This window comes from Massilia brevitalea (assembly GCF_030711405.1).
GTDB classification, from domain to species: Bacteria; Pseudomonadota; Gammaproteobacteria; order Burkholderiales; family Burkholderiaceae_D; genus Telluria; species Telluria brevitalea.
Genome location: NZ_JAULSI010000030.1, coordinates 1 through 57,404, shown reverse-complemented (window position 1 = coordinate 57,404; position 57,404 = coordinate 1). Strand labels below are relative to the sequence as shown.

51 protein-coding genes, 1 tRNA gene and 1 pseudogene (1 of these 53 running past the window's edge) are annotated in these 57,404 nt (G+C 61.6%); 31 read left to right on the top strand and 22 right to left on the bottom strand.

The annotated features are described in order from the left end of the window. Window positions 1-225: the start of a dynamin family protein gene (locus QWL29_RS18535; protein WP_305824354.1), read on the bottom strand. Its footprint begins 1,695 nt before the window's first position; 225 of the gene's 1,920 nt are visible here — the first part of the coding sequence; it begins with the start codon at window positions 223-225; the stop codon falls past the left edge of the window. 22 nt (window positions 226-247) lie between these two features. Next, on the bottom strand, window positions 248-1,081 hold the full coding sequence (mutM, locus tag QWL29_RS18530; protein WP_305824353.1) for a bifunctional DNA-formamidopyrimidine glycosylase/DNA-(apurinic or apyrimidinic site) lyase: 834 nt from the start codon (window positions 1,079-1,081) through the stop codon (window positions 248-250). A gap of 152 nt (window positions 1,082-1,233) precedes the next feature. Here mutM and QWL29_RS18525 point away from each other — a divergent pair, with 152 nt between their 5' ends. From QWL29_RS18525 to QWL29_RS18480, 10 genes are all read left to right on the top strand, one after another. Then, window positions 1,234-3,009, top strand: coding sequence for a tetratricopeptide repeat protein (locus tag QWL29_RS18525; protein ID WP_305824352.1), 1,776 nt, complete (start codon window positions 1,234-1,236; stop codon window positions 3,007-3,009). Window positions 3,010-3,117: 108 nt separating this feature from the next. Next, the gene (locus tag QWL29_RS18520; RefSeq protein WP_305824351.1) at window positions 3,118-3,675 is read left to right on the top strand and encodes an outer membrane lipoprotein LolB; all 558 of its coding nucleotides are present in this window, start codon (window positions 3,118-3,120) and stop codon (window positions 3,673-3,675) included. Then, entirely contained in the window at window positions 3,672-4,553 is an 882-nt protein-coding gene (gene ispE / locus QWL29_RS18515) for a 4-(cytidine 5'-diphospho)-2-C-methyl-D-erythritol kinase (RefSeq protein WP_305824350.1), read from the top strand. Before QWL29_RS18520 ends, ispE begins: the two co-directional genes overlap by 4 nt. A gap of 71 nt (window positions 4,554-4,624) precedes the next feature. Beyond that, window positions 4,625-4,701 (top strand) — tRNA-Gln (locus QWL29_RS18510). Between the two features lie 148 nt (window positions 4,702-4,849). Next, the gene (locus QWL29_RS18505; RefSeq protein ID WP_229437725.1) at window positions 4,850-5,800 is read left to right on the top strand and encodes a ribose-phosphate pyrophosphokinase; all 951 of its coding nucleotides are present in this window, start codon (window positions 4,850-4,852) and stop codon (window positions 5,798-5,800) included. 192 nt (window positions 5,801-5,992) lie between these two features. After that, window positions 5,993-6,583, top strand: coding sequence for a 50S ribosomal protein L25/general stress protein Ctc (locus QWL29_RS18500; RefSeq protein WP_305824349.1), 591 nt, complete (start codon window positions 5,993-5,995; stop codon window positions 6,581-6,583). 128 nt (window positions 6,584-6,711) lie between these two features. After that, entirely contained in the window at window positions 6,712-7,296 is a 585-nt protein-coding gene (pth, locus tag QWL29_RS18495; protein ID WP_305824348.1) for an aminoacyl-tRNA hydrolase, read from the top strand. 218 nt (window positions 7,297-7,514) lie between these two features. Further along, complete coding sequence (locus tag QWL29_RS18490) at window positions 7,515-8,612, top strand: patatin-like phospholipase family protein (RefSeq protein ID WP_305824347.1); 1,098 nt, start codon at window positions 7,515-7,517, stop codon at window positions 8,610-8,612. A gap of 202 nt (window positions 8,613-8,814) precedes the next feature. Then, complete coding sequence (gene ychF, locus QWL29_RS18485; protein ID WP_305824346.1) at window positions 8,815-9,906, top strand: redox-regulated ATPase YchF; 1,092 nt, start codon at window positions 8,815-8,817, stop codon at window positions 9,904-9,906. A 274-nt stretch (window positions 9,907-10,180) separates the two neighbouring features. Beyond that, complete coding sequence (locus QWL29_RS18480; RefSeq protein ID WP_370663715.1) at window positions 10,181-10,348, top strand: hypothetical protein; 168 nt, start codon at window positions 10,181-10,183, stop codon at window positions 10,346-10,348. Between the two features lie 148 nt (window positions 10,349-10,496). Here the strand turns inward: QWL29_RS18480 and QWL29_RS18475 are convergent. Together QWL29_RS18475 and QWL29_RS18470 are read right to left on the bottom strand one after the other, a co-directional pair. Next, window positions 10,497-11,647, bottom strand: a pseudogene (locus QWL29_RS18475) (IS3 family transposase). 57 nt (window positions 11,648-11,704) lie between these two features. Continuing rightward, entirely contained in the window at window positions 11,705-12,016 is a 312-nt protein-coding gene (locus tag QWL29_RS18470; RefSeq protein WP_305824345.1) for a hypothetical protein, read from the bottom strand. Between the two features lie 319 nt (window positions 12,017-12,335). Here QWL29_RS18470 and QWL29_RS18465 point away from each other — a divergent pair, with 319 nt between their 5' ends. From QWL29_RS18465 to QWL29_RS18425, 9 genes are all read left to right on the top strand, one after another. Next, window positions 12,336-13,892, top strand: a complete 1,557-nt coding sequence (locus QWL29_RS18465) for a type I restriction-modification system subunit M (protein WP_305824344.1) — start codon at window positions 12,336-12,338, stop codon at window positions 13,890-13,892. After that, complete coding sequence (locus QWL29_RS18460; RefSeq protein WP_305824343.1) at window positions 13,889-15,031, top strand: restriction endonuclease subunit S; 1,143 nt, start codon at window positions 13,889-13,891, stop codon at window positions 15,029-15,031. Before QWL29_RS18465 ends, QWL29_RS18460 begins: the two co-directional genes overlap by 4 nt. A gap of 1 nt (window position 15,032) precedes the next feature. Then, entirely contained in the window at window positions 15,033-16,349 is a 1,317-nt protein-coding gene (locus QWL29_RS18455; protein ID WP_305824342.1) for an AAA family ATPase, read from the top strand. Beyond that, window positions 16,342-19,440 carry an HsdR family type I site-specific deoxyribonuclease gene (locus QWL29_RS18450; protein WP_305824341.1) on the top strand — a complete coding sequence of 1,033 codons (3,099 nt, stop codon included), beginning with the start codon at window positions 16,342-16,344 and terminating at the stop codon, window positions 19,438-19,440. Before QWL29_RS18455 ends, QWL29_RS18450 begins: the two co-directional genes overlap by 8 nt. Window positions 19,441-19,948: 508 nt before the next feature. After that, window positions 19,949-20,440: a hypothetical protein gene (locus tag QWL29_RS18445; RefSeq protein WP_305824340.1), complete on the top strand. Its 492-nt coding sequence runs from the start codon at window positions 19,949-19,951 to the stop codon at window positions 20,438-20,440. 311 nt (window positions 20,441-20,751) lie between these two features. Further along, complete coding sequence (locus tag QWL29_RS18440; RefSeq protein ID WP_305824339.1) at window positions 20,752-22,737, top strand: PhoX family protein; 1,986 nt, start codon at window positions 20,752-20,754, stop codon at window positions 22,735-22,737. A 62-nt stretch (window positions 22,738-22,799) separates the two neighbouring features. Continuing rightward, window positions 22,800-23,645: an MOSC domain-containing protein gene (locus QWL29_RS18435; protein WP_305824338.1), complete on the top strand. Its 846-nt coding sequence runs from the start codon at window positions 22,800-22,802 to the stop codon at window positions 23,643-23,645. A 98-nt stretch (window positions 23,646-23,743) separates the two neighbouring features. Then, on the top strand, window positions 23,744-24,862 hold the full coding sequence (locus tag QWL29_RS18430) for a GGDEF domain-containing protein (protein WP_305824337.1): 1,119 nt from the start codon (window positions 23,744-23,746) through the stop codon (window positions 24,860-24,862). Window positions 24,863-25,008: 146 nt separating this feature from the next. Beyond that, window positions 25,009-25,362, top strand: a complete 354-nt coding sequence (locus QWL29_RS18425) for a DUF6404 family protein (protein WP_305824336.1) — start codon at window positions 25,009-25,011, stop codon at window positions 25,360-25,362. A 3-nt stretch (window positions 25,363-25,365) separates the two neighbouring features. Here the strand turns inward: QWL29_RS18425 and QWL29_RS18420 are convergent, their stop codons facing one another. After that, window positions 25,366-27,345: a monovalent cation:proton antiporter family protein gene (locus QWL29_RS18420; protein WP_305824335.1), complete on the bottom strand. Its 1,980-nt coding sequence runs from the start codon at window positions 27,343-27,345 to the stop codon at window positions 25,366-25,368. Between the two features lie 109 nt (window positions 27,346-27,454). On the opposite strand from QWL29_RS18420, the gene QWL29_RS18415 reads away from it, so the two are divergent. The 8 genes from QWL29_RS18415 to QWL29_RS18380 all read left to right on the top strand — a co-directional run bounded on the left by QWL29_RS18415 (window position 27,455) and on the right by QWL29_RS18380 (window position 34,088). Continuing rightward, entirely contained in the window at window positions 27,455-28,453 is a 999-nt protein-coding gene (locus tag QWL29_RS18415) for a KpsF/GutQ family sugar-phosphate isomerase (protein WP_305824334.1), read from the top strand. Further along, window positions 28,453-28,986: a KdsC family phosphatase gene (locus QWL29_RS18410; RefSeq protein ID WP_305824333.1), complete on the top strand. Its 534-nt coding sequence runs from the start codon at window positions 28,453-28,455 to the stop codon at window positions 28,984-28,986. Before QWL29_RS18415 ends, QWL29_RS18410 begins: the two co-directional genes overlap by 1 nt. 14 nt (window positions 28,987-29,000) lie before the next feature. Beyond that, complete coding sequence (gene lptC / locus QWL29_RS18405) at window positions 29,001-29,597, top strand: LPS export ABC transporter periplasmic protein LptC (protein ID WP_305824332.1); 597 nt, start codon at window positions 29,001-29,003, stop codon at window positions 29,595-29,597. 29 nt (window positions 29,598-29,626) lie between these two features. Continuing rightward, window positions 29,627-30,190, top strand: coding sequence for a lipopolysaccharide transport periplasmic protein LptA (gene lptA / locus QWL29_RS18400; protein WP_305824331.1), 564 nt, complete (start codon window positions 29,627-29,629; stop codon window positions 30,188-30,190). A gap of 2 nt (window positions 30,191-30,192) precedes the next feature. Beyond that, window positions 30,193-30,951, top strand: coding sequence for an LPS export ABC transporter ATP-binding protein (gene lptB, locus QWL29_RS18395; RefSeq protein ID WP_305824330.1), 759 nt, complete (start codon window positions 30,193-30,195; stop codon window positions 30,949-30,951). Between the two features lie 60 nt (window positions 30,952-31,011). Further along, window positions 31,012-32,490: an RNA polymerase factor sigma-54 gene (locus tag QWL29_RS18390; protein WP_305824329.1), complete on the top strand. Its 1,479-nt coding sequence runs from the start codon at window positions 31,012-31,014 to the stop codon at window positions 32,488-32,490. A 61-nt stretch (window positions 32,491-32,551) separates the two neighbouring features. Further along, complete coding sequence (gene hpf / locus QWL29_RS18385) at window positions 32,552-32,905, top strand: ribosome hibernation-promoting factor, HPF/YfiA family (RefSeq protein ID WP_305824328.1); 354 nt, start codon at window positions 32,552-32,554, stop codon at window positions 32,903-32,905. Window positions 32,906-33,002: 97 nt separating this feature from the next. Beyond that, the gene (locus QWL29_RS18380; protein ID WP_305824327.1) at window positions 33,003-34,088 is read left to right on the top strand and encodes an enoyl-CoA hydratase/isomerase family protein; all 1,086 of its coding nucleotides are present in this window, start codon (window positions 33,003-33,005) and stop codon (window positions 34,086-34,088) included. A 276-nt stretch (window positions 34,089-34,364) separates the two neighbouring features. Here the strand turns inward: QWL29_RS18380 and rapZ are convergent, their stop codons facing one another. The 5 genes from rapZ to ilvA all read right to left on the bottom strand — a co-directional run bounded on the left by rapZ (window position 34,365) and on the right by ilvA (window position 39,818). Next, on the bottom strand, window positions 34,365-35,228 hold the full coding sequence (gene rapZ / locus QWL29_RS18375; RefSeq protein WP_305824326.1) for an RNase adapter RapZ: 864 nt from the start codon (window positions 35,226-35,228) through the stop codon (window positions 34,365-34,367). 135 nt (window positions 35,229-35,363) lie between these two features. Beyond that, window positions 35,364-36,299 (bottom strand): HPr(Ser) kinase/phosphatase, encoded by a 936-nt coding sequence (hprK, locus tag QWL29_RS18370; RefSeq protein WP_229437698.1) that lies wholly within the window; start codon window positions 36,297-36,299, stop codon window positions 35,364-35,366. 35 nt (window positions 36,300-36,334) lie between these two features. Continuing rightward, window positions 36,335-36,817, bottom strand: coding sequence for a PTS sugar transporter subunit IIA (locus QWL29_RS18365; RefSeq protein WP_229437697.1), 483 nt, complete (start codon window positions 36,815-36,817; stop codon window positions 36,335-36,337). Between the two features lie 346 nt (window positions 36,818-37,163). Beyond that, entirely contained in the window at window positions 37,164-37,994 is an 831-nt protein-coding gene (gene queF, locus QWL29_RS18360; RefSeq protein WP_305824325.1) for an NADPH-dependent 7-cyano-7-deazaguanine reductase QueF, read from the bottom strand. Between the two features lie 291 nt (window positions 37,995-38,285). Beyond that, window positions 38,286-39,818 (bottom strand): threonine ammonia-lyase, biosynthetic, encoded by a 1,533-nt coding sequence (ilvA, locus tag QWL29_RS18355; protein WP_305824324.1) that lies wholly within the window; start codon window positions 39,816-39,818, stop codon window positions 38,286-38,288. A 184-nt stretch (window positions 39,819-40,002) separates the two neighbouring features. On the opposite strand from ilvA, the gene QWL29_RS18350 reads away from it, so the two are divergent. The 4 genes from QWL29_RS18350 to QWL29_RS18335 all read left to right on the top strand — a co-directional run bounded on the left by QWL29_RS18350 (window position 40,003) and on the right by QWL29_RS18335 (window position 45,605). Beyond that, the gene (locus QWL29_RS18350) at window positions 40,003-40,506 is read left to right on the top strand and encodes a YqaA family protein (protein ID WP_305824323.1); all 504 of its coding nucleotides are present in this window, start codon (window positions 40,003-40,005) and stop codon (window positions 40,504-40,506) included. Window positions 40,507-40,718: 212 nt separating this feature from the next. Next, a complete protein-coding gene (locus tag QWL29_RS18345; protein ID WP_305824322.1) occupies window positions 40,719-44,726 on the top strand; it encodes a DUF3683 domain-containing protein in 4,008 nt (1,335 codons plus the stop codon). After that, window positions 44,723-45,172: an HIT family protein gene (locus QWL29_RS18340; protein ID WP_305824321.1), complete on the top strand. Its 450-nt coding sequence runs from the start codon at window positions 44,723-44,725 to the stop codon at window positions 45,170-45,172. Before QWL29_RS18345 ends, QWL29_RS18340 begins: the two co-directional genes overlap by 4 nt. Before the next feature lie 7 nt (window positions 45,173-45,179). After that, complete coding sequence (locus tag QWL29_RS18335; RefSeq protein WP_305824320.1) at window positions 45,180-45,605, top strand: gamma-butyrobetaine hydroxylase family protein; 426 nt, start codon at window positions 45,180-45,182, stop codon at window positions 45,603-45,605. 384 nt (window positions 45,606-45,989) lie between these two features. Here QWL29_RS18335 and QWL29_RS18330 read toward each other — a convergent pair whose 3' ends face one another. The 12 genes from QWL29_RS18330 to QWL29_RS18275 all read right to left on the bottom strand — a co-directional run bounded on the left by QWL29_RS18330 (window position 45,990) and on the right by QWL29_RS18275 (window position 57,295). Next, the gene (locus tag QWL29_RS18330; RefSeq protein ID WP_229437690.1) at window positions 45,990-46,193 is read right to left on the bottom strand and encodes a cold-shock protein; all 204 of its coding nucleotides are present in this window, start codon (window positions 46,191-46,193) and stop codon (window positions 45,990-45,992) included. Between the two features lie 291 nt (window positions 46,194-46,484). Continuing rightward, window positions 46,485-47,159, bottom strand: a complete 675-nt coding sequence (locus tag QWL29_RS18325; protein ID WP_305824319.1) for a hypothetical protein — start codon at window positions 47,157-47,159, stop codon at window positions 46,485-46,487. Then, the gene (locus QWL29_RS18320) at window positions 47,156-47,776 is read right to left on the bottom strand and encodes a hypothetical protein (RefSeq protein WP_305824318.1); all 621 of its coding nucleotides are present in this window, start codon (window positions 47,774-47,776) and stop codon (window positions 47,156-47,158) included. The genes QWL29_RS18325 and QWL29_RS18320 overlap by 4 nt, the downstream gene beginning before the upstream one ends. Then, window positions 47,776-48,648: a hypothetical protein gene (locus QWL29_RS18315; RefSeq protein WP_305824317.1), complete on the bottom strand. Its 873-nt coding sequence runs from the start codon at window positions 48,646-48,648 to the stop codon at window positions 47,776-47,778. The genes QWL29_RS18320 and QWL29_RS18315 overlap by 1 nt, the downstream gene beginning before the upstream one ends. Window positions 48,649-48,682: 34 nt before the next feature. Next, window positions 48,683-49,270: a hypothetical protein gene (locus tag QWL29_RS18310; RefSeq protein ID WP_305824316.1), complete on the bottom strand. Its 588-nt coding sequence runs from the start codon at window positions 49,268-49,270 to the stop codon at window positions 48,683-48,685. A gap of 226 nt (window positions 49,271-49,496) precedes the next feature. Continuing rightward, on the bottom strand, window positions 49,497-50,348 hold the full coding sequence (locus tag QWL29_RS18305; protein ID WP_305824315.1) for a hypothetical protein: 852 nt from the start codon (window positions 50,346-50,348) through the stop codon (window positions 49,497-49,499). Between the two features lie 5 nt (window positions 50,349-50,353). Next, window positions 50,354-50,998, bottom strand: a complete 645-nt coding sequence (locus QWL29_RS18300; RefSeq protein WP_305824314.1) for a hypothetical protein — start codon at window positions 50,996-50,998, stop codon at window positions 50,354-50,356. After that, window positions 50,995-55,572 carry a DUF6531 domain-containing protein gene (locus QWL29_RS18295; protein WP_305824313.1) on the bottom strand — a complete coding sequence of 1,526 codons (4,578 nt, stop codon included), beginning with the start codon at window positions 55,570-55,572 and terminating at the stop codon, window positions 50,995-50,997. The genes QWL29_RS18300 and QWL29_RS18295 overlap by 4 nt, the downstream gene beginning before the upstream one ends. Window position 55,573: 1 nt before the next feature. Then, entirely contained in the window at window positions 55,574-56,323 is a 750-nt protein-coding gene (locus tag QWL29_RS18290) for a right-handed parallel beta-helix repeat-containing protein (RefSeq protein WP_305824312.1), read from the bottom strand. An 8-nt stretch (window positions 56,324-56,331) separates the two neighbouring features. Next, complete coding sequence (locus QWL29_RS18285; RefSeq protein WP_305824311.1) at window positions 56,332-56,514, bottom strand: hypothetical protein; 183 nt, start codon at window positions 56,512-56,514, stop codon at window positions 56,332-56,334. Then, a complete protein-coding gene (locus tag QWL29_RS18280; RefSeq protein WP_305824310.1) occupies window positions 56,511-56,963 on the bottom strand; it encodes a hypothetical protein in 453 nt (150 codons plus the stop codon). The genes QWL29_RS18285 and QWL29_RS18280 overlap by 4 nt, the downstream gene beginning before the upstream one ends. 59 nt (window positions 56,964-57,022) lie before the next feature. Continuing rightward, window positions 57,023-57,295, bottom strand: coding sequence for a hypothetical protein (locus QWL29_RS18275; RefSeq protein ID WP_305824309.1), 273 nt, complete (start codon window positions 57,293-57,295; stop codon window positions 57,023-57,025). Window positions 57,296-57,404 lie beyond the last annotated feature (109 nt).

Genomic DNA, 57,404 nt, shown 5'->3' with positions numbered 1-57,404 from the left:
GTAGTCGGCGAAGAAGATCGCGTTGATCAGCTCGGATTTGCCGCGCGAGAACTCGGCGACAAAGGCCACCGACAGGCGGTCGTCGCGCACCCGCGCCTGGGCCTGGCCAACGCGCGCCAGCGTCGCCGCGTCGCCCAGTTCCAGGGCTTGCAGCGTGGTCCGGTAAGCATCCAGCGCACGCGCAATGGCGGCGCGCCAGGCGCCGTATTCTTGTATTTGTTGCATCTCTTCACCCGCTTTTCAGAATTTACCGCTGGCAGGTGGCGCAATAAAAGGTGGAGCGCTGGCCCTGCTTGATTTGTCGGATCGGGGTGCCACAGTTTCTGCACGGCACTCCAGCCCGATCATAGACGAAATAGGTCTGCTGGAAATATCCAGACTGCCCATTTACTGCAATAAAGTCACGCAGCGTGCTGCCGCCCTGCACGATGGCGGCGGCCAGGATCTCGCGGATCGCCTCGGCCAGTTTTTCGTAGCGCGCGCGGCTGATGCGCCCGGCCGGCGTCTTCGGGTTGATGCCGGCGCGGAACAGGCTTTCGCAGGCGTAGATGTTGCCCACGCCAACCACGATGTCGCCGGCCAGCAGCACCTGCTTGATCGGCGCGCTGCGCTTGCGCGTGGCGCGGTACAGCAGCTCGGCCGAGAACTGGTCTTCCAGCGGTTCCACACCGAGGCCGCGCAGCAGGATGTGCTGTTCCAGTTCGCCGTCGTCGACCGCATGCCAGAGCACGGCGCCGAAGCGGCGCGGGTCGTGCAGGCGCAGCACCTGCTTCTGGCTGCCATCGGACACGACGAGGTCGAAGTGGTCGTGTTTCTTCAGCTCGATACCGGGCGGCAGCACGCGCAAATGGCCCGACATGCCGAGGTGGACGATCAGCGTGCCGCTGGCAAAGCCCAGCAGCAGATACTTGCCGCGCCGCTTGACATGCTCGATGCGCTGGCCGACCAGGGTCGCGGCGATATGGGCAGGGAAGGGCCAGCGCAGGCCCTCGCGGCGGAACACGACTTCCTCGACCACGCGGCCTTCCAGGTGGGGCGCGACACCGCGCCGGGTGACTTCTACTTCCGGGAGTTCAGGCATGAAAATCTGACAAATACTTGTAAATTCGTGTTGCGGGCGCGCACGCGTTGCGGGGCTTGGGCGTAGAATCGGGACATCCTTCCCTATATGGACATGCTTTGAAAAACGCTTTCGTCATTGTAACTCTCTCCGGTGTGCTGGCGGCATGCGCTGTGGCGCCACAGCCGCAGTCCGGCGCGCCTGCCGGGGCGACTGCACAGGCCACGCCCGCCACGTCTGCCGCGGATGCGGACGCCGGGCAGCAGGCAGCCGAGGCCGCTGCCGAAGCAGCTGCGGAGGCCGAGAAAGCGGCGCAACTGGCGCGCTTGCCCAAGGTCGAACTCAGCAGCACCCTGCTGAACCAGCTGCTGCGCGCCGAGTTCGCCTTCCGCAATGGCGACTGGCAAGGTCCTTACATCACCATGCTGGCCCTGGCCCAGCAGACCCGCGACCCGCGCCTGGCGCGCCGCGCCGCCGAAATGGCCCTGGCCGCACGCCAGCCCGACGATACCCTGGCGGCCGTGCGCGAATGGCGCAAGCTCGATCCGGAGTCCGACGAAGCGACGCAATACTATCTGGGGATGGTTATCCTGTCGGACAATATCTCCGACGCAGAAGAAATCTTCAGCAAGCGCCTGGCCGGCTCGCCGCCCGCGGTGCGCGGCGTGGTGCTGTACCAGGTGCAGCAGCTGCTGTCGCGCGCCAAGGACAAGGAAGCGGCGAACGCCATGCTGGCGCGCCTGGTGGCCCCTTACCGCGATACGGTCGAGGGCCACGTGGTGCTGGCCCAGGCGGCGCTGGCGCGCGGCGCCCGGGAAGAGGGTGCGCGCGAGGCGCAGGCCGCCCTGGCCCTGAAGCCGGATTCCGAAATCGCCATGCTGACCCTGGCGCAATCGAGCGAAAACGAAGCGCAGGCCACGGCGCGCCTGCAGCAGTTCCTCGCCGCCAATCCAAAGGCGCGCGAAGTGCGCGCCGCCCATGCCCGCATCCTGGTCAACGACAAGCAGTACGAGGAAGCGCGGCGCCAGTTCCTGCTGCTCGACAGCCAGCAGCCGGACAATGTCACGACCCTGTACGCGCTGGGCGTGCTGTCGACCCAGCTGAACGATCCGCCGGCTGCCGAGCGTTATTTTTCGCGCTTCGTGGAAGTACTGGGCCGCAATCCCGACGATGAGCGCGACCCGTCGAAGGCCTTGCTGATCCTGTCGCAGCTGGCCGAGGAGCGCGGCGATCTGCAGGCCGCCGTCGGCTGGCTCGACAAGCTGCCCGAAGGCGACGAAAAGACCCTGTTCGGCGCCCAGTTGCGCCGCGCCCAGCTGCTCGGGAAAAGCGGCGACGTGGCGGCCGCGCGCCGTTTGCTGGCGTCGCTGAAGCCCGGCGAGCCGATGGCCCAGGCCCAGGTGCTGGCGGCCGAAGCGCAGGTGCTGCGCGACGCCGGCCAGGCCGAGCAGGCCTATACGCTGATGGGGGCCGCCACCAGGCGCTTCCCAGGCAATCCGGACCTGCTCTACGACTATGCGCTGCTGGCCGAAAAGACTGGCCACGTCGACGACATGGAAACCGCCCTGCGCGAAGTGATGCGACTGGCGCCGGACAACCACCATGCCTACAACGCCCTCGGCTACTCGCTGGCCGAGCGCAACATCCGCCTCGACGAAGCGCGCGCGCTGATCGAAAAGGCGATGGCCATGGCGCCGGAAGACCCCTTCATCATGGACAGCATGGGCTGGGTCCATTACCGCCTCGGCAACCTCGATGCCGCCGAGGGCCACCTGCGCCGCGCCTACAGCCTGCGCCGCGATCCGGAAATCGCGGTCCACCTCGGCGAAGTGCTGTGGCAGCAGGGCAAGCGTGCCGATGCCCAGAAGCTGTGGCTGGAAGCGCGCGCCAAGGACCCGCAGAACGACACCCTGCGCAGCACGCTGGCGCGCCTGCGCCTGTCCCTGTGAAATAATTCAAGAATACTCACAAGCGGCGGCGGACCTGTTCCGCCGTTTGTTTTTCACCTTCTATCCTGACCGATGCCGATCACCCGACGCCTATCCCTGTTTGCCGCAGTGGCTACCCTTGCTGCCCTTGCCGGCTGCGCCAGCGCGCCGCTGTCCCAATCCACCGTGGCCGATTACCGCGAGACCATCGAACTGAGCGGCCGCCTGTCGGTGAACTACCTGAAGGAAGGCCAGCCGGACTCGCTGACCGGTAACTTCACCTGGTCGCAGCAGCCTGGCCGCGTCGACGTCGCACTGTCCTCGTCGTTCAGCCAGCTCGCTGCGATCAGCGTCACGCCGCAGCAGGCCACGCTGACCCAGGCCGGGCGCGAACCGCTGGTGGCGCAAGACATCGACACGCTCACCGCCCAGGCGCTGGGCTGGTCGCTGCCGGTGGCCGGCCTGCGCGACTGGCTGCAGGGTTATGCGATCGGCGCCGACGGCAAGCGCTTCGCCGCTTCGCCCGCCAACAACAGCGTCTACACGCGCGACGGCTGGCGCCTGCGCTTCGCGGCCTGGCAGGACGACACGGCGGCCCGCCCGATGCCCAAGCGCATCGACGCCGCACGCACGACGGCCTCCGGCGAACTGGAAATCCGCATCTTCATCAACCCTGTTGCTCCATGAATTCGCTGCACGATTGCCCGGCCCCGGCCAAGCTGAACCTGTTCCTGCACGTCGTCGGCCGCCGCGCCGATGGCTATCACCTGCTGCAAAGCGTCTTCCAGCTGATCGACCGCGGCGACACCCTGCATTTCGACCTGCGCAGCGATGGCGCGATCCGCCGCGTCAATGACGTGCCGGGCGTGCCTCATGACGCCGACCTGGTCGTGCGCGCGCTGCAGCGCCTGGCAAGCGCTTTCCGGGAACGCCACGGCCGCGCCGTGCCCGGCATCGACGTGCGCCTGGACAAGGTGCTGCCCATGGGCGGCGGCCTGGGCGGCGGTTCCTCGGATGCGGCCACCGCGCTGATGGCGGCCAACCATTTGTGGCAGGGCGGGTTCAGCGATGAAGAGCTGATGGCAATCGGCTTGCCCCTGGGCGCCGACATTCCCTTTTTCGTGTACGGCGAAACCGCCTTTGTAGAAGGTATCGGCGAAGCCATGCAGCCTGTACAGGGGCCGGATTGCTGGTACGTGGTGATCGAACCAGGCGTCTCGGTACCGACCCCTGCAATTTTTAGCGCGCAGGATTTGACAAGGGATAGCAAACCCGTCAGAATAACGGACTTCCCTGAAGCGCAAAACATTAGCGGATTCGGAAGAAATGATTTGCAAGGAGTTGCTGTCAGGTTGTTTCCAGCGGTAGGGGAAGCGATCGAATGGTTGAGCCAATATGGCGCGGCCAGGATGACGGGTTCCGGGGCTTGCGTATTTGTTGCGCTGCCTGGCGAAGCTGAAGCGAACCATGTGCTGGGCCAGGTGCCCGACAAGTGGAAAGCGTGGAAAGCAAAATCGCTGGCGCGACATTCGATAAAAAAGCTCTTGCAAAACAGTATGTTGTAGAATAAAATTTTGCCTGTCGCAGCGAATGACGGTTAGAATAGTCAAGCAAAGCGGCAAGCTGTAAGTTGCGTAGGGGAATCGCCAAGCTGGTTAAGGCACCGGATTTTGATTCCGGCATACCAAGGTTCGAATCCTTGTTCCCCTGCCATTCGTTTTATCCGGCTGTCGATACGAACGTGTCCGGCGGATGAAATCGGCGGTACCGACCTAATCGGTACGGCTCTTAAAGCATAATCAGCCGGTATAGCCGGCTGATTGTTTTTCAAAAGTATCAACGCTCTTCTCTCAGGACTCCCATGGCTTACGAAAACCTGATGGTTTTTACCGGCAACGCTAATCCGGCGCTAGCAGAAGGGGTCGCAAAAAGCCTCGGTATTCCTCTCGGTAAAGCAGTCGTCTCGAAATTCTCGGACGGCGAAGTCATGGTCGAAATCAATGAAAACGTCCGCGGTAAAGACGTCTTCGTGCTGCAATCGACCTGCGCTCCTACCAACGACAGCCTGATGGAAATCATGCTGATGGTCGACGCGCTCAAACGCGCATCGGCCGGCCGCATCACCGCTGCCATTCCTTATTTCGGCTATGCCCGCCAGGACCGCCGCCCGCGCTCGGCGCGTGTCGCGATCTCGGCCAAGGTCGTTGCCAACATGCTGGAAGAAGCCGGCGTCGAGCGCGTCCTGATCATGGACCTGCACGCCGACCAGATCCAGGGCTTCTTCGACATTCCAGTCGATAACATCTACGCGTCGCCGCTGCTGCTGGGCGACCTGCAGAAGCAGAACTACGACGACTTGCTGGTCGTGTCGCCGGACGTCGGCGGCGTGGTCCGCGCCCGTGCGCTGGCCAAGCGCCTCGGATGCGACCTGGCGATCATCGACAAGCGCCGTCCAAAGGCGAACGTGTCGGAAGTCATGAACATCATCGGTGAAGTCGAAGGCCGCAACTGCGTGATCATGGACGACATGGTCGACACCGCAGGCACGCTGACGAAAGCCGCCGAAGTCCTGAAGGAACGCGGCGCCAAGAAGGTCGTGGCGTATTGCACCCACCCGGTCCTGTCGGGTCCTGCAATCGACCGCATCTCGAACTCGCCGCTGGACGAACTGGTGGTCACCGACACCATCCCGCTGTCGGCCGCCGCCGCCGCCTGCCCGAAGATCCGCCAGCTGACTTGTGCTCCGCTGCTGGCCGAGACCTTCAAGCGTATCGTCAAGGGCGACTCGGTGATGTCGCTGTTCGTCGACTAAGCAAGACAAGCATCATTGCGCGGCGCGCCCGGCTTCAAGCCCGGCGCGCCGTTGTACTGTAAGCAAAATCGAATTTTCTTGAGCACGCAGTCAGTGCTCAGCCATGCCAGCCCCTGGTCGCGGGGGCGGGCACAACCGGGAAATCGGGTGGGAACTTATCCCGCATGCGATCCCACACTTATGGAGTTTCACATGAAAGTAGTTGCATTCAACCGCACCCTGCAGGGCACCGGAGCGAGCCGCCGCCTGCGCAAGGCTGGCCAGACCCCAGGCATCATCTACGGCGGCACCGCTGCCCCACAACTGATCGCCCTGGACGGCAACGCCCTGTACCACGCGCTCAAGAAAGAAGCTTTCCACGGTTCCGTGCTGGACCTCGAAATCGAAGGCCAGGCCCAGAAAGTCCTGCTGCGCGACTTCCAGATGCACGCATACAAGCAACTGGTCCTGCACGCTGACTTCCAGCGCGTCGACGCTTCGCAGCCAATCCACACCAAGGTTGCCCTGCACTTCGTCAACGCTGAAACCTCGCCAGCCGTCAAGCTGAGCGGCGCGATCATCTCGCACGTGCTGAACGAACTGGAAGTTGCCTGCCTGCCAGGCCAACTGCCAGAGTTCATCGAAGTCGACCTGGGCGCCCTGGAAAGCGGCGGCTCGGTCCACACCGACGACCTGAAACTGCCAGAAGGCGTGACCGCGCTGACCCACGGCCAGAACCTGACCATCGTCACCACCTCGGTGCCACGTGGTGCAGCTGCTGCCGAAACCGAAGAAGCCAAGTAATTCTTCGGTGCTGCCTTCGGGTGGCGCAGTGCATGAAAAAAACCCGCTGCGGCTCGCGCCCGGCGGGTTTTTGTTTTCTCGCCCGGCACTGTTTCGGCGATAATCCTCTTTTTCCTGACGCGACCGCTATGTCCATCCGCCTCATCGTCGGCCTCGGCAACCCTGGCCCGGAATACGAACAAACCCGCCACAACGCCGGCTTCTGGCTGGTCGACAACCTTGCCAACAGCCTGCCCGGCTGCCGCCTGCAGCGCGAAAGCCGCTACAACGCCATGCTGGCGAAAACGTCCATCTCGGGCAAGGAAGTCTGGCTGCTCGAACCGCTGACCTTCATGAACCGTTCCGGCCAGTCGGTCGGCGCGCTGGCGCGCTTCTTCAAGATCAACGCCGACGAAGTGCTGGTCGTGCACGACGAACTCGACCTGCTGCCCGGCGTCGCCAAACTCAAGAAGGGCGGCTCCTCCGGCGGCCACAACGGCCTGAAGGACATCACCGCCGCCCTCGGCACGCAAGACTACTGGCGCCTGCGCCTCGGCATCGGCCACCCGCGCAGCCTGAACCTGCAGCAGAACGTCGCCGACTTCGTGCTGCACCGCCCGCGCCGCGAAGAGCAAAGCCTGATCGAGGAGTCGATCGACAAGGCCCTGCGCATCATCCCGCTCGCCGTCGAAGGCAAGCTCGACGCCGCAACGATGCAGTTGCATACCGCATAAACAATCATCACTGCTGCGTCTCCCGTACGGTGGGGTGTTTGAGGCCGGGGGCCTCAAACACGAAGTGCCCACGCGGTACGAGCGCCTCCTTGCACCACGTGCGGCAACGGTTCGCTCGCACACTATCTGGAGGCCGAACCTCCCGCATGCGGTACAACGCCTGCGTGCCAACACGTCGTTCCCGGACATGATCGCGCCCACCCTGCGATAATCGCTTGATGAGCGCCCTCAACTTCCACGCCGGCCCCCGTGCGCTGGCCCGCATCCGCAGCCACGGCCTGCGCGCCGCCGACATCGCCATCGTCCCCGCCGCCGCCGGCGGCCCGAAAGGCCTGGTCTTCCGCGACCTCGACCAATACGTCTTTGGCGAATGGCTGCCGTCCAGCCCGCGCGAACGCACCCTGATCGGCTCCTCGATCGGCGCCTGGCGCATGGCCGCCGCCTGCCAGCGCGACCCGGTACGCGCCTTTGCCCGCCTGGGCGAACTGTACGCCGGCCAGCGCTACACCAGCACCAAGCCCAGCCCGCAGCAGATCAACGAGGTAGTGCAGGAACTGCTGCGCGTATTCGTCAGCGGCCACGAAGACGACATCGTCATGCACCCAACCCACCGCCTGCACCTGCTGGCCGTACGCGGCAAGGGCGGCCTGGCTGCGCCCACGCACCGGCGCGCCGAGATGCGCGGCTTCGCGCAAGCGGCCCTGACCAACTTCGCCTCGCGTGAACGCCTGGGCGGCCTGCTCGAGCGCGTGGTGATCGGCGACGCCCGCGACGGCGCGCCCTGGCTGCGCAACCAATTCGACGCCTTCACCACCCACTTCGCCGCCCTCACGCGCGAGAACCTGGCCGCCAGCCTGCTGGCCTCGGGCACACTGCCCTTGATCATGCAGCCGGTCACGCAGATCAACGGCGTGCCGGAAGGCTATTACTGGGACGGCGGCATCATCGACTACAACCTGGCGCTGCCGTATGCGCGCGTGGAACAGCAGGACCCCGACGGCATCGTGCTGTACCCGCACTTCAACGAGCACATCGTGCCGGGCTGGCTGGACAAGGCTTTACCGTGGCGCCGCTGCGCCCGCGGCCCGAACCGCGGCTGGCTCGACAACGTGCTGATCGTCTCGCCGTCGCAGGATTTTTTGAAGACGCTCCCGCGCGCCAAGCTACCGGACCGGTCCGACTTCAAGTTCCATGGCCTGAACCACGATGCACGGGTGCAGGCCTGGAACACGGCGATGTCCGAAGGAGGCCGCTTGCGCGACGAACTGGCCGCCTTTGTCGAACGGCCCGATCCGGCGCGCCTGCGCGCGATTTGACAGCGGCTCGCGACCAGGCCCCCTGGCGCTCCCGTCCCATGGGATTTCGCCGCGATTTCAGCCAGCCATACCTGTTGCACCAGACAGGTCGAGACATGTCTTGCGCGCCTGTTTTTGCGGCACTCGCGCGCTGACCGGGTTACAATGCAGGGTTTCCGAGCTGTGGCATTACAGCTCATCATCATCGAGAGAAAGAATTCCCATGAGTCTCCAATGCGGCATCGTCGGCCTGCCCAACGTCGGCAAGTCCACCCTGTTCAACGCGCTGACCAAGGCCGGCATCCCGGCTGAAAACTACCCGTTCTGCACCATCGAGCCGAACGTCGGCGTGGTCGAGGTGCCGGATCCGCGCATGGCCCAGCTGGCCGACATCGTCAAGCCGGAACGCGTCGTCCCGGCCATCGTCGAATTCGTCGACATCGCGGGCCTGGTGGCCGGCGCGTCGAAAGGCGAGGGCCTGGGCAACCAGTTCCTGTCGCACATCCGCGAGACCGACGCCATCGTCAACGTGGTGCGCTGCTTCGAAGACGACAACGTCATCCACGTGGCCGGCAAGGTCAGCCCGATCGACGACATCGAAGTCATCCAGACCGAACTGGCCCTGGCCGACCTGGGCGCCGTCGAAAAGGCGATCCACCGCGAAAACAAGAAAGCCCGCTCGGGCGACAAGGACGCGGCCAAGCTGGTTGCCCTGTGCGAGCGCATGCTGCCGCACCTGAACGAAGGCCAGCCGGTGCGCACCCTTGGCCTGGACGCCGACGAGATGGCCGCCATCCGCGAACTGCACCTGATCACGGCCAAGCCGGCGATGTACGTGGCCAATGTGTCCGACACCGGCTTCACCAACAACCCGCTGCTGGACCAGTTGACCGCTTTTGCTGCCAAGCAGAACGCGCCGATCGTCGCGATCTCCGCCGCCATCGAAGCCGAAATCGCCGACCTCGACGACGCCGACAAGGCCGCCTTCCTGGGCGACATGGGCATGGAAGAGCCGGGCCTGGACCGCCTGATCCGCGCAGCGTACAAGCTGCTCGGCCTGCAGACCTACTTCACCGCCGGCGTGAAAGAAGTGCGCGCCTGGACCGTGAAGGTCGGCGCCACCGCCCCGCAGGCGGCCGGCGTGATCCACACCGACTTCGAACGCGGCTTCATCCGCGCGCAGACCATCGGCTTCGACGACTACATCGCCTACAAGGGCGAGTCGGGCGCGAAGGAAGCGGGCAAGATGCGCGCCGAGGGCAAGGAGTATGTGGTCAAGGATGGGGATGTGTTGAACTTCTTGTTTAACGTCTAAGCATGAGGTCGGAATCTGGCGGATTCCGGCGGACAACGAAGGCCCCGGCTCCCCTAGGATGCCGGGGCTTTTTTTATCCGTTCCTGTCCGGAACAGTCCGTTGCCATCCTGCGGAGCACCGGGTACGATACCGGGTACGTACCTAAATCTCTTAAGCGCAAAACCGGGTATGGATCAACTAGGAGATAGTGATGTTGACCGACACCCAATGCCGCAACGCTAAACCCAGGAGAAGCCCTACAAACTCCTAGACGGCAAAGGGCTGTATCTGGAGGTGAAACCAAATGGCGTGAAGGCTTGGCGTTATCGTTTCGAGTTGCGCGAGGGTGAGACCGTTAAGGAAAGCATGTTCGCGGTGGGCGACTACACCGTAGCCCCGCGTGGCGAAACTCCAGAGGAAGCCCAAGCAAGACGTGCCGGCAGTAGCTTTACTTTGGCATAGGCTCGCGACGAACGTGCTAAGGCACGCGCGTTGGTCAAACAGGGTGTCTGAGGTGTACTGTCAATAACGGGCACGCTTGTCTTAAGCCGCCTGCGGCTGTTCGCTGAAGGATTCGGCGAACAACGCTGGTTGAATCGCCACGAGTTTCCTAGACGCTCGCGAGCCGCTTGTAATACTGCTTTTCATACTCGACCGGCGACAAGTCATTGCTGGAGCTGTGCTGGCGCTTTGGATTCTAAAACATCTCGATATAATCGAAGACATCCTGTTTTGCTTCGTCCCCGGTGCCGTGAGTCTTGCGTCGGATTCATTCCCTTTTTAAGAGCTGGAAGAAGCTCTCGGCGACGGCGTTATCGTGGCAGTTTCCTCGTCGGCTCATGCTTTGCGTCAGGTTATGCTGGCCCAGGAAGTCGCGCCAGTCGTAGCTGCTGAACTGGCTGCCCTGATCGGAATGCACCATCACCGTATTCTTGGGTTGCCGTCGCCAGACTGCCATTAAGAGCGCATTCATCGCCAGCTCGCGATCGATTCGAGAACTCATCGACCAGCCAACCACCTGACGCGAAAACAGGTCCAGTACAACCACCAGATAAAGCCAGCCTTCATAAGTGCGGATGTACGTGATATCGGTCACCCAGACCCGATTCGGTTCCTGCACGTCGAACTGGCGCTGCAGATGGTTTGGCGCCACCAGCGAAGGTGCGCCGCCGCGTTTGTATTTCCGCTTGGCGTAGCCTGTTTGCGAACGAATCCCGGCCGACCTCATCAGACGGTGGACGCGATTGATGCCGCATTGCTCACCGAGCTCGCGCAGGTCGTCGCTGACCTTGCGGTAGCCGTACACGCTGCCGCTTTCCAGCCACGATTCCTTCATGGGAACCAGAAGGCGCTTGTCTTCCCTGGCGCGCTTGCTTTCAGGGTTCAGGCGCCAGGCATAGAAGCCGCTCGGATGCACCTCGAGCACTTTGCACAACCGGCGCACCGGGAATTGGTTCTGTAACTCAGCAATTAAGGCGTACCTTGCCCGGACGTCTTGGCAAAGTACACCGCGGCCTTTTTCAATATGTCACGCTCCTCCGTGACGCGCTTGAGCTCGGCCTTCAGGCGCCGCATCTCGTCGGACTGGGCATCGACAGCCTTGCGCTCCGCCTCAGGCACGCCGTAGCGCTTCGTCCAGGCGTAGAGGCTATGAATGCTTATCGCGAGCCGCGCCGCTACTTCGGTCGCTGGGTGACCGCCCTGCGCCACCTGCTTGACCGCTGCAATCTTGAATTCCTCTGTGTACCGCTTACCGCTCATATCTTCTCCTTGTGCCCGATATTATGGCTCAGGAGTGTCTACGATAGTCGTGGCGATTCAGCCAGGTACGGCATACAGGTTGCCGGTGTAGCGTTCGAGGGCATGCAGATAGCGACCAGAATTGGCATGGTCGCCGAAGTCCGGGCCATTGGCCAGCGTGCGATTCTTGGTGAAGGCATCAGTCAGCAGGGCTGGTTCGCTTTGTATCCCAGCCAGCACAGAGCGACGGGCCCCGCGAAGCTGAGTGTACGCGGTATCAGATAGGCTCGTGGCCAATGGGCCCTGCATGGCGACATTGGTGCCACCGCTAGCCTTGGCGCAGCAGCAGGGGACCACGATGAGAGTACTGGCGTCGACTGTCGGGTGCATGACCGGTTCTCCAAGATGTGTTGTTGATATCTGGCTTTCCACTGCTGTCGGGCGACGAAAACAACTGTCATAATGGAGTCTTTTCCTGTGGGAATCTTAACTTTTTTGCTACTGCAAATTCAAGCTCTGTCGTCGATAGATGGGCGATAGGAGCTGGGCGATACGTAGGCATCAGTCCCATAAATGAAGGGCTTCTATCACCCCCAAGCGATAAAAGCCGGAAGATAAACGAAATCACCTTGCCGCAGCAACCCAATATTCTTGGGCTCGTGCCTCACGCTTGAGCCCAGGTCAACGAACTAAAACTGGATTTTTGACGATGACAAGTATTCAACAACGCGCCGAACTGCAACGCCGAATCTGGCAAATCGCTAACGATGTACGTGGCGCTGTCGACGGCTGGGATTTCAAGCAATACGTGCTCGGCACCCTGTTCTATCGCTTCATCAGCGAAAACTTTGCGGCATACATCGAAGGCGGCGATGACGGCATCAACTACGCAGATCTGCCCGACAGTGTCATCACCCCAGAAATCAAAGACGACGCCATCAAGACCAAGGGCTATTTCATCTACCCCAGCCAGCTATTTGCAAAGGTGGCTGCTGGCGCCAACGCCAACGAGAGCTTAAATACTGATCTAGCCACCATTTTTACCGCCATTGAAGCATCCGCCAACGGCTACCCCTCCGAGCGCGACATCAAAGGCCTGTTTGCGGATTTCGACACCACCAGCAATCGTCTGGGCAACACCGTCAAAGACAAGAACGATCGCCTGTCCAAAGTGCTCAAACGCGTGGCTGAGCTGGACTTCGGCAGTTTCGACGCCAGCCACATCGATTTGTTCGGTGACGCCTACGAATTCCTAATTTCGAATTATGCGGCGAACGCCGGCAAGTCGGGCGGCGAGTTTTTCACGCCGCAGCATGTGTCCAAGCTGATCGCACAGCTTGCAATGCACAAGCAAACCAGCGTCAACAAGATTTATGACCCCGCCTGTGGCTCGGGCTCGCTGCTACTGCAGGGCAAGAAGCACTTCGATCAGCACCTGATCGAAGACGGCTTCTTTGGACAAGAAATCAACCACACCACGTACAACTTGGCGCGGATGAACATGTTCTTACACAACGTGAACTACGACAAGTTCAACATTCAGCTGGGCAACACTTTGATCGAACCGCATTTTGGCGAAGATAAACCTTTTGACGCCATCGTCTCCAATCCGCCGTACTCCGTGAAATGGACAGGCTCCGACGACCCCACGCTGATCAACGATGAGCGCTTTGCTCCGGCCGGTGTGCTCGCGCCCAAATCGAAGGCCGACTTTGCCTTTGTGCTGCATGCGCTCAGCTACCTTTCCAACAAAGGCCGCGCTGCGATTGTCTGCTTCCCCGGCATCTTCTATCGGGGCGGGGCCGAGCAGAAAATCCGCCAGTATCTGGTCGACAACAATTACGTTGAAACCGTTATCTCGCTCGCGCCCAACCTCTTTTATGGCACCACCATCGCCGTGAACATTCTGGTACTAGCCAAAAACAAAAAAGACACCACCACACAGTTCATCGATGCCAGCGGGCTATTCAAGAAAGAAACCAATAACAACGTGCTGTTGGATGCGCATATCAAGCAAATCATGGCAGTGTTCGACAGCAAGGAGAACGTTAATCACTTTGCCAAATCAGTTCCGTTAGAGGAAGTGGTTGCTAAGGAATACAACCTGTCGGTTAGCAGCTATGTTGAAACCAAAGACAACCGCGAGGTGGTAGAGATCGTCCAGCTAAACGCCGAGCTGAAAACAACGGTTGCGAAGATTGACCAGCTGCGCAAAGACATTGATGCCATCGTCGCTGAAATTGAAGGTGAGGAGCAGGAGGTATGAGCAGCGTGAACTTCTTGGACAAGTTGTTAGATGGTGTGACTGTAGAGTGGAAGCTACTTGGAGACGTCTGCAGAATCGAAACGGGAAAATTAAATGCAAATGCAGCGGTTGAAGATGGTTCATTTATGTTTTTTACAACGGCCAAGGAAACAAGCAGAATCGACAGATATCGTTGGGACACAGAAGCATTGCTAATAGCAGGAAATGCTAACGTTGGCGAAGTAAAACATTATACTGGCAAGTTCGAGGCTTACCAGCGTACTTATGTGCTAACAAATTTTGCCAAAAATGTAAGCGTTAGATATTTGTATTTTGTACTTACTCATAGTTTGAAAAAATATCTTGAGGAAAAAACGAACAGCGCGGCAATGACATATATCGTGTTGTCAACCTTAGAGAATTTCCCCATCCCCATCCCCTGCCCATACGCCCCCCAAACTTCGCTGAAAATTCAAGCCAAAATCGTCCGCATCCTGGACGCATTCACCAAACTGACCGCCGAGCTGACCGCCGAGCTGACCACTCGTAAAAAACAATACAATTACTATCGTGATCAGTTGTTAAGTTTTGAAGAGGGATATGTGGAGTGGAAGGCGCTTGGGGTTCTTGCAGAAAATCTCGATTCAATGCGAAAGCCAATCACGAGTGGACTAAGAGAGCCAGGTGATATTCCATATTACGGAGCGTCGGGAATCGTTGACTATGTCAAAGACTACATCTTTGATTGCGACCTTTTGCTTGTTTCCGAAGATGGGGCGAATTTGTTGGCGCGAAACACCCCAATCGCATTTAGTATCAGTGGAAAGAGCTGGGTGAATAATCATGCTCACGTACTGAAATTCAAAACATACGCTGAGCGCAAGTACGTTGAATATTACTTGAATAGTATCGACCTCACGCCCTATATCTCCGGGGCGGCGCAGCCAAAACTGAATAAGAAGAGCCTCGAAAGCATTCGCATCCCGGATCCGCCTCCAAAGGAGAAAAAGAGAATCGTCGACATCTTGGATAAATTCGATGCCTTGACTAGCTCTACCAGTGACGGTTTGCCTCGCGAAATCCAGTTACGCCAGAAGCAATACGAGCATTACCGCAATCTGCTGCTGAGCTTCCCGAATCCAAAGGCAGAGGGGGTATAAAGTGAGCAAAACACTGGAAGACATCGCCAAGCAACTAAACGATGCCGATAAGAAAGTGCAACTGATCTATGCCTTCAATGGATCAGGAAAAACACGACTGTCCCGTGCGTTCAAGGAGTTTGTTGCCCCTAAGAATAACGAGGGGCGGAACGATGACGAAGCAGAGCTTTCACGCAATAAGATACTTTACTACAGCGCATTTACTGAAGACTTGTTCTATTGGGATAACGATTTGGAGGCGGACTCTGAGCCAAAGCTGAAAATTCAGCCGAATACATTCACAGACTGGCTCATTGCCTTACTTAAAGAGTTGGGCGAAGATGGAAACATTGTTGCAAACTTCCAGCGATATACGGGTAGCAATGCCAACCCTGTCTTCAACGAGGAGTATAAGAAAAAAATAAAGGATTTTAGTGGAAAAGAGGTAGAAATAATCGTTCCAGCCTTCTTTGAAATTGTTTTCCAGGTGGCGGCCGGTTTGCCTGAACGATTCAACCGTACCGCCGATTCTACAAATGACGAACCCCCTGTGGCGCAGGGGCAATACAAGGCTATAAAGATATCCAAAGGCGAAGAGAGCAATTTTATATGGAGCGTTTTCTTCACTCTTCTCCAGCAAGTCGTTTCCACATTGGATGAATCCAACGTAGGTGACAGAGTTACTGACAAGTTCAACAATCTTGAGTATGTGTTTATTGATGACCCGGTGTCCTCGTTGGATGATAGTCATCTCATCGCACTTGCGGTCGATTTGGCTGGATTGATAAAACGCAGTTCGTTCACTGATGGCAAGGGACTGAGGTTTGTTATAACGACACACAGCCCTCTCTTCTACAATGTTCTGCACAACGAACTCGGTAATGATTTGAGGAGAGTGAATCCGGATGGAATTTCTTCATGGATTTATAAGCGTGGTCAATCCGAAAAATATCTTCTTAAAAAGAATGCGGATGGGGGATTTGAATTGCCCACATCAAATGATCGGCCCTTCTCTTACCACTTATTCCTGCTGGCCGAGCTACGATCCGCAGTTAGAGATGGACAGATTAAAAAATATCACTTCAACCTTTTGAGGAACATACTCGAAAAGACGGCGACATTCTTGGGCTATTTACGATGGGAAGACTTGCTTGAGAAGACTGCGGATGGTGTCCCAGACCCATTCGCAAACAGAATCCTGAATCTGTCTAGTCATTCCGCGCACGCAGGTGAAGAAGTGGCTGACATCGAAGACTCTGATAAGGAAAGGCTTGCTCAACTGGTTTCATTTTTAAGCGAAACCTATCGCTTCAAAAAGCAAGAGGTCGAGAATGATTGATTACAAGGTTATCGCCGAATCTAGGAATTTCATCGTTCTGGACCAGTACACCTGCGATTGGAAGGTCGCCGAGAGCTACCAGAGCGAAAGTGACCTGGAGCGCGAATTCATCCAGGATCTGGTCAATCAGGGCTACGAGTTCGTCTCGTCCATCAAGACTCCCGCTGACTTGCTGGCCAATGTGCGCATCCAACTGGAGGCGCTCAACGCTGTGGAGTTCACCGAAGGCGAATGGCTTCGATTCGTCGAGTCCTGGCTGGACAAGCCCAGTGATAGCATCTTCGAGAAGACCCGCAAAATTCACGACGACTACATCCACGATTTTGTCTTTGACGACGGGCGAATCCAGAACATTTACGTGCTGGACAAGAAAAATATCACCCGCAACAAGGTGCAGGTGATCAAGCAGTTTGAACAAACGGGCAGTCACGCCAACCGTTATGACGTGACGATTCTGGTTAATGGCCTGCCACTTGTACAGGTAGAGTTGAAGAAGCGCGGCGTGGCGATGCGGGAAGCCTTCAACCAAGTGCATCGCTACAGCAAAGAAAGCTTCAACAGCGAGCATTCATTGTTCAAGTATTTACAGCTGTTTGTGATCTCCAACGGCACTGACAGCCGCTACTTTGCCAACACCACACAGCGCAACAAGAACAGCTTCGACTTCACTATGAACTGGGCGAAGGCGGACAACACGCTGATCAAAGACTTGAAGGACTTCACAGCCACCTTCTTCCAAAAACACGCGTTGCTCAATGTGCTGCTGCATTACTCGGTGTTTGACGTCAGCAACACGCTGCTGGTGATGCGGCCTTACCAGATCGCTGCCACAGAACGCATTCTGTGGAAGATCAATAGCAGCCATCAGGCCAAAAACTGGAGCGACACGGAAAGCGGCGGATTCATCTGGCACACCACTGGCAGCGGCAAGACTCTGACCAGTTTCAAGGCAGCGCGCCTGGCCACCGAGCTGGACTTCATCGATAAGGTGTTCTTTGTGGTAGACCGCAAGGATCTGGACTACCAGACCATGAAGGAATACCAACGCTTCTCGCCGGACAGCGTAAACGGCTCAGACAGCACTGCGGGCCTGAAGCGCAACCTGGAGAAGGACGACAACAAAATCGTTGTCACCACCATCCAGAAGCTCAACAACCTGATGAAGAGCGAGGCGAACTTGCCCATCTACGGCAAGCAAGTGGTGTTCATCTTCGATGAGTGCCACCGCAGTCAGTTTGGTGAGGCTCAGAAGAACTTGAAGAAAAAGTTCAAGAAATTCTGCCAGTTCGGCTTCACTGGCACGCCAATCTTCCCAGAAAACGCCTTGGGCGCCGAAACCACTGCCAGCGTGTTTGGCCGCGAGCTGCACTCGTACGTGATCACCGATGCGATCCGCGACGAGAAGGTGTTGAAGTTCAAAGTGGATTACAACGATGTGCGCCCGCAGTTCAAGGCCATCGAGACTGAGAATGACGAGAAGAAGCTAAGCGCGGCAGAGAACAAACGAGCCCTGCTGCACCCGGATCGCATCCGCGAGATTACCCAATACATCCTGAAAAACTTCCGGCAAAAGACCCACCGCCTGCATGCGGGCAACAAGGGCTTCAACGCCATGTTTGCCGTTAGCAGCGTAGATGCTGCCAAGCTGTATTACGAGTGCTTCAGGGAGCAGCAGAAGAGCAGCGACAAGCCGTTGAAAGTGGCGACCATTTTCTCGTTCGCTGCCAACGAGGAACAGGACGCGATCGGCGACATCGAGGACGAGAGCTTTGATGTATCTGCCATGAACAGCAGCGCCAAGGAGTTCCTGAGCGCGGCAATCGCCGACTACAACGCGCTGTTCAAGACCAACTTCAGCGTGGACAGCAACGGCTTCCAGAACTACTACCGCGATTTGGCCAAGCAGGTCAAAGCAAAGGAAATCGATCTGCTCATCGTGGTGGGCATGTTCCTGACTGGCTTTGATGCCCCCACGCTCAACACGCTGTTTGTCGACAAGAACCTGCGCTTCCACGGACTGATGCAGGCCTACTCCCGTACCAATCGCATCTTTGACGCCACCAAGACCTTTGGCAACATCGTCACCTTCCGCGACCTGGAGCAAGCGACCGTCGACGCCATCACCCTGTTCGGTGACAAGAACACCAAGAACGTAGTACTGGAGAAGAGCTACAAGGAGTACATGGAAGGCTTCACCGATGCGGTCACCGGTGAGGCTCGTCGAGGCTTCATGGATGTGGTACAGGAACTGGAAGCACGTTTCCCCAACCCTGCCGCCATTGAGAAGGAGGCTGACAAGAAGGCCTTCGCCAAGCTGTTTGGTGAGTATTTGCGCTTAGAGAACGTGCTGCACAACTATGACGAATTTGCCAGCTTGAAGGAGTTGCAAAGCGTCGATCTGGCCGACCCTACCGCAGTTGAGGCGTTCAAGGCCAAGCACTACCTGAGTGATGAAGATATGACCGCGCTGCAAGCCATCACGCTCCCGCCCGAGCGGAAGGTTCAGGACTATCGCTCGACCTATAACGACGTGCGCGACTGGCTACGCCGTGAGAAGGCAGGAGCCCAAAAAGAGCAGTCCACGATCGACTGGGATGACGTGGTCTTTGAGGTGGACCTGCTCAAATCGCAGGAAATCAACCTGGACTACATCTTGGAGCTGATCTTCGAGCATAACAAGAAAATTAAGAGCAAGTCGGATCTGGTGGATGAGGTGCGTCGCGTGATTCGCGCAAGCCTAGGCAATCGCGCCAAAGAGAGCTTGTTGGTCGACTTCATCAATCAGACCGATCTGGACCAGATCGGTGACAAGGCCAGTGTGATTGACACTTTCTTCACCTTTGCTCAAGCGGAACAGCAACGTGAGGCGCAAGAGTTGATCGCCTCCAATAATCTGAACGCGGAGGCAGCACGACGCTATATCACTACCTCACTCAAACGTGAATTCGCTAGTGAAAGTGGCACTGAACTCAATGCCGTTCTGCCTAAGATGAGCCCGCTAAATCCTCAGTACCTAGCCAAAAAGCAGAGCGTGTTCCAGAAAATCGCCGCTTTTGTAGAGAAGTTCAAGGGCGTGGGAGGGCAGGTATAGGTCTATCGCATCTTAAAGCTCGACGTTGCGGGGATTTTGCGTGCCTGCTTGCATTGCAGCGTGAAGGGCATCTCGTCGTTTTGCTCGCCTCAGCGTACCAGCACGGCTTGACTCATTCCCAGGCTGTTTTGAGCCAACCGAACTGCATTTTCGCCCTGCTAATCTTGCGGTACAACTTGTCCTCCGAGCTGCGTTCAGGAAGGAATAGCACAAGTGCTTTGTGTCAGAAAACCGGGTATGAAATCAGCGAAAAATGCGGAGTGCTGTGATTTCGCAAGCGCTTTAGGGTGGATTTCCTGTTCAACGTCTGACAAGCAACTCATTGCCCTGTTGAGCAGGGAGGCTGTAGAGATATAGTCTAGATATACCGAAACATTTGACTTAGGGCTCGTGGTTTCATGCCAGCGAGCCCTTTTTCTTTTTCGGCGTTAAATGACCAGAGGCTGGGATTCGACATGACTGAGCTTATTTCAACAATCTTGAAAGGCTGCTTGGCTAGGAGCGCATCATGGTAGCCGCCGTACTCATCTTTGCCGTGACGGCAAATGTGTTCTTCACGATGAACGATGATGCATGTACTGAGCCGGAAATACGCAAGACCCATCTTCCGCCGATCAGCACAGTGACTGTCCTGGCCAACGGCGCAGCATCTCCCGCTTCAGCGGAATCAGCGGAGCAGTGCGCGAATTTCAAGCTCAGCGAACAGGAAATCGGTGAGTACATCTGCAAAGCCGGCACAGTTGCCGAACACGATTACTTCCACATGCTCGACTGGTCGCCCTGCCACGCGAGCGGAAAGGTTACCTTCAAAAACGGCGTGATCGGCACTTGGGCAATCCAGCAATATCGTGCTGGCTCGCTGAAGCTGAGCAGCGGCCGAACCTTGTATCTCTATTGCCCGCAATGCCAGGCAAAAGCCTTCCGCCTGTGGATGATTGATCAGAATAATGCTGGCTCGTGCGATGTCGATCTGTCAGAGGTTCGTCTTGAGCACGGTTAGCTGAAATTGGTTGTATCAGTCATCAAGGTCGGGGCAATAAAAAACCCCTCAGCAGTTTCCCTGCGAGAGCAGAGTTACCGAGAGGGGCCGTGTTGGCGTGGATAGTAGCATATCGTCCGGTACGTACTTTTTCCCGGTCGACATCGATACCGAAGGAGCACGCACGCATGCCTTGCCGGCAGAGCTGAGCAGGCCTGCCTCTCTTCGACTGCAAATCATATCGGCCTGTCATCAACACGAAACACAGCTCCTCTATTCTGCGCCTCCATCAGCACGGCACTCGCCGTGCCCACCACCACTGGAGATGACGCATGACCTCGACCCCTGAACTGTCCCGCCGCCGCCTGCTGCGCCTGCTCGGCGCCGCGCCAATGCTGCCACTGAGCGGTTTCGCCGCCACCTCGCTGCTGGCCGGCTGCGGCGGCGACAACGACGACGTGTACGGCGCCAACCCGCCCTCGTCGGTCGCTACCTTCGCCAGCGTCTCGTTCAGCGGCATGGCCGCGCCGACCCTGGCCGATGCCGCCGCCATGGCCACCACCTCGGTCGGTTCGACCATGACGGTCAACTTCAGCGACACCAGCAAGATGGACTTCAAGCTGTCGTACAAGCCTTTCTTCATCACTGGCGACATGGTCCCGAACGGCGCCGGCGGCACGGTGCTCGCCGGCGGCTACGTCAACATCCGCAACCAGCCGATCATCGACACCACGGTGCCAGGCAAGGAGCGCCAGTTCTTCTCGGATTCGCCGGACGGCACCTCGCTGCTGACCGTGCCGAACGCCAGCGTGCCGGGCGTGAAGGGCAAGCCCGTGTTCGCCGTGGTGCAGTTCGAATACGCCACCTACGCGCAAGACGGCGCCACCAGCATGTACGGCCGCCTGCCGTCGCCGATCGCCGTGCTGACCCTGGACCAGGACCAGTCCACCGGCAAGCTCACGCTCGTGAAATACCACAACGTCGATACCTCCGGCGTCGAAGGCCTGTGGATCACCTGCGGCGCCAGCCTGTCGCCGTGGGGCACCCACCTGTCGAGCGAGGAGTACGAGCCGAACGCCTTTACCGCCGCCTCGGACGCCCAGTTCAAGGCCTTCAGCAAGAACCTGTACGGCAGCGAAACGGGAGCCAACCCTTACCACTACGGCCACATGCCGGAAGTGACCGTCAACCCGGACGGCACCGCCTCGATCAAGAAGCACTACTGCATGGGCCGCATCTCGCACGAGCTGGTGCAGGTGATGCCGGACCAGCGCACCGTGCTGATGGGCGACGACGCCACCAACAGCGGCTACTTCGTGTTCGTCGCCGACAAGGAAAAAGACCTGTCCTCGGGCACCCTGTACGTGGCCAAGGTCGGCGCCGGCTTCTCGCTGAACACGGCCGCCACGACTGCCGCGCCGCTCACCTGGATCAAGCTCGGCTCGGCCACCAGCGCCGAGATCCGCCAGCTGGCCATGACGCTGAAGGCCACCGACATCATGGACGTGCGCACCAGCGACCCGCAGGACCCGAGCTTCAAGCAGGTGGCCGCGAACGGCGCCATCGAGTGGATCAAGCTGAAGCCGGGCATGGAAAAGGCCGCCGCCTTCCTCGAGACCCACCGCTATGCCTCGTTCGTCGGCGCCTCGATGGGCTTCACCAAGATGGAAGGCACGACCGTCAACGCGGCAAACAAGGTTGCCTACTCGGCGCTGCAGAACTGCCAGACCTCGATGGTCGCCGGCAACCGCCTGAACGTACCGGGCAATGGCGTGTCGATCCCGGCCGCGCTGAACGCCGGCGCCGTGATGGCGCTGAACCTGGCGGGCGGCCAGAAAGACCTGGGCGGCGCGGCGATTGCCAGCGAGTGGATGCCGGTCGATATCAAGGCCCTGCTGACCGGCGAAGACATCGCCGCCGACGCCCTCGGCAACACCGGCAACCCGAACCGGATCGCCAACCCGGACAACCTGAAATTCTCGGAAAAGATGCGCACCCTGTTCATCGGCGAAGACAGCGGCCAGCACGTCAACAACTTCCTGTGGGCCTACAACGTGGATTCGCGCCAGCTCACCCGCATCATGTCGATCCCGGCCGGCGGCGAATCGACCGGCCTGCACGCGGTCGACGACATCAACGGCTGGACCTACATCATGAGCAACTTCCAGCACGCGGGCGACTGGGGCGGCATCCACAACGTGGTGAAAACCACGCTCGACCCGCTGCTGCGCGCCAACTACAAGGACAAGTTCGGTTCCGCGGTCGGCTACCTGACGGCCGATTCCGGCCAGATGCGGATGGCGAAGCCTGCCGCCTGACGTCTGCCAGGTTTGGTGCGATACTGTCGGCCTTTTCATTGACAGACGCACCGACCCGGCACATGGCCATCCTTTCCCAGCTCATCCTGTATCCGATCAAGTCCTGCGCTGGCATGGCGGTCACGGAGGCGGCAGCCGGCGTTTCCGGCCTTTCCGCGCAGGGCGTGCACGACCGCGAGTGGATGCTGGTCACGCCCGCTGGCCAGTTCCTGACGCAGCGCGAGTATCCGCGCATGGCCACCATCGTCCCGTGTGTCGATGGTGCTTCGCTGATGGTAACGGCGCCCGGCATGCCGGCGCTGCAGCTGCCGCTGGCCCGGCAGGCGGATGCAGCCAGCCTGCGCGTGCAGATCTGGGACGATTTCATTGACGCCGCCGACTGCGGCGACGCAGCGGCAAGCTGGTTCGACGAAGTGCTGGGCGGCGCCTGCCGCCTGGTGCGCTTCCTGCCCGGCCTGGACCGGCCGACCAGCACCACATGGACCGGCGGCGCGCCATCGAGCGCGCGCTTTGCCGATGCCTATCCGCTGCTGCTGATCGGCAGTTCCGCCCTCGAAGAGATCAACACGCGCATGCTGGCCGCCGGGCGCGCTGCCTTGCCGATGAACCGCTTCCGCCCGAACCTGGTCGTCGACGGCACCGACCCGTTCGAGGAGGATTACACCGAATCGCTGCGCATCGGCGACGTGCTGGTCAAGCCCGTCAAACCCTGCGCGCGCTGCCCGATCCCGGCCATCGACCAAGCCACCGGCATCCCCGGCCCGGATCCACTCGACATCCTGCAATCCTGGCGCAGCAAGGCCATTCTCGACGGCGCCGTCTGCGTCGGCATGAACTGCATCGTGGCGGACGGCGAGGGCGGCCTGCTGCGGGTTGGCCAGGAACTCGACATCGCTTTGTCGTTTTAAGGCAGCGCAAGGGGTGGCGCCGGCGGGGAATCGCCGGTTTTTCGTTTTCAAGCGGGCACGTATCGCGTAATGTAACGGCTATTGCTGAAAGGAATGTCATGCACCAGCCGGACGCGACGCCGCGCGACCTGATTGCCGAAAACGAAGCCCTGCGCGCGCACATGGCCTACCTGGTCGAACAGGCCGAGCGTAACCACGACATCATGTGCCGGCACCAGGCCTTCGACCTCGAGATCGTCGGCGCCTCGACTTTCCAGGAACTGGTGGGCACCATCTTCCGCCTGCTGCCCGTGATTTCCGAACTCGACGCGGTCACGCTGGCGCTGCTCGACGCCGACGCCGACATCTACACCGTCATGCACAAGCTGGGCGTGGACTTCGAGCCGCTGCCCGATCTGCTGTTCGTCGAGCATGCGGTGGAACTCGGCTACCACGGAATCGACGGCGCAAAACCGCGCCCGCGCCTGGGCGCTTTCGACCTGATGAACCACCGCAGCATGTTCCCGCACGCCGGCAGCAAGCTGGGCAGCGTGGCCATGGTGCCGCTGCTGCGCAACAAGCGCCTGATCGGCAGCCTGAACCTGGGCAGCCGCGACCCGCAGCGCTTCACGGCCACCATGGCGACCGACTTCATCGAGCACATGGCCTCGATCATCGCGATCTGCCTGGAAAACGTGATCAGCAACGAGATGCTGAAGTACATCGGCCTGACCGACCCGCTGACCGGCGTCTACAACCGCCGCTACATCGACCGGCGCCTGCTTGAAGAAATCGGCCGCGCGCGGCGCCAGGACTATGCGGTGTCCTGCATGTTCATCGACGTCGACCGCTTCAAGCAGGTGAACGACAGCATCGGGCACCAGGCCGGCGACGAAGTCCTGCGCGAAGTCGCGACCCGCATCAATACCGAGCTGCGCCTGTCCGACGCGCTGGCGCGCTACGGCGGCGAGGAATTCGTGGTGCTGCTGGTCGACGCCAGCCTGTCGGCCGCCGCGCTCGTGGCCGAGCGCATCCGCTCCAGCGTGGCCGATACCCCGGTCGACCTGGGCGATGGCGTGCTGCTCGACGTGTCGGTATCGATCGGCGTGGCCGCGCTGGAGGATGCCGACCGCGAGCACCCGATCGAAAGCGTGGCCCAGCAGCTGGTGGGGCAGGCGGATGTGGCGCTGTACCAGGCAAAAGAATCCGGCCGCAATCGCGTGGTAATGGCTTCGTAGGGTGGGCACTTGTGCCCACGCGGTACCACGCCTGCATATCGATCATTGACGCGCAGCGCACGAACCCGTATCGTCACCGGCTCACTATTTGAATGGCTTCGCGGCTCGCAACGGTACGACCGCGTGGGCACGAGTGCCCACCCTACATGACCTTCGACGAACGCCGCCAACGCGCCATTGCAGTCCTGAACCGCAAAGGCATCCCCCAGGCCAGCTCCGAGCCGGCGCACATCCGCCTGTTCCGCCGACTCGGCATGCAGGTCCGCCCCCTGCATTTCGAAACCTTCTGGCGCACCACCTTCTTCTGCGGGCTGTGGTTCGGCCCCATCTGGGCCCTGATCATGTGGACCTTCAACTGGCGCAAGGAAGGCACCGATCCCGCCATCGCCGCATTGGCCACGGTGATCTGCGGCCTGATCTACGGCCTGGTGATGGCCAGCGTCTTCGCCTGGAGCAAGAAGAAACACGGCCTCCCTACCTGGGAATCGCTGGGTTCCTGAACCCTACAGCAAGCGCCCCTCGGCCCGCGTCACCGCATCGGCCGAGCCGCGCAGCACCACCACGTCCTCCGCCTGCAGCACCGTCCCGGCCACCGGCTCCACGCGCATGCGCGCACGGCGGATGCCGGTCACCTCGGCTCCCAGCTCGTCCAGCCCGAGTTCGTCCAGGCGCCGCCCGGCCGCCTTGGCACCCTCGCCCAGGACCACCGAATGCAGGCGCACGTACATGTGTTCCGGGTCGTCGGTGACGTCGCTGGCGCCGTGGAAGTAGCCGCGCATCGAGGCATAGCGTTCGTCGCGCGCGCTCTGCACGCGGTGCACCACGCGCCGCAGCGGCACGCCCACCACCACCAGCGCGTGCGAGGCCAGCATCAAACTGCTCTCCAGCGCTTCCGGCACCACTTCGGTGGCGCCCGCCATGCGCAGCACCTCCAGGTCGCTATCGTCGTGGCTGCGCACGATCACCGGCAGCGACGGCGCCAGCTCGTGCACCAGGTGCAGCACCTTCAGCGCCGCGCGCGTGTCGGCAAAGGTGATGACCAACGCACTGGCGCGGTTGATGCCGGCCGCGATCAGGGCCTCGCGCCTTCCTGCATCGCCATACGACACGTTCGACCCTGCCGCCTGCGCTTCCTGCACCCGCTCCGGGTCCAGGTCGAGCGCATACCAGGGCAGCTTTTCGTCGGAGAGCAGGGTGGCCACGCTTTGCCCGCTGCGCCCGAAGCCGGCCAGGATCACGTGCTTCTGCGCCGCCATCGTGCGGCTTGCCAGCTGCGTCAATTGCAGCGACTGCATCATCCATTCGTTGGCCGCGATCTTCATCACGATCTTGTCCGAGTGGGCAATCACGAACGGCGCCACCAGCATCGACAGCACCATCGAGGCCAGCACCAGCTGCATCAGGAAGGGGTCGATCAGCTTCGAGCCGGACGCGAGGTTCAGCAACACGAAGCCGAATTCGCCGGCCTGCGCCAGCGCAAGACCGGTGCGCATCGACACGCCGGTTGATGAACCGAAGGCCTTGGCCAGCAGCGCGATCAAGGCGAATTTCAGCAGCACCGGCAGCACCAGTAAAGCCAGCACCAGCCACCAGTGCTCCAGCACCAGCCGTAAATTGAGCAGCATGCCGATGGTGATGAAGAACAGGCCGAGCAGCACGTCGCGGAAAGGCTTGATGTCTTCTTCCACCTGGTGCTTGAACTGGGTCTCGGAGATCAGCATGCCGGCGACAAAGGCGCCGAGGGCCAGCGACAGCCCGGCACGCTCGGTGATCCAGGCCGCACCCAGGGTCACCAGCAGGAGGTTCAGCATGAACAGCTCCTGCGAGCGGCGCTTGGCGACAATCGTGAACCAGCTGCGCATCAGCTTCTGGCCAAAGAACAGCAGCAGCGCCAGCACCAGGGCGGCCTTCACGCCGGCCCAGGCCAGGGTCGCGGCCAGGTCTTCCGGGTTCTTCGCCAGCGAGGGAATCAGGATCAGCAGCGGCACCACGGCCAGGTCCTGGAACAGCAGGATGCCGATGATGCGCCGTCCATGCTCGCTTTCCAGTTCCAGGCGCTCGGTGAGCAATTTGACGACGATGGCAGTCGACGACATCGCCAGCGCGCCGCCCAGCGCAAACGAGGCCTGCCAGCTGATGGCCAATGACGGCATCCACATCGAGAACAGCAGGGCGCCGAGCATGGCGGCGGCGATCGTCAGCACCACCTGGGCCATGCCCAGCCCGAACACGATGCGCCGCATCGCACGCAGCTGGGCCAGCGAGAATTCCAGCCCGATCGAGAACATCAGGAAGACGACGCCGAATTCGGCCAGCGCGTGGGTGGAGGCGGTTTCGGCGGCCAGGCCCAGCGCGTGCGGGCCGATCAGCACGCCGACGGCGAGGTAGCCCAGCATGGGCGGCAGGTGCAGCGAGCGGAAGGCCACCACGCCCAGCACCGCGCTGCCGAGCAGGAGGAGGGTCAGTTCAAGTCCGGATGCCATGCGTAAATATATTTTTGTGCGCGATGAACGTTGTTCGATACGTCTGGCAAGTTTTTTGCTTACGCAATTCGTTTATACTTCCGGAATGAGTGTAACCGATGAAAAAACAATGCAGAACAGTTTTGACGAGAACCAGTCGCGCCGGGTAATGGCCCTGGCGCGCGAGACCCTCGCCATCGAAGCCGACGCCATCCAGGCCCTGCACGACCGCCTCGACGCCGACGATTCCATGGTGCGCGCCGTGGCCGTGCTGTACGCCTGCACCGGCCGCGTGGTGGTGTCGGGCATGGGCAAGTCCGGCCACATCGCGCGCAAGATTGCCGCCACCCTGGCCTCGACCGGCACCCCTGCCATGTTCGTGCATCCGGGCGAAGCCGCCCACGGCGACCTCGGCATGGTGACGGCGCAGGACGTCTTCATTGCGATTTCGAATTCCGGCGAATCGTCGGAACTGATGGACATCCTGCCGGTCGTCAAGCGCATGGGCACGCCCCTGATCGCCATGACCGGCAAGCCCCAGTCGCGCCTGGCGCTCTTGTCCGACGTGCACCTCGACATCTCGGTGGCGAAGGAAGCCTGCCCGATGAACCTGGCGCCGACTGCCAGCACCACGGTGACGCTGGCCATGGGCGACGCCCTGGCCGTGGCCCTGCTCGACGCCCGCGGCTTCCGCGAAGAAGACTTCGCGCGCTCGCATCCGGGCGGCGCCCTCGGCCGCCGCCTGCTGACCCATGTGCGCGACGTGATGCGCAGCGGCGACGCGGTGCCGGCCGTCGGCCCCGATACCCCGCTGGCCCAGGCCCTGCTGGAGGTGAGCCAGAAGGGCATGGGCATGACCGCGATCGTCGACGCCGACAGCCGCCCGATCGGCTCGTTCACCGACGGCGATTTGCGCCGCCTGATCGAGCGCGTGCAGGACTTCTCGCACATCGTCATCCGCGACGTCATGCATGCCAACCCGCGCACCGTGCAGCCGGAACAGCTGGCGGTCGATGCGGTGGCGATCATGGAAGAATTCCGCATCAACCAGATGCTGGTGGTCGATGGCGAGGGCAAGCTGGTCGGCGCCCTGCATATCCACGACCTGACCCGCGCAAAGGTAATCTGATGCTCACTCCTCTCGAACACACGCAGCGCGCCGCGCGCATCAAGGTGATGATCTTCGACGTCGACGGCATCCTGACCGACGGCAGCCTGACCTACGGCCCGGACGGCGAAGTCACCAAGACCTTCCACGTCCTCGACGGCCTGGGCATCCAGCTGCTGCAAAAGACCGGCGTGCAGACCGCCATCATCAGCGCGCGCAAGTCGCCGATCGTCAACGCCCGCGCGAAGGACCTGGGCATCAACCACGTCTGGCAGGGCTTCCACGACAAGCGCGTGGCCTTTGCCGAACTGCTGGCGCAGACCGGCGTGACGGCCGAGGAATGCGGCTACATCGGCGACGACGTGATCGACATGCCGCTGCTGAGCAAGGTCGGCTTTGCCGTCACCGTGCCGAGCGGGCATCCGGAAGTGCAGTACCGCGCGCATTACGTCACCAGGGCCGCTGGCGGCCGCGGCGCCGTGCGCGAAGTCTGCGACCTGGTGATGCGCGCCCAGGGCACCTACGAACAGGCGCTCGCGCCGTACTTCGCCTGATTTCGCCTGAACGCATGACGACCCTTACGAACCGCCGCACCTCGCACCGCTGGCGCCTGCTGGCCCTGATGCTCACCGCCGTGTTCTTCGCCTTCGGCAGCTTCTGGCTGCTGCAGGCGATGCAGGCCGACGACGATGCGAGCGCCGCGAATGCCGGCAACGAACCCGACTATATCGTCGAGAACTTCAGCTTCGTGCGCATGACGCCGACCGGCCAGCCGCGCTATGTGATGTCGGGCGCGCGCCTGGCCCACCATCCGGTGACCGACGTCTCGGAAGTGAGCAAGCCGGTGGTCGAGAGCATGGCGCCGGGCCGCCCGCGCATGACCATGCATGCCGACCGCGCCCAGATCCACCACCAGGAAAACCGGGTCGAACTGATGGACAACGTCGATATCGTGCGCCCGGCCACGCCAGGCTCGGAAGGGCTGCGCGCGCGCACCGATGCGCTGACCGTGCTGGCCGACGAAGAGATCGTCAAGACCGACCGTCCGGTCGACATGACGCTGGGCGCCTCGACGGTGAAGAGCACCGGCCTGGTGGCCGACAACCCGACCCAGAAGCTGCACCTCGGCCGCGGCCAGATCGTGTATCCGCCGCGCCAGCGCTGACCCCAAAAATCCAGGAACCAGCTATCCATATGAAAAAAATCCTCGCCGCCGCTGTCCTCTCGCTGCTGTCGCTGCCGGCCCTGGCCGAACGTGCCGACTCGCTGAAGGAGGCCGTCGTCAATTTCGATTCGGCCGACTTCGACGAAGTCACCCAGACCCGCATCCTGACCGGGAACGTGGTCCTCACGCGCGGCACGCTCACCATGAAGTCGGACCGCGCCCTGGTCAAGGAAACGCCGGAAGGCTACATGAGCATCACGCTCACCTCGGGTCCGGGACACGTGGCCACCTTCCGCCAGAAACGCGACGGCGGCAACAACCTGTGGATCGAAGGCCAGGCCGAGCGCATCGAGTACGACGAACGCCAGGAACTGGTGAAGCTGTTCTCGAAGGCGACCGTGCGCGAGCTGGAAGACGGGCGCCTGACGAATGAACTGAACGGCCCCTTCATCTCCTACGACAACCGCAAGGAAGTGGCGGCCGTGCGCAACGACGCCAGCGGCGAAAGCAAGGTAGGCGGCGGACGCGGCACCCTGATCATCGCGCCGCGCAGGACCACGCCCGCAGCGGCACCAGCGCCGGCGGGGAAATGAGCATGAAGGGAGCAAGCGCAGGCAGCACCCTGGTCGTGCGGGGGCTGCAGAAAAGTTACGGCAAGCGCCTGGTGGTGCGCGACGTGTCGCTGGAAGTGGGCTGCGGCGAAGTCGTCGGTTTGCTGGGCCCGAACGGCGCCGGCAAGACCACCTCGTTCTACATGATCGTCGGTCTGGTGCCGTCGGACGCCGGCGCCATCGAGATCAACGGCACCGACATCTCGAGCCTGCCGATCCACCGGCGCGCGGTGCTGGGTTTGTCGTACCTGCCGCAGGAAGCCTCGGTGTTTCGCAAGCTGACGGTCGAGGACAACATCCGCGCCGTGCTGGAACTGCAGCGCGACGACGACGGCAAGGCGCTGTCAAAAGACGCCATCAACGCGCGCCTCGATTCGCTGCTGGCCGAACTGCAGATCGAGAAGCTGCGCGAGAACCAGGCGCTGTCGCTCTCGGGCGGCGAACGGCGCCGCGTGGAGATCGCACGCGCGCTGGCCACCAACCCGCGCTTCGTGCTGCTCGACGAACCGTTTGCCGGCGTCGACCCGATCGCCGTGATCGAGATCCAGCGCATCGTGCGCTTCCTGAAGGAGCGCGGCATCGGCGTCCTGATCACCGACCACAATGTACGCGAAACCCTCGGCATCTGCGACCGCGCCTACATCATCAACCAGGGCGCCGTGCTGGCTTCGGGCCGTCCCGACGACATCATCGCCGACGAGTCGGTGCGCCGCGTCTACCTGGGCGAGCATTTCCGCATGTAAGCCAGTCGTCGGAACGCTAGTTGAAACGGAAGTTGAACCGCAGTTGAACAGTACGAATCGATGAAACAATCCCTGCAACTCCGGACATCGCAGCACCTGGCTCTCACGCCCCAGCTCCAGCAATCGATCCGCCTGCTGCAGCTGTCCACGCTCGAACTGCACCAGGAACTCGAGCAGATCCTGTCCGACAATCCCTTGCTGGAGCGCCTCGACGATCCGCTCGACCACTCGGTGCGCCTGCTGGCCGACGGCGCCATCAACAGCGCACCAGGCCAGGGCGAAGCACCGGCCGCGCCATCGAACGAAGACGGCGCGCCTGCGAACGCCGACGCGCCCGAAGGTGGCGACGCCGCGGGCGAACAGCACGAGCATGCCGAACACGATGGCGACTGGGGCGACACCGGCCGCGCCTCGGGCAGCGGCGAAGACGAAGACGGCCGGCCGCAGCTGGAAGCCGTCGGCGTCACGCTGCGCGAGCACTTGTCGGAACAGGTGCGCGTCACCAACGTGAACCCGCGCGACCGCGCCCTGGCCGAACTGGTGATCGACGCCATCGACGACAACGGCTACCTGGAGGAACAGCTCGACGACATCCACGCGCGCCTGCCGCAGGAACTCGAAGTCGAGATGGACGAACTGCGCTGCGCGCTGGCGCTGATTCAAAGTCTCGACCCTGTCGGCGTCGGTGCGCGCAGTGCTGCGGAGTGCCTGGCGCTGCAGATCCGCCGCATGCCCGGCGTGCCGCTGGTGACGCGGCGCATGGCATTGAAAATCGTCGAAGGGTATCTGACCTGGTTCGCCCAGCGCGAATTCAACAAGCTGAAAAAGGCGCTCGACTGCGACGACGAAGACCTGCGCGAAGCGCAGGCCGTGATCCGCCAGTGCAATCCGCACCCCGGCGCCGCGTTTGCGTCGAGCACCTCGGACTACGTGGTTCCGGACGTTATTGTCCGGAAAACGAAGGCCGGTTGGGGCGTGACCCTGAACCACGAGGTGATGCCGCGCCTGCGTGTGAACCACATGTACGCGGCCTTGCTGAAGCAGGGCAAAGGCGAAGGGCAGATGAGCGCCCAGCTGCAGGAAGCGAAGTGGCTGATCAAGAATATGCGCCAGCGCTTCGATACCATCCTGCGTGTTTCCGAGGCAATTGTGGAACGCCAGCGCAACTTTTTCAGCCATGGCGCGGTTGCCATGCGGCCCCTTGTGCTTCGCGAGATAGCTGATACACTAGGCCTACACGAGAGCACCATCTCTCGTGTCACTACGCAGAAATTCATGCTGACCCCGCACGGCATGTTTGAGCTGAAGTATTTCTTCGGAAGCCACGTCGCCACCGAAGCGGGGGGCGAAGCATCTTCGACGGCGATCCGGGCTCTCATCGCGCAACTGACAGGAGCAGAAGACCCCAGGAACCCATTATCCGACAGCAAGATCGCGGAAATGCTCGGTGAACAAGGAATGGTCATCGCACGCCGCACGGTTGCCAAATACCGCGAGGCGTTAAAAATTCCTCCAGTCAGTCTCCGCAAATCCTTGTAACGGCGGCACCCTCGCGCTTCCTGCGCGGCGCGGCAGCCGCCACCTCTTCAAAGGAGTGTGTATGAATCTCACTATCAGCGGTCACCACCTCGACGTTACTCCCGCCATCCGTGAATACGTACAAAACAAGCTTGAGCGCATTACCCGCCACTTCGATCAAGTGATCGATTCCCACGTGATCCTCGCGATCGACAATCTCACTGAAAAAGAAAAAAGGCAGAAGGCCGAGATTAACTTGCGCGTGTCTGGAAAGACCGTGCACGTGGAGAGTGTGGCTCAAGATTTGTACGCTGCGATCGATCTGTTGATGGACAGGCTGCACCGGCAAGTGATGAAGTACAAGGACATGATGAAGAGTCATAGTCGCGACGCACTCAAGCGTCTTCCTGAAGACGGAGAAGCAGCCGCAGCCTGATCGGCCGGCCAGCATCGTCTGAACGAGGGCGCCCGATGGGCGCCCTTTTCATTGGCGATCTTCGGTAGAATGCATGTTTTTTCGACCATTCGCTACCATGACCGACTACGTCCAGACCCGCATCGCCAACGGCACCGGATTGATCATCCTCGACCGTCCCAAGGCCCTGAATTCGCTGGACCTTGGCATGGTCAGGCGTCTCACCGAAACCCTGCTGGCCTGGCGCGACGATGCGTCGGTCGACGCCGTGGTGATCACCAGCAGCAGCGAAAAAGCCCTGTGCGCGGGCGGCGACATCCGCTTCTTCCACGAAGCCGGCCACGCCACGCCGACGGGCGGCAGCGCGCTGCTCGAAGATTTCTTCACCGAAGAATATGCGCTGAACCACCTGATCCATTTTTATCCGAAACCGTATATCGCGATCATGGATGGCGTGGTAATGGGCGGCGGCATGGGCATCGCCCAGGGCGGCCCGGACACCGGCCTGCGCATCGTGACCGACCGCACCAGGATGGCGATGCCGGAAGTGAACATCGGCCTGTTCCCGGATGTGGGCGGCAGTCATTTCCTGTCGCATGCGCCTGGACAGCTGGGCAATTATCTTGGCCTGACCGGCTTGACCATCGGCGCGGCCGATGCGCTGTATGTCGGGCTGGCGGACGTGTATGTGCCGGCTACGCAGCTGGGGGCACTGACTGCCTTGATCGCATCGACGCCGGGCGCGCAGCTGCCTGCTGCGATCCGTGCGTTTGCCGCCGGCTTTGCGGGCGACATCGGCGCGAGCGAACTGCAGGCGCAGCGCGCCACGATCGACGCCCACTTCGGCGCGGCTTCGGTGGCGGCGATCATGGCATCGTTGGAACGCGACGAGAATCCCTTCGCGCAAAAGGCCATGAAGGCAATGCGCCAGCGCTCGCCGCTGATGATGTGCGTGACGCGCGAGATGCTGGTGCGCGGCGCAGCCATGGGCGTGGCCGATTGCTTGCGCATGGAACGCTCGCTGGTGCGCCGCAACTTCGAGCACGGCGAAGTGCTGGAAGGCGTGCGCGCGCTGGTGATCGACAAGGACAATGCGCCGCAGTGGAAGCCTGCATCGCTCGACGATGTGACGGCCGAGATGGTGGACGGCTTCTTCGCGCCGGTGTGGCCGGCGTCTGCGCATCCGCTGCGGCACCTGGATTGAACGCTCGCCGCCAACATATACCTGGATGCGTCACGATGACTGAACACGATACCGTGCAAGTTCGTAGGGTGGGCACTTGTGCCCACGCGGTTACGTGCGTTCCTGGTGTACGCGGCGCTGATTATTCGCTCGCGCGGGATCCGATGGGCGCGAACCCCGTATCGTGGCCTGGCGAGGCGTTACGAGCGATACTTCACGGGCGCGGGTGCAAGCATGCGCACGTAAGCGCGTGGGTACGGGGTGCCCTGCGCAGCCCGGCCCACCTTACAAGAACCGTTACGACTGCTCGCGGTGGCGCAGCACCACGCGTTCGCTGTCGCCGAAATAGGCGGCCAGGCGCTCGGCCATGTACACCGAGCGGTGCTGGCCGCCGGTGCAGCCAACCGCCACCGTCAGGTAGCTGCGGTTATCGGTTTTAAATGAAGGCAGCCATTTTTCGACAAAAGCGCGGATGTCTTCCAGCATCTCGGTGGCGCTCGGCTGGGCGTCGAGGAAGGCGATGACCGGCGCGTCCTTGCCGGTCAGCGGGCGCAGCGCGATGTCGTAGTAGGGATTCGGGATCGCGCGCACGTCGAACACGAAGTCGGCATCGAGCGGCACGCCGACCTTGAAGGCAAACGATTCGAAGAACAGGGTCAGCGGCGCATGCTTGACCTCGGCCAGTTCCTTGATCCAGCCGCGCAGTTTATTGGCCGATGCTTCCGAGGTATCGATCACGTGGCCGAGCTGCTCGATCGGCGCCAGGCGCTCGCGTTCTTCGGCGATGCATTCGATCAGGGTGCGGCGCGAAGCGGGATTTTCGCCAGGACGCAGCTGGTGCGAGAGCGGGTGGCTGCGCCGGGTTTCGGAGAAGCGCGCCACCAGGGAGTGCGTGCTGGCGGTCAGGAACATGACCTTGACCTCATGGCCTTCTTCCTTCAGCGCACGGACGCTGATCGGCAGTTCGGCCAGCGACTCGGCGCTGCGCGCATCGACGGCGACCGCCAGCTTGGCAGTGCGCTCGGCATCGACCGTTCTCACCAGGTGCGGCAGCAAGGCCGGCGGCAGGTTGTCGACGCAGTAGTAACCTGCGTCTTCGAGGACGTTCAGGGCAACCGATTTGCCCGAGCCGGAAATGCCGGTAATGAGTACGATGTGCATGGCGCGATGATACCGCAACGGTACAGCCGTGTCCTCGCCCATGTCGCGAAATGTCGGGGTTCGGCGTACATACGAGAAAATCGCGCCAGTTCGGATGCGTTTTGCTTGCGCTTCTTGCTGAGATTCCTGCTTGAGTCAGTCGCCGCTCATCGCTTGACGTTGCCGTTCCATGAACTCCTGCAGCGTATCGATGCCGCGCAGTTGCAGGATGGTGTTGCGCACCGCGGCCTCCAGCAGCACCGCGATGTTGCGGCCCGCCGCAACGGGAATCACGACCTTGCGGATCGGCAGGCCCAGCACTTCCTCGGTCGGGAAGTGGAAGGGCAGGCGCTCGACTTCTTCGTCGAGCACGCCGCGCTTGACCAAATGAACAATTAATTTCAGCCGCATCTTGCGGCGCACCGCGGTCTCGCCGAAGATCGCCTTGATGTCGAGCAGGCCCAGGCCGCGCACTTCCAGCAGATTCTGCAGCAGCGGCGGGCAGCGGCCTTCGATCATGTTCGGGGCGATGCGCGAGAATTCCACGGCATCGTCGGCCACCAAACCGTGCGAGCGCGAAATCAGTTCCAGTCCCAGCTCGCTCTTGCCCAGGCCGGAGTCGCCGGTAATCAGCACGCCCACGCCGAGCACGTCCATGAAGACGCCGTGCATGATCACGCGCTGGGCCAGTTTCTTGGACAAATAGACGCGCAGGAAGTCGATCACCTGGGCGGCAGGCAAGGGCGTGGAAAACAGAGGAATGTTCTGCTCGTCGCAGATGGCGAGGATGTCGGGCGGGGTTTCCAGGCCTTGCGCGATGATCAGCGCCGGCGGGCCGCCACCGATCAGCTCGCCGATGACGTGGGTGCGCGAGCTGGACTTCAAACGGTGGTAGTAGTTCAGTTCCTGGTGTCCAAATACCTGGATCCTGCCAGGGTGGATCAAATTCAGGTGGCCGACCTGGTCGGCGGCCGAGGCCACGTCGCCGGAAATCAGCCGCTCGCCGCCGGGAAAGCCGGCAAACCAGCCGAGTTGCAGGCTGTCGCGGTTATCGTCGTACAGCCTTTGGATGGTGAGCGGAGTCTGCAGCATGGCGGGAGAGGGAGGGGAAAATGGACCCCCTCAGTTTAACCCAGTGCCTGCAAGCTTGGTTGCCAGTTGATAATGCGTTCGTGTACTGAACGTGGGTCCGGGTCGCTTGCCAGGGCGGTGCGGATCGCTTCGTCCGAAAACAGTTCCGCGATCTCGGACAAGATTTCCAGGTGCTGCTGGGTCACGTGGTCCGGAATCAACAGGAAGAACAGCAGGCTGACCGGGCGTCCGTCCGGCGACTCGAAAGGAATCGGCGAGGCCAGGCGGACAAAGGCGGCGATCGGGTTCTTCAGGCTCTTGCTGCCCTTCACGCGGCCATGCGGCACGGCCACACCATGGCCGAGGCCGGTGGAACCGAGGCGTTCGCGGGCGAACAGATTGTCCGTCACGGTCGAGCGCGCGATGCCGCAGTTGTTTTCGAAGATCAGGCCGGCTTGCTCGAAAGCGCGTTTTTTGCTCGACACCTCGATGTCGAGCTGGACGTTTTCAAGCGAAAGAATTTTGCTAAGGTTGGTCATAACACGCTTCTGGTGGTGCGGCACAAAGCAGGGTGGATTGTGCAGGCAACTTGCGGTGCAGAATTATAGGCCGCTTTAACGGCCGTGACATTCGATTTCGCGTCGGTATCCTACCCCTGTCAGAGGATGGATTCGACCCCTCTGCAGGCGGTAGCGACAGCACGATTTGCGCTTTCGCAAGAGCCTACGCAATTTCCGCAATGAAAAACCCGATCCCGTGGGTGAAAGCGGGGCATGCGCCACGTTTCACCATCTTTTACCCGTATCTGGGGACGATTCCGAAAAACCGCAGGGTTTCCTGTGCTGTTGTTTTTCGGTTGAATCCTGTGGTTTGAAACCGACAGTGTTACTGGCGCGCGCCACGCAGATTATGCGGACGGCCCGTGCTGAAATTGGCACGCCAAGGGTTGATGTCGAGGCCGCCGCGACGGGTATAGCGCGCGTACACCGACAGCTTGCTCGGCTTGCACTGGCGCAGCACGTCGATGAAGATGCGCTCCACACATTGCTCGTGAAATTCATTGTGCTCGCGGAAGCCGATCAGGTAGCGTAGCAGGCCTTCCTGGTCGATCTGCGGGCCGACGTACTGGATCTGCACGCTGCCCCAGTCCGGCTGGCCGGTGACCAGGCAATTCGACTTCAGCAGGTGCGAGACCAGGGTTTCCTCGACCGGGGCTTCGTTGAAATTGGCTTTGAGCAGTTCCGGCGCCGGCGAATAGGCGTCGACGTCGATGTCCAGGCGGTCCAGCAGCAGGCCGTCGAGTTCGCCCATCTTCAGCTTGCCGAACTGTTCCGGCTCGGTGAGCGTGATGTGGACCGGCGCGCCAAAGGCATTCGACAGGTCTTCGCGCAGCAGGGCGAGCAGGGCGTCGGGACCGGCCACGCGGGTCTGGTTGAAGGAATTCAGATACAGCTTGAACGACTTCGATTCGACGATGTTCGGCGAGTCGGCCGGCGCGCTGATGGTGGCAATCGCCACCTGCGGCTTGCCGCGCATGTTCAGCCACGACAATTCATAGGCGTTCCAGATGTCCATGCCAAAGAAGGGCAGGGTGCCGGCAATGGCGAGCTCGTCGCGCTTTTGCTGGCGCGGGATCGGGAACAGGAGTTCCGGCGCGTATTCGGTCTGGTAGGCGGAGGATTTGCCAAGTGGCGATTGATCGGGAGTATTGGTCATGATCTGGTCTCGATGGGCCGGTGCTGCGCGTTTTCTCGGCTGATGTGTTGCCTGCGCGTACGGATGCCGGCCCGGCGGCGGGAAAGCGGCGTATCGTACACCTTTCTGCTGATGGGTGGGTTTTTGGTGAGCGGGCTTTGGTGGAAGCGGGTGACGTTGGCGAGGGTATGCGGAGGGGTGTGGGGCTGTTGCCTGTTGGGTTATCGGTGTGCATGAACACCGATTACTTCTCAGGCAACAGCCCCACGTCCTCATGCACGGGACGATGCACCTGAACGCATCACCCGACAATCACAAAAACAACTTGTACACCGGATTAGCACTCTCATCCCAATACCGGTACCCCAGCGTCGCCAAAAACTGCCGGAACTCATCCATCTCCCCACCCGGCACTTGCAGCCCCACGAGAATCCGCCCCACATCCCCACCCTGGTTCCGATAATGGAACAAGGAAATATTCCAGTTCGGTGCCATGCTGTCCAAAAAGCGCATCAAGGCCCCCGGCCGCTCGGGAAACTCGAACCGGTACAGCAACTCATCCTGCGCCAGCGCGCTCTTGCCCCCCACCAGGTGACGGATGTGCAGCTTGGCCAACTCGTCATGCGTCAAGTCCAGCGTCCGGAAATCGTGCTGCTCGAAGGTACGCGCCAGCAGCGAGGACTCGCCCCGGCTCCCCACCTGCACCCCCACGAACACATGCGCCTCCCGCTCGTCGCTGATACGGTAGGTGAACTCCGTCACATTCCGTGGCCCGACCAGCGAGCAAAACCGCCGGAAGCTGCCGCGCTGCTCGGGAATCGTCACCGCAAACACCGCTTCGCGCGCCTCGCCCACTTCGGCGCGTTCGGCAACGAAGCGCAGGCGGTCGAAATTCATGTTGGCGCCGCAGGCCACCGCGACCAGGGTCTCGTTCTTCACCGGCTGGCGCCCCATCTGCGAGCGCTCGACATAGGCCTTGGCCCCGGCCACCGCCAGCGCGCCGGCCGGCTCCAAAATGCTGCGCGTGTCCTGGAACACGTCCTGGATCGCCGCGCAAATCGCATCGGTATCGACCAGGATGATCTCGTCCACGACTTGCCTGGCAACGCGGAAGGTTTCCTCGCCCACCAGCCGCACCGCGGTGCCGTCCGAGAACAGGCCAACGTCGGGCAGGGTGATGCGCTCGCCCGCCTTCAGGCTGCGCGCCATCGCATCCGAATCGACCGTCTGCACGCCGATAATGCGGATATCCGGCCGCACCGCTTTCACGTAGGCGCCGATGCCCGAAATCAGCCCACCGCCGCCGATCGCGACAAAAATCGCGTGGATCGGCCCCGAATGCTGGCGCAGGATTTCCATGGCAATCGTGCCCTGGCCGGCGATCACGTCGGGATCGTCGAAGGGATGAACGAAGGCGAGTTTTTGCTCGCGCTCCAGCAGCAGGGCGTGCTGGTAGGCGTCGGTGTAGGAATCGCCATGCAGCACAACTTCCACCGCCGCGCCGCCGCGCGCTTTCACGGCGTCGATTTTTACTTGCGGCGTGGTGGTCGGCATCACGATCAGCGCGCGGCAGCCGAGGCGTGCCGCCGACAGGGCCACGCCCTGCGCATGATTGCCGGCCGAGGCGCAAATCACGCCGCGCTTCAGCGCTTCGGAAGACAGGTGCGCCATCTTGTTGTAGGCGCCGCGCAGCTTGAAGCTGAACACGCTCTGCATGTCTTCGCGCTTGAAGTAGATGCGGTTGGCGAAGCGCTGCGACAGGGTCGGGGCCAGTTCCAGCGGGGTTTCCTGGGCCACGTCGTAGACGCGGGACGTGAGGATCTTCTTGAGGTAATCGGTAGTCATGGTCGGGAAAGGGAAAGGTAAAGGCCAGTGTCCTGGTTTCCGGTGACGCGAGACTGTGTTCCCTGGCGGATGACCGAGGCATGCAGCCGATACGAAGCGCTGGGGTGTTAGCGTGCCGTATCGTGTCGAGGGCGATAGATTTTCCTCATTATAATGGACCAATCTAACTCCTCCATGGCCACCGATGATCGAAACCGCCGTCCTCTGGCTGCTCAAGGTTCTTGCCGCTCCCTCAGTCGGGCTTACGTCGGTATTCCTCATTGCATTCGTGTCCGCCACCCTGGTGCCGCTCGGTTCCGAGCCGGCCGTGTTCGCGGTCGTCAAGGCGAATCCTGCCATGTTCTGGCCGGCGATCCTGGTGGCCACCGTCGGCAACACCCTCGGCGGCGTGCTGAACTATGGCATCGGCTACCGCGCCAAGATCGCCTTTGCCAAGGAACGCCAGAGCCGCTGGTTCGGCTGGCTGCGCCGTTTCGGCGCCAAGACCATGCTGCTGTCCTGGGTGCCCGGCGTCGGCGACCCCCTGTGCACCCTGGCCGGCTGGCTGCACCTGCCGTTCTGGCCCAGCGTGATGTACATGGCGATCGGCAAATTCGCGCGCTACCTCACCATGACCGCCGTATTGCTCTACGTGCCGGACGGTTTCTGGAAACGCATCGGCGACCTGATCACGCAAATCACCGGCTGAACATCGGCAACGCATGCGATTTGGATGAGTTTGCTCCAAGGCTAATCTTCATTGCCAAAGCGGCTTTCCATGCAAAGGAAATTTGCATGGAAAGGCTTCGATGCAAATTTTGTTGCTCAGCGAGCCCGCGCGGTTTCCCCGCGGCCCAGCGTTGTGCGCCGCAATAAGCTAGAATGGTTGTCCTTCGGGCCAGTCCAACATCGATCCCATCCATGAACGCCCCAGCACACATCCACACGCTCCTCGCCGACAACGCGCCGGCCCGCCTGCGCGAAATCCCTTATAACTACACCTCGTTTTCCGACCGCGAGATCGTGATCCGCCTGCTTGGCGAATCGTGCTGGCAGCTGCTCGACGAACTGCGCGGCGCCCGTCAGACCGGCCGCTCGGCACGCATGCTGTACGAGGTGCTGGGCGATATCTGGGTGGTGCGCCGCAATCCCTATTTGCAGGACGACTTGCTGGACAACCCGAAGCGGCGCCAGAAACTGATCGACGCCTTGCACCACCGCCTGGCCGAAGTGGATAAACGCCGCGTGACTGTCGACAGCACCGAAGGCGACCAGGAAACCGCCGCCGCCCGCAGCGCCGCCGTCGAGCAGCTCCTGCAGGCCGCACGCAAGGCCGTCGACGACTTCGGCCGCGAGTTCCGCGACATGTACGACCTGCGCAAGCGCGCCCGCGCCGTCCTCGGCGCCTATACCGACAAGCGCAACATCCGCTTCGACGGCATGCACCGCGTCTCGCACGTCACCGACGCCACCGACTGGCGCGTCGAATATCCCTTCCTGGTGCTGGTCCCTGACAGCGAAGAAGAAATGGCCGGCCTGGTCAAAGGCTGCATCGAACTCGGACTGACCATCATCCCGCGCGGCGGCGGCACCGGCTATACCGGCGGCGCGATTCCCCTGAGCCCGATGTCGGCCGTGATCAACACCGAAAAGCTGATCGCCCTGGGCGAGGTCGAGCAGACGCGCCTGCCCGGCCTGGACCGCGACTACGCGACCATCTACACCGGCGCCGGCGTCGTCACCCAGCGCGTGTCGCAGGCCGCCGAAAAGGCCGGCTTCGTGTTCGCGGTGGATCCGACCTCGGCCCACGCCTCCTGCATCGGCGGGAACATTGCCATGAACGCGGGCGGCAAGAAGGCCGTCCTGTGGGGCACGGCGCTGGACAACCTGGCTTCCTGGCGCATGGTCGACCCGAACGGCGACTGGCTCGAAGTCACGCGCATCGACCACAACCTCGGCAAGATCCACGACGCGCCGACCGCCGTGTTCAAGCTCGAATGGACCCATCCGTCCACCAAGGGCGCGCCGAAGGGCGAGCCTTTCCGCACCGAGACCCTGACGATCGAAGGCCGCAAGTTCCGCAAGGAGGGCCTGGGCAAGGACGTCACCGACAAGTTCCTCGCCGGCCTGCCGGGCGTGCAGAAAGAGGGCACCGATGGCTTGATCACCTCCGGCCGCTGGATCCTGCACAAGATGCCGAAGTTCACGCGCACCGTGGCGCTGGAATTCTTCGGCCAGGCGCGCGATGCGATTCCGTCGATCGTCGAAATCAAGGATTACCTCGACGGCCTGCCGAAAAGCGGCAAGCCCGAATTCGAGACACTGCGTCTCGCCGGCCTCGAACACCTGGATGAACGCTACCTGCGCGCGGTCGGCTACGCCACCAAATCGAAGCGCGGCACGCTGCCGAAAATGGCGTTGTTCGGCGACATCGTGGGCGACGACGAAAACGCGGTGGCGCTGGCCGCCTCGGAAGTAGTGCGCATCGCGAACACCCGCGTCGGCGAAGGTTTTGTCGCCGTCAGCCCGGAAGCGCGAAAAAAATTCTGGCTCGATCGCGCGCGCACTGCGGCCATCGCCCGCCACACCAACGCCTTCAAGATCAACGAAGACGTCGTGATCCCGCTGAACCGCATGGGCGAATACACCGACGGCATCGAGCGCATCAACGTCGAGCTGTCGATCAAGAACAAGCTGCAGCTGGCCGAACAGCTGCACACCTATCTGTCGGGCGGCAACCTGCCGCTGGAAAAAAGCGACGACGCCAGCGGCGACACGGTAGCGCGCGACGAAATCATGGGCGACCGCCCGCAGCAGGCCGTGGCGCTGGTCGAGCAGGTCGGCGCACGCTGGGCCTTCATCCTGGCGAACCTCGACCAGCCGCTGCGCGCCGTGCATGCGCAGCTCGATGAACTCGGCCTGGGTCAGCTGTCCGCCGGCTTCGACGCGCGCATCGGCAGTCATCCCGACGCCACCCTGTTCGATGTGGTCCAGGACCACACGCTGCGCATCTCGTGGAAGGGGGATTTGCGCGCGCCGCTGCGCCAGATCTTCAACGGCGCCGCCTACAAATGCATCCTCGACGAGACCGTCGCCATCCATAAGCGGGTGCTGCGCTCGCGCGTTTTCGTTGCCCTGCACATGCACGCCGGCGACGGCAACGTGCACACGAACCTGCCGGTGAACTCGGACGACTACGCCATGCTGCAGGATGCGCACAAGGCGGTCGAGCGCATCATGAAGCTGGCGCGTTCGCTCGATGGCGTGATCTCGGGCGAACACGGCATCGGCATCACCAAGCTCGAATTCCTGACCGACGAAGAGATCCGCGAATTCCGCGAGTACAAGGAACGCGTCGATCCGGAAGGCCGCTTCAACAAGGGCAAGCTCCTGAACACCACGGCGATGGCGGCGGATTTGACGAATGCCTACACGCCTTCGTTCGGCCTGATGGGCCACGAGTCGCTGATCATGCAGCAGAGCGACATCGGCGAGATCGCCAACTCCATCAAGGACTGCCTGCGCTGCGGGAAGTGCAAGCCGGTCTGCACCACGCACGTGCCGCAATCGAATTTGCTGTACTCGCCGCGCGACAAGATCCTGGCCACGTCCGCCCTGATCGAAGCCTTCCTGTATGAGGAGCAGACCCGCCGCGGCGTCTCGATCCGCCACTGGGAAGAGTTCGAGGACGTGTCGGATCACTGCACCGTGTGCCACAAGTGCGTGACCCCGTGCCCGGTGAACATCGACTTCGGCGATGTGTCGATGAACATGCGTAACCTGCTGCGCAAGATGGACAAGCGCAGCTTCAAGCCAGCCAACCGCGCGGCCATGTTCTTCCTGAACGCCACCGACCCGACCACCATCAACGCCACGCGCCAGGCGATGGTCGGCTTCGGCTTCAAGGCCCAGCGCCTCGGCAACAAGCTGCTGCGCGGCTTCGCCAAGGATCAGGTGAAGGCGCCGCCGCCGACCACCGGCAAGGCGCCCGTGCGCGAGCAGGTGATCCACTTCATCAACAAGAAAATGCCGGGCAATCTGCCAAAGAAGACGGCGCGCGCACTGCTCGACATCGAGGACGACAAGGTCATTCCGATCATCCGCAACCCGAAGGCGACGACGGCCGATACCGAAGCCGTGTTCTACTTCCCCGGCTGTGGCTCCGAGCGCCTGTTCTCGCAGGTGGGCTTGGCCACGCAGGCGATGCTGTGGGAAGTGGGTGTGCAGACCGTGCTGCCGCCGGGTTATCTGTGCTGCGGCTATCCCCAACGGGGAGCAGGCCAGTACGACAAGGCCGACAAGATGATGACCGATAACCGCGTGCTGTTCCACCGCATGGCGAACACGCTGAATTATCTGGACATCAAGACCGTGCTGGTCTCGTGCGGCACCTGCTACGACCAGCTCGCGACCTACGAGTTCGAGAAGATCTTCCCTGGCTGCCGCATCATGGACATCCACGAATACCTGCTGGAGAAGGGCGTCAAGCTCGAAGGCGTGAACGGCACCCGCTACATGTACCACGACCCCTGCCACACGCCGATGAAAATGCAGGATTCGGTGAAGACCGTGAACGCGCTGGTCCAGACCGTGGACAACGTGAAGATCGAGAAAAGCGACCGCTGCTGCGGCGAGTCCGGCACCTTTGCCATTACCCGTCCCGACATCGCCACCCAGGTCCGCTACCGCAAGGAGAGCGAGATCCAGAAGGGCGCCGCCAAACTGCGCGAAGACGGCTTCGAGGGCGAAGTGAAAGTGCTGACCAGCTGCCCGTCCTGCCTGCAGGGCCTGTCGCGCTACAATGCCGACGCCGGCACCAGCGCCGACTACATCGTGGTCGAGATTGCGAAGCACCTGCTGGGCGAGAACTGGCTGCCGGATTACGTGGCGCGTGCCAACAACGGCGGCATCGAAAGGGTGTTGGTATGACGAGTGCTCCACTGCGCGAACCGGGCTGCGAACTGTGCGACCTGGCCGCGCCAATGACGGTCTACGCCGACAGCAAACTGTCGGTGATCATCGTCGACGACGCCAATTATCCCGGCTTTTGCCGCGTGGTCTGGCGCGACCATGTGCGCGAGATGAGCGACCTGGCGCGCGACGACCGCCTGCTGCTGAACGACGCCGTGCATGAAGTCGAGCAGGCCGTGCGCGAGGTGATGAAGCCCACCAAGGTCAACGTGGCCAGCCTGGGCAACGTGGTGCCGCACCTGCACTGGCACGTGATCCCGCGCTACACTGACGATGCGCACTTCCCCGCGCCCGTGTGGGCCGCGGTGGTGCGCCAGACCGAACCAGACACGCTCGCCGCACGCCGCGCGCTGCTGCCCGAGCTCGCCGACGCGATTGCGCGGCGCATGAACCAAGAAGGATGAACCCGTAATGCCACAACCAACCGACCTGGCCGTCCGCCAGAAATCCCGCATCCTCGAGATCGCTTTCGACGACGGCAGCAGCTTCTCGATTCCTTTCGAACTGATGCGCGTGTATTCGCCCTCGGCCGAAGTGAAGGGCCACGGCCCGGGCCAGGAAACCCTGCAGGTCGGCAAGCGCGAGGTGAGCGTGAGCGGCGTGGAACCGGTCGGCAATTACGCGATCAAGCCGGTCTTTACCGATGGCCACAACAGCGGCATCTATACCTGGGATTACTTGTACAAGCTCGGCAGCGAGCAAGGCGCGCTGTGGGAAGACTACATGGGCCGTTTGCACGCCGCCGGTTTCGAGGGCGACAGCGGCCGCGAGCCGGGCAAGATCCTGCCGGGCGAACTGAAGCGTAGCGGCGGCGGGTGCAGCGGGCATAGCCACTGAAGATGCAATGGTCTGCGGCCTGAACCGTACGGTGGGGTGTTTGAGGCTGGGGGCCTCAAACACGAAGTGCCCACGCGGTTACGTGCGCAGCCGGCGTCCGTGGCGGTGACGATTCGCTCCGCGGCCTGACGATGCCTTGCGGCGCTAACGAAACGCTTTGGAATCTGCCAACGCCATGCTCCGTTCGGGTCTGAAACACCCGTAACGCTGATCATCGTTCCGCGTGGGCACTTCGTGTTTGAGGCCCCCGGCCTCAAACACCCCACCGTACGGTTGAGGCCATCAATAAACCGTAAGCCAACACAAATCCACCGCCGCAATGAAAAAGCCAGCTCGCGCTGGCTTTTTCGTTTCAACGCAGCCGGCCAAGGCCGGCATCGTCAATTACGCTGGCTGGATGTTCGCAGCCTGCTTGCCCTTCGGACCGGTGGTGATCTCGAAAGTCACGCGCTGGTTTTCGGCCAGCGATTTGAAGCCTTGTGCGTTGATCGCCGAGAAGTGCGCGAACACGTCTTCACCGCCGCCGTCAGGCGTGATGAAACCAAAACCTTTTGCATCGTTGAACCATTTAACGGTACCGCTCGTCATTTTGTTACTCCCCTAAAGTTATTAGTTGTTATGCCTTGCCTGAACTACTGGTGTGAACGGATGACGTTTAGCGCCGTACTCAACAAAGCAGATTTATTATAGGGATAAGTTTGCTTTCGTGAAGCACAATTTGCATATCTTTTATTGCCGAGTTGGGTTGTAACGACATCTCCGCAGTCAATTAAATCCATGGGGCAACGATTCAACGGCTCATCGTTTCCTTTCGCTGCGATGCATTGTGCAGCGCTATCTCAAGTTTCTTGCCGTTATCGCGCGGCAGCAAACGCACCATCACTCCTGGCGCACTGCCGGTGAGACTGCGATGTCCGCCTGGGCCGCTTCGAACAGCAAGGCCCGGATGCGTTCGCGCTCGCCGCGCGTCTGCTTGTCCGGCGGCGTGCGCCGCACCAGCCGGTCGGCCAGCGTACGCAGGATGCGGCCCTTATCCTGGCCAACCGGCAGCAACACATACCTGTCCACCCAACCCGGCTCGCGGATCTGCCAGCCGCCGCGTACATAAACTTCCGGCGGGACATTGCCGGCGCTTATGCTGTCCATGTCGTCGTCGGGCGCAACGACCAGGTAAACCTGTCCGCTGCCCGGCGCGCGCAGCAGGTAGGGAAACAGCCGCAGATCGGTCTCGAACGCCACCCATTTCTTGCCCGCGGCGCGCAGGAAGCGGTGCCCGAGCACGCGCATGCCGGGCGAGTCGCTGCCGCTCAGCCGCTCCACCCAGAATTCCATCAGCACGCAGGTGCCGCTGCCATCAAGGTCGATGTAGCGGCGCTGGATGTTGTAACGCTCGTGGGATTCCTTCAGGCGCGGCGGCGCGGCCAGGCCCGGCTTCCTGCAGGCAGTTTCATCAGCAAGTACCAGGTCGCCTGCAAGCGGAGCCGCCTGCGCACCGATGGCCGCGCCTGTCAACAAGAGCAGGACGGCGGCGCGCGCCAGGACTGCCGGTGTCATGGCTGTTCTCCCTGGGCGGCCGTCGCCGGTGTCGGCGGTATGCGTTCCCAGCCCGGTTCGACGATCTTGCCGTTAATAACCTTGTCCTCGCGAAAGTCGCCGCCGGCCATGTGATAGTGAATACCGCTGTCGCCGTCGCCCGGCTTCCAGCCTTCGATCGGGACGTATCGTTCGACATCCCAGCCGACCAGCACGGCGCCGTCCACGATCCTGATCTTCAGGCGCAGGGCACCGCCGTGCCGGCGCATGTCGTCGAAGACCTCGGGCGGGATGCGCTGCGCAACCGTTGCCGTGTAGTCGCCCAGGACGGTGCCGCCGCTCCAGACGCCGTCGCTCGTGAGCACGGGCGAGCCGCTGCGCCAGGTTGCCCGGATTGCGCGGGGAATGGCGCGCGACCCGCCGGACACATGACTGGCGATTTTCTTGCTAAGCCGTGCGGCGCCCGCGAACTGGCGGCCGGCTTCGTCCTGGATGGTGACGAAGTTTTTCTCCGGGTTGGCGTCGAGCCGGAGCGTGCCGAACCCGGGCTGCCGGTCGGTTCCGTGTGCGGATGCCGCACATCCGCTCAACAGGAAAAGGCCGAGCAGGCGGGGCAGGGACAGGATCCACGAGCGCATCAGCGGGTGTTCGATCCTGAGCGCTTGCAGCGCGCGAGCAGGTGGCGCGACACGGCGCCGTACAGCTCGGGCGACGACCGTTGCGGGCTGTCCGGGCTGCAGGCCTGTTTCAGTTCGAACTGCTCGATTTCTTCATCGAAACGGTCGACCGTGTCCTCTTGCGCAGCGGCTTTCTCGGCAGGCAAGCGGGCGCCGTGCGCCTTGAAGAACGCGTACACCTCGGCCGCCGGCGATCCGGGCTCCCATTTGTCGAGGAGGCGCAAAGTGTTGCGGCCGGCGTCCCATGCCAGGATGCGGTAGCCGGGCATGCTGTCGCGTTGCACGTGGCGATTGTAGAAAGCGCCGACCAGGTAGTTCACCCTGTTCTTCGCATCATGGATGACGCTGGCCTCTTCGCCGAACAAATACTGCGCTTGCTGTTCGTCCGTCTTGCCAATGCCCAGTTCATCCGGCTTGTTGGCGGGTACCGTGGCGCCAACGCGCAGCCAGCCGTTCTTGCGGCCGAGATAGAGCGTATTGATGGAATCGCGGTCGCCTCCGCTCGACAGGGCAGAAGCCGCGTGCAGGTACCAGTCGCACATGCCGTCGTTGTCGAGATCGATCTTCGAAAACGCAAACCAGGTATGGTTCGAGGCGCCGTCGACCCTTTCCCAGCCATTGCCGCTCACGGCATGGTCGCCGGGCTTTGCGTCCCGTACCCAGGCGAATTCCTTTTCCTTCCTGGCCAGTGCCTGGTATTTGTCCGGCAGCGGTTTCCCGGGCGGCATGCGGCAATCCGGGGTGTCGAGCGTGAGCTGCATGCTTGCGCCCTGCGCCGTGGCGGTAGCGGCGGCGAGGACCAGTCCATTCATAAACAGGCAGATTTTTTTCATCAGGTATCGGGGCTCGCCAGGAATGAGGCGGTTTTCATTGCACATGATTGGTGTCGTGTCCGGCGCGGCCGACTTCCGCTTGCACCCAGGGCGCGCAAACAAAAATCTCCAGGGGGTGTTCTTCATTTTTCATATCGGGGCGCAGGAAATCCTGATTGGCATACTGCCCCCGACAGAATTCTTTCTGCCAGAAGCGCATGACAAAGGCATAGTCGTGCTTTGACACCTCCTGGGGCATATCGAACTCCTGATTCCATCTGTAAATTCGATAGCTTCCCGGATTGCCCCAGAAGTCGGGATAGGCGCTGGAAAATCCGGCGAAGTAAGGCGCAGTGCCTTCGGCTGCATACGCGACAAGCACCGGCGCCATTCCGGTTACAGCACCTGGCAGTACCAGGCCTTCCGGCACGGGCAGCTTCTTTTTCCAGAACGATTCCAGGCGCTTCATGTTCCCGAAAGATCTGGCACCTTCCGGTGTTCCCAATAAAATGGCTTCCCCTGCCCGGTATTCGGGTAACTGCGCATTCGTCGGATAGGGTAGGGGGAGGATCCAGTCGCACCAGCCGTCACCATCCAGATCGATATTGCTTGCCGGCGCGGCGACGCTTTCGGTGCGTATCATTTCCTCCATCCTGGGCGCTGGACGGCCGGCACCCTTGCATTGAACAGGCGGGCGCACACTCAGGTGCGAAGATGGTAGCGACTCCGCTTGCACGGGCTGAAACGTAAGGAAGAGGCATGCCAATGCCAGTCTCGATGCATTCATCTTGCCGGCATCGCTACCTGCTTGAATCCCGTGTTCGAACATGATCTGGCCGCTCCTGTACCGAATTGATATCGCCCGGCAATCAGGGTTTGCAGCGAGCCAGCAGGTGCCGGGACAGAGGGCTGCCGTGCTCAGCTTGCGTACGCGGTGTGGACGTGACATCGCATGCCTGCGCAATCTCGAATGTTTCGGTATCGGGATCGAATTGTTCCAGCGTGTCACTCGACTGCTCTGTTTTCAATGCAGGTCTGCGCGCGCCATGCGTTTTGAAGAAAGCATAGACCTGGGCTGCTTTGGATTGCGGTTCCCATTTGTCCAACACGAGCAGACTTCGCTTATTTTCATCCCACACCATGATCCGGTAGCCAGGCAGGGAGGAATAGCTGACATGGCGGCTGTAAAAGGCGGTAATGAAATAGTTAGTTCTGGTAGCTGCGTCATGGATAGCAGAAATGTCTTCCCCAAACAAATACCGCGATTGTTCCGCATCGGAATTGCCGAAGCCCAGTTCATCGGGTTGGTCATTGGGGATGGAAGCGCCAACCCGTTGCCAACCTCTTCTTTGGCCAAGATAAATGGTATTGATCGAGTCACGATCTCCACCAGATGAGATCGGTGCAATAGAGTTCAGGTACCAGTCGCATATACCGTCGTTATTGAGGTCGACCCGATAGAAGGTAAGCCAGTCGTACATCGACGATTCATCGGCGCGTTCTTCGCCTTTTCCGCTAACTATCGCATCGGCAGGTGCGGCCTTCAGTATCCACTCATACCCTTTTTTTCTCTTGGTTAAGCGTTCGTATTTTTCCGGAAACGATTTTTCGGATTGGCGGCAACCTGGAACTTGCGTTGTCAATTGCAAGCCTTGTGCCGTTGCTAGTGGCATAAATATGCTGAGCACAAATGCATTCAAAAAAAAGGATCGATTTTTCATAAAATTTAATGTAAATGAATTGGAGTCATTTCTAGGCCGCCTATGCCATTCCCCTTGTTGCCAGGCTTGATCGTTCCCGTGCCGAAGTCCTCAGTGCAGCGCAGCGATTTGAAATCACCTTTGCCAGTAAATTTCCCAATGCCTAAGAAGTTCTTGACGTAGTCATGCTCATCATTCGCAACAAGTTCCTGATAAGTTCGTTGCCATTTGCCGCCATTATGAGCACGTGCAACCATTGCTGCAAGATACTCTTCTGACGCATTGCTCTGATATTTTGTTGCTGCTTTTAGATTCTTTTTCATCAGTGCATGTGTCATTAAAGTAAATTGATCAAAGTCCTTGAAAATTCCCATAAGGAAAGAACTGACTCCCGCATCGGTCATGATTGACTCTGTCACCAGTCCTTGTTTCGCGTCCCCCAAGAGTGATGTTCCCTTGGAATTTTTTGGTGGTTTCGTAATCATGCGCACCATATCGATGTAGGCTTCTTTCTTCAAGCCTGTCTCTGCCGTAAATTGTGCCTGACGTTTTTCCGAAAGCGCATCCCATGCTTTTTCTGCTGCTGCGTAACTGCTGGCAGGCGTCATATTCTTAAACCATTGCATGACATTCTTGCCTCTGATATCTGCTTCCTTTAATGCATCTTTCATTTTAGCCGTAAACCCAGTTGGGAAAGCACGTCCGGAGAAAAAGAAGCGTATGCCTCCAACAATTCACCAACAAGCGTACTTCCAATAAATTGCGACCGCCCGTATGAGGGCGTATAGACAGTTGCAGTTGTCTTGGGCGGTCCTTTATTCAGCTGCGGTTTGGCATAACATTGTGTATCATCGCAATAATAGGCAGTCCCAAGGCACCCGTCTTTAGAACAGTCGCGGTTGATGCCATTCGTTTCGTTAATCTCTGCCGCAGCTTCGTACTTCGCTATCCGGCGTTGTTCGAGATTCTTGGTCGACCCGGTCCCACATGCCAGAATCCGCTGTTTGTGCGCGCCATTTGCGGCCGCATTTGATACATCGATATTCGGCTCGCCTTGTGCAAATTTAATTTGTGGAAGCAGCGAACTCCTGGGAGGGCAAACTTTGCCAAACAATTCCTGGCGATCGGCATTGATGTAGCTGGCAATGAGCTTGGTTGCATCCGCATCGCTCATATCGTTGATAGTAAATTCAGGAATGCTTATAAGCGCGTCACCGTAGTGTTGACTAAACATTTCCACATTTCCGCTGTTGCTGCCACTGTTCCAGACCATGCTCGATTCACCGGCTTTCAAAAAACTGCCGTTGACGTCGACTAGCAAAGCCGTACCGTTCGTCGCATACTCGTTCTGCTTGCGGCCGAGAGCCGAGGTTGGTGTCCCTGCTTGGAGGTTGTCGACAATGAAAGCCCAGCGAGCCTGGGTAAAACCCTGATTCGTGCCAAGTGGCTTACGCTTGGCGTCGGTCGTGATGGCGAAGAAGCGAATCCGCGCCGCCCCGTCCGGATCGAAGAATTCGTCCGGCTCGCCGCCGGCATACGCATACAGGTCGAGCCGCAGCGCTGCGGGCAGGCCCTGCACGGCGTCGGCGATGCCGGCCGGGTCAGGGCTCAGGAAGCGGCCGCTGCCCGGGTCGAACCAGCGCAGGCCGTGGTAGGACAGGCCGCTATCCTCGTCGTAGTACTGGCTGACGTAGCGCAGCGGCTGGTGCGCCTGCGCTTGCGGTGTGAAGGCGGCGCGCTGCACGCCTGGCCCAGCGGCTTCGGCGTCGCGCCACACCGTGTCGCCGTCCTGCGTCATGGCCAGCACCCGGCCGGCGCGGTCGGTGTGCAGGTGGCGCAGCGGGGCGCCGAAGGCCCAGCGCTTGAGCCGGCTCCACCAGCCCCCCTCGCGCAGGTCGGCCTGGGCCAGCGGGCGCCAGCCCAGGTAGGCGTACGCGTATTGCGCGCGGCCGGCGGCATCGGCTTCGGCGATCAGGTGGTGCTCGTGGTGGAAGAACAGCGTCGCCGTGGCGCGCCCCTGGGCATCGGTGACGATGCGCGCAACCCGCTGGCGGTTCGCATCGTAGAGGTAGCGCGTGCTGCCGCCGGAGCGCGTGCTGCGGGCCAGCTGGCCGGCCGCATTCCACTCCAGGCGCTGGTCTGCCGCCGCCGTTTCGATGGCGGCGGGCAGGCCGGCGGCGTCGGTGTCGCGGCCCGGCGACCGGCGCAGGCTGGCCGCGCCGGCAAGCGCATCCGCCGGCGCCAGGCTGGCCTGCCGCAGGTGCGGCGTACCCGGCGTATCGGGCGCGGCGGGCGCCGGCATGGGCGGAAGATCGAAGCCGTCCTCGCTGCCGTCGCCGTGCACGATGCGCTGCGCGAACGGGACGCCGGCCGGCGTCTGCCAGTCGATGGCGGATGCGATCATGCGGCGCCCGCCGAGCGCCGCGGGCAGTGCGCCAGCGGTCGCGATGCTGGCCGTCCGGCCTTGCGCATCCTGCTCTTCCTGCAGCGCGAAGCGCACGCCGGCGGCATCGGTGAAGCTGCGTCCGGCAAGCCGGCCGTTGGCGTCGTAGTGCCAGTCGTAGCGCATGGTCACGGCTTGCGGCAGGGCGGCGGCAAGTTGGCGTGCAGGGGTGATGACGAGCGTCTGGCCCAGGATGCGGCCCTGCGTGTCGTATTCGCTGCGGGTGAGGCGGGTGCCGTCGGCATCCTGGACTTCCTGCTCGCGCAGCAGCGAGCCGGCATAACGGTAATGCAACGTCTGTTCGGCCGCCGTGCCGCCCGGTGCATGGCGCACCAGCTTCAGCAGCCGTCCGGCCATGTCCCACTCGGCCTGCTGGCGTGCGCCGCGCGGGTCGACGCTCTCGACGATGCGGCCGGCCGCGTCGTGGCGCGCCAGCTGCCAGCCCTGGCCCGGATTGCGGATCGCGCTGACGCGGCCGAAGTCGTCGACCAGGCGCTCGGCGCGCGCATCGCCGGCGCTGATCGACAGCATCGATGCCTCGGCGGCGCTGCCGGGCGCGCCCCAGCCCGTTTGTACGGCCGCGGCGCCATCGGCGCCATGCCAGGCCACCGGACGGCTGAGCCAGTCGCGGTCGATGCCGGATGCAGGCGCAGGAGATGCGGCAGGCGCCAGCGTCGCGATGGCCGCTTCGCTTTCGGTCATGCGCACGCGTTCACGCCTGCCGTCGGGCAGGATGCGCGCGATCATGCGTCCGCCGGCGTCGTAGGCGAAACGGATCTCGCCGCCGTCGTCCTGCGTGGCAAGCAGCCTGCCGTTGACGTCGTAGCGGTAGCGCGTGGCGCTGCTGCCCGTTCCGGCGACCTCGACCCGCTCGGCCTGGCCGCGCCAGTTGAGGATGGTGGTAATCGTGCGCACCACCGGGCCGTCGCTGATGCGCACCACGCGCGGGCGCAGCGCGGCGTCGCGCTCGACGATTTCCTCGACCCGGTTGCCGGGGTAGCGCACACGCAGCGGCAGCTTGGTGGCCGGGTCGAATTCGGTAACGGTCAGGTCGCTGTTGGCCGGGTCGGCGTCCTTGCCCGCATTCGGCAGCGGGCCGTCGACGGCGCTGCGCTCGCCATAGTTGTTGTAGCGGTAGTTCACCGTGCGGCTGATCGCCGCCGCCGGCACGCGCGCGTCGAACGAGGGCACGAAGCCTTCCTCGGTCACCGTCACCGGCTGGCCGGCCGCCGCGCCGGAGGGCGCATAGGCGACCGTGACCACGGCTTCCTTGCCGGCCACCACGCTGGGGCGGAAGATGCGCGCCGGCTGCGCGGCGGCGCCCGTGTACTCGAAACGCTGCTGCCATTGCGGCACGCCGGGCTTGCCGTCGCGGTAGGCGACCTTGCTGGTGAGGATCGGGCGTCCGTACGGATCGAGCTCGGTGCGCATACCGGCCAGCGGCGTGCCGTCGGCAGCCAGGGTCGTGGTTTCGAGCAGTTTGCCGAGATCGTCGTAGCGGTAGCGCACGTTGGACGGCCCGCAGTTCGCGCAGCCGGGGCCGCGTACGTCGAGCAGGCGGTAGGTGTCTCCGATGATCGCGTGGCGGAACACGGTGGGCTGGCCGCGCTCGTTGGTGACGACCGTCTGGCCGCCCTTGCCGAAGTCGAGCGTGACCTGGTCGATGCCGGTGCCTTCCACCAGGCGCGCCGGCTGCAGCGGCTTGCCGTCAAGGCCGCGCGCCAGCCGGGCCGGCAAGCCGCGCACCGACAGGTTGGCCTTGCCATTGCTGTCGTAGCCGTAGGTCGCCACGCGCTGCCAGGCCAGGCGGCCAGGTTTGTCTGCTTCGGTAATCTGTTCGCTGATCCCGGTCAGCAGGGTAGGGAAGCGCGCATCCTCGTAGTGGTAGTAGCGCTGGCCGCTGGGCATGCCCACCTTGACCAGGTTCGCCAGCAGCAGGCGGCGCTCGACGTCGGCGCCTTTCGGCGCCGGGCTGCCGTAGTGGTAAGTAAAGCGGCCGACCGGGCTGGTAATGCTTTGCACGCCGCGGAAGGCGTCGCCGGCGCGGGCGCGCGCCTTGTCCAGGTAGCCCAGGCTCAGGCTGCGTCCCTGCGGATCGGTGACCTTCACCAGCAGGCCGCTGCGGTCGTGCTGCAGGCTGACGAACTGGCCGTTCGGCGCCAGGATCTGCACCAGCTTGCCCTTGCTGTCGAAGTTCAGCTGGCGCCCATCGGCCCAGCGCCAGGTGTATTCCTCGCCGCGCCCGGTCTTGCCGATGCTGACCGTGCCGTTGGCCGGATCGGCGCTGGCGCACAGGCTGGGGTCGCGCGGGTCGCGGTTGAAGATGATGCGGCTGCCGTCGGCCTGCACGATCTGCACGGTGCGGCCCGATACGTACAGGTCGGTCTCGTACGACAGCTTCCAGCCGCGCCCCACCAGGTTGGTCGACGAACCGGGCTTGCTGTGCGAGCTGTTGTAGTGGCGGATGATTTCCAGGCCCAGGGTGCCGGGCAGCGGCGCCATGTCGACTTCGCGCTGGTACTTGTTGCCGTTGATGACGTTGATCGGATTGCCGGCGCCGACGTTCACGCCGGTGCCGCTGCCCATTGCCGCCGGACCCGCGCCGCCGCATGTTGCGCCGCCGTTGCCCGGGCCGCAGGTGCCAGGCGGCGATACGGGCGGCAGGCTGGGGACGCAGCTGGTGTTGGGCGGGCAGGCGGGCGTGCCGAAGGGAGGGAGCTGCGCGCCCGCAGTGCTGCTCAGGGCGCCGAGCCAGGCGAAGACGCAGGACAGTGCTGCGGGACGGAACCAGGGTGTGGGCATGCTACAAGACTCCTGTTGTTTCGGTAAGCTGGAAAAGATCGTCTGCAAACACCTTGATGCCTTCGTGTCCGAGCGGCTTGCCGTTCAAGGTGTTGCCCTCGAGCGTAATGGCGCCGGTGCGGAACGAGGTGACGGCCCACGGGTGTCCATCGCCCTTTACGACGATGCGGTTGTTGCGGATGATGGCGCCGTCGCCATGGTGCAGCCGGATCGGCGCGTCGACCTCGCGCACCCGGCCGCGTCCGCGCACGATGATCGTGTTGTTCTCGATCCGCGCATTCGGACCGTAGATCCATAAGGCGGTGCCGGCATCGACCTCGATGGTCGAATTGCGGATGACGGTACCGGCGCCCTCCACGCCGATACCCCAGCCGGCGCTGGAAATGGCGACCCGCTCGACCAGGATGCCGCGCGCGGGATAGTCGCGCGCGCGCGCCGGCAGGGCACGCCGGACTTCTTCCAATGCGAATGTCGTCCGCTCTGCCATGTGCGCAGCCGCGCCGGGGCTGGCAATATCCGAGCGCAGGTCGAGCGGTACGTTCGCGGGCAGCACCGGGCCATGGACATCGGGGTAGTTGATCCAGTCCCTGGCCGGCGTGTCGATGGCGGCGCGCATGGCCGCATTCGCCACGACCGTATGCCGTTGCAGGTCCACGACCAGGTTGTCGCCCGCCACCAGGATGACGATATGGTCATCGTTCTTGTATTCGCTGCCATGGGCAAAGGGGCGGTAGTGGCTGTCGACCAGCATGTCGCGCGTCACGCAATGCAGGCGATGACCGCTTCGGGCGTCTTGAAGGTCTTGCCGTCAGAGGTAATGGCGATCGTGGACATGGTCCATTCCCCTTCCTCAAGCGCGGGCAACCGGATGCCGTCCCCCGCCAGGCAGGCCGAGTGCACTGCAAGTGCGGCAATGAGTGTGCGATAAAGCATCCTGGTCATAGGATTCGGTGTCGGGTAGCGGATGACGGCGCTGTCAGCAGGCGCGCCAGATACCAGGTGTTTGCAAGGATGAAAGGTCCGAAACTGAAGAGTACAGTGGCAGGGCGCTCGCCCAGCGCGGCCATCTGCAGGCGCGTCGTTTCGAACAGATCCGGCGATCGATACAAGTAAAATGGCGTGGCGACAGCACCTGCAAACCCGTAGTGCGCAGCAAACGAGATGAGCCCGATGCGGCGGCGGCGCGTCAGTGCGATATAGGCGTATCCACTGTACATTGCCATGGCAATCAGGGGCAAAAGTTGTGCAGTAAATACTGCGTAGCTGAAGAACATCGCCTGCATGATGGCATTGCCGATGTGGTAATGCCCTGGAAGATCGGTTCCAGCAGGAATTGCGATTGCTGCCAGAAACAGATACACCGAAAAAAGGATTCCGGCCACGATGGACATACCCCTCGTTTTCGACAAGTCACGCATCGGTTCTTTCTTCATTATTCGTAGGGTGTCGATTACTTGCAGGCTGCTGCGACATTGGCTGCGGTCGCAGTGCTTGTTGGTAATATCGTCCCATCGTAATCACTTTGTTTCAGTCCTCCGGTATACGCATTGCGCATGGCGGTCGCACAGCCGTTGTCGTAGACCGGTAGCGATCCAAGGCCAAAGCTTCCGGGCTTGGCATTCAAGGCGCTGATCTTGGCCGCATTGTCCTGCAGCTTGTTCCAGTCCTGGAGGAAGTCCGCGATGTCGCGGAACCGGATTGCTATCAGGCGGTAACCATCCATTTCAATCCGGTAAATATTTGCTGAGCCTGTTGCCGGAGGCTTCTCTCGGAATGGCAGCGAGATATTAATTGTTTAGTATCGTGCGATCATATTCCTCGCCGTAGCTGGC

What these genes read in the sequence shown, in the direction of transcription:
- QWL29_RS18490 (WP_305824347.1), top strand. Translation starts at nt 7,515, where the DNA reads ATGAGCGCCCTCAACTTCCACGCCGGCCCCCGTGCGCTGGCCCGCATC.
- QWL29_RS18365 (WP_229437697.1), bottom strand. Translation starts at nt 36,817, where the DNA reads ATGACCAACCTTAGCAAAATTCTTTCGCTTGAAAACGTCCAGCTCGAC.
- QWL29_RS18420 (WP_305824335.1), bottom strand. Translation starts at nt 27,345, where the DNA reads ATGGCATCCGGACTTGAACTGACCCTCCTCCTGCTCGGCAGCGCGGTG.
- QWL29_RS18505 (WP_229437725.1), top strand. Translation starts at nt 4,850, where the DNA reads ATGGCTTACGAAAACCTGATGGTTTTTACCGGCAACGCTAATCCGGCG.
- QWL29_RS18345 (WP_305824322.1), top strand. Translation starts at nt 40,719, where the DNA reads ATGAACGCCCCAGCACACATCCACACGCTCCTCGCCGACAACGCGCCG.
- QWL29_RS18445 (WP_305824340.1), top strand. Translation starts at nt 19,949, where the DNA reads ATGGTAGCCGCCGTACTCATCTTTGCCGTGACGGCAAATGTGTTCTTC.
- lptC (WP_305824332.1), top strand. Translation starts at nt 29,001, where the DNA reads ATGACGACCCTTACGAACCGCCGCACCTCGCACCGCTGGCGCCTGCTG.
- QWL29_RS18430 (WP_305824337.1), top strand. Translation starts at nt 23,744, where the DNA reads ATGCACCAGCCGGACGCGACGCCGCGCGACCTGATTGCCGAAAACGAA.
- QWL29_RS18280 (WP_305824310.1), bottom strand. Translation starts at nt 56,963, where the DNA reads ATGTCCATCGTGGCCGGAATCCTTTTTTCGGTGTATCTGTTTCTGGCA.
- QWL29_RS18465 (WP_305824344.1), top strand. Translation starts at nt 12,336, where the DNA reads ATGACAAGTATTCAACAACGCGCCGAACTGCAACGCCGAATCTGGCAA.
- QWL29_RS18335 (WP_305824320.1), top strand. Translation starts at nt 45,180, where the DNA reads ATGCCACAACCAACCGACCTGGCCGTCCGCCAGAAATCCCGCATCCTC.
- ispE (WP_305824350.1), top strand. Translation starts at nt 3,672, where the DNA reads ATGAATTCGCTGCACGATTGCCCGGCCCCGGCCAAGCTGAACCTGTTC.
- QWL29_RS18440 (WP_305824339.1), top strand. Translation starts at nt 20,752, where the DNA reads ATGACCTCGACCCCTGAACTGTCCCGCCGCCGCCTGCTGCGCCTGCTC.
- QWL29_RS18290 (WP_305824312.1), bottom strand. Translation starts at nt 56,323, where the DNA reads ATGCTGGTCGACAGCCACTACCGCCCCTTTGCCCATGGCAGCGAATAC.
- queF (WP_305824325.1), bottom strand. Translation starts at nt 37,994, where the DNA reads ATGACCAATACTCCCGATCAATCGCCACTTGGCAAATCCTCCGCCTAC.
- QWL29_RS18410 (WP_305824333.1), top strand. Translation starts at nt 28,453, where the DNA reads ATGCTCACTCCTCTCGAACACACGCAGCGCGCCGCGCGCATCAAGGTG.
- QWL29_RS18415 (WP_305824334.1), top strand. Translation starts at nt 27,455, where the DNA reads ATGCAGAACAGTTTTGACGAGAACCAGTCGCGCCGGGTAATGGCCCTG.
- QWL29_RS18390 (WP_305824329.1), top strand. Translation starts at nt 31,012, where the DNA reads ATGAAACAATCCCTGCAACTCCGGACATCGCAGCACCTGGCTCTCACG.
- lptB (WP_305824330.1), top strand. Translation starts at nt 30,193, where the DNA reads ATGAAGGGAGCAAGCGCAGGCAGCACCCTGGTCGTGCGGGGGCTGCAG.
- QWL29_RS18310 (WP_305824316.1), bottom strand. Translation starts at nt 49,270, where the DNA reads ATGATACGCACCGAAAGCGTCGCCGCGCCGGCAAGCAATATCGATCTG.
- ilvA (WP_305824324.1), bottom strand. Translation starts at nt 39,818, where the DNA reads ATGACTACCGATTACCTCAAGAAGATCCTCACGTCCCGCGTCTACGAC.
- QWL29_RS18425 (WP_305824336.1), top strand. Translation starts at nt 25,009, where the DNA reads ATGACCTTCGACGAACGCCGCCAACGCGCCATTGCAGTCCTGAACCGC.
- QWL29_RS18325 (WP_305824319.1), bottom strand. Translation starts at nt 47,159, where the DNA reads ATGACACCGGCAGTCCTGGCGCGCGCCGCCGTCCTGCTCTTGTTGACA.
- QWL29_RS18285 (WP_305824311.1), bottom strand. Translation starts at nt 56,514, where the DNA reads ATGACCAGGATGCTTTATCGCACACTCATTGCCGCACTTGCAGTGCAC.
- QWL29_RS18315 (WP_305824317.1), bottom strand. Translation starts at nt 48,648, where the DNA reads ATGAAAAAAATCTGCCTGTTTATGAATGGACTGGTCCTCGCCGCCGCT.
- QWL29_RS18275 (WP_305824309.1), bottom strand. Translation starts at nt 57,295, where the DNA reads ATGGATGGTTACCGCCTGATAGCAATCCGGTTCCGCGACATCGCGGAC.
- QWL29_RS18340 (WP_305824321.1), top strand. Translation starts at nt 44,723, where the DNA reads ATGACGAGTGCTCCACTGCGCGAACCGGGCTGCGAACTGTGCGACCTG.
- QWL29_RS18450 (WP_305824341.1), top strand. Translation starts at nt 16,342, where the DNA reads ATGATTGATTACAAGGTTATCGCCGAATCTAGGAATTTCATCGTTCTG.
- QWL29_RS18295 (WP_305824313.1), bottom strand. Translation starts at nt 55,572, where the DNA reads ATGCCCACACCCTGGTTCCGTCCCGCAGCACTGTCCTGCGTCTTCGCC.
- QWL29_RS18330 (WP_229437690.1), bottom strand. Translation starts at nt 46,193, where the DNA reads ATGACGAGCGGTACCGTTAAATGGTTCAACGATGCAAAAGGTTTTGGT.
- QWL29_RS18500 (WP_305824349.1), top strand. Translation starts at nt 5,993, where the DNA reads ATGAAAGTAGTTGCATTCAACCGCACCCTGCAGGGCACCGGAGCGAGC.
- hprK (WP_229437698.1), bottom strand. Translation starts at nt 36,299, where the DNA reads ATGCTGCAGACTCCGCTCACCATCCAAAGGCTGTACGACGATAACCGC.
- QWL29_RS18350 (WP_305824323.1), top strand. Translation starts at nt 40,003, where the DNA reads ATGATCGAAACCGCCGTCCTCTGGCTGCTCAAGGTTCTTGCCGCTCCC.
- QWL29_RS18380 (WP_305824327.1), top strand. Translation starts at nt 33,003, where the DNA reads ATGACCGACTACGTCCAGACCCGCATCGCCAACGGCACCGGATTGATC.
- pth (WP_305824348.1), top strand. Translation starts at nt 6,712, where the DNA reads ATGTCCATCCGCCTCATCGTCGGCCTCGGCAACCCTGGCCCGGAATAC.
- QWL29_RS18470 (WP_305824345.1), bottom strand. Translation starts at nt 12,016, where the DNA reads ATGCACCCGACAGTCGACGCCAGTACTCTCATCGTGGTCCCCTGCTGC.
- QWL29_RS18305 (WP_305824315.1), bottom strand. Translation starts at nt 50,348, where the DNA reads ATGAAAAATCGATCCTTTTTTTTGAATGCATTTGTGCTCAGCATATTT.
- mutM (WP_305824353.1), bottom strand. Translation starts at nt 1,081, where the DNA reads ATGCCTGAACTCCCGGAAGTAGAAGTCACCCGGCGCGGTGTCGCGCCC.
- rapZ (WP_305824326.1), bottom strand. Translation starts at nt 35,228, where the DNA reads ATGCACATCGTACTCATTACCGGCATTTCCGGCTCGGGCAAATCGGTT.
- QWL29_RS18300 (WP_305824314.1), bottom strand. Translation starts at nt 50,998, where the DNA reads ATGAAAGATGCATTAAAGGAAGCAGATATCAGAGGCAAGAATGTCATG.
- QWL29_RS18435 (WP_305824338.1), top strand. Translation starts at nt 22,800, where the DNA reads ATGGCCATCCTTTCCCAGCTCATCCTGTATCCGATCAAGTCCTGCGCT.
- ychF (WP_305824346.1), top strand. Translation starts at nt 8,815, where the DNA reads ATGAGTCTCCAATGCGGCATCGTCGGCCTGCCCAACGTCGGCAAGTCC.
- lptA (WP_305824331.1), top strand. Translation starts at nt 29,627, where the DNA reads ATGAAAAAAATCCTCGCCGCCGCTGTCCTCTCGCTGCTGTCGCTGCCG.
- QWL29_RS18320 (WP_305824318.1), bottom strand. Translation starts at nt 47,776, where the DNA reads ATGCGCTCGTGGATCCTGTCCCTGCCCCGCCTGCTCGGCCTTTTCCTG.
- hpf (WP_305824328.1), top strand. Translation starts at nt 32,552, where the DNA reads ATGAATCTCACTATCAGCGGTCACCACCTCGACGTTACTCCCGCCATC.
- QWL29_RS18460 (WP_305824343.1), top strand. Translation starts at nt 13,889, where the DNA reads ATGAGCAGCGTGAACTTCTTGGACAAGTTGTTAGATGGTGTGACTGTA.